At 61.9% G+C, this 55349-nt stretch carries 62 protein-coding genes (2 of these 62 running past the window's edge); 31 read left to right on the top strand and 31 right to left on the bottom strand.

The features are described from left to right. Both C5J24_RS00885 and C5J24_RS00880 read right to left on the bottom strand, forming a co-directional pair. A protein-coding gene (locus tag C5J24_RS00885) for an SDR family oxidoreductase (protein ID WP_105414880.1) crosses the window boundary here: on the bottom strand, window positions 1-313 show its 5' end (the start). Its footprint begins 431 nt before the window's first position; only the first 313 of its 744 coding nucleotides appear in the window; it begins with the start codon at window positions 311-313; its stop codon lies beyond the left edge, outside the window. An 85-nt stretch (window positions 314-398) separates the two neighbouring features. Next, window positions 399-1274, bottom strand: a complete 876-nt coding sequence (locus tag C5J24_RS00880; protein WP_105414878.1) for a DMT family transporter — start codon at window positions 1272-1274, stop codon at window positions 399-401. Window positions 1275-1619: 345 nt separating this feature from the next. Between C5J24_RS00880 and C5J24_RS00875 the strand changes: the two genes are divergently transcribed. The 5 genes from C5J24_RS00875 to C5J24_RS00855 all read left to right on the top strand — a co-directional run bounded on the left by C5J24_RS00875 (window position 1620) and on the right by C5J24_RS00855 (window position 6661). Next, on the top strand, window positions 1620-3029 hold the full coding sequence (locus tag C5J24_RS00875; protein ID WP_105400380.1) for a circularly permuted type 2 ATP-grasp protein: 1410 nt from the start codon (window positions 1620-1622) through the stop codon (window positions 3027-3029). Window positions 3030-3041: 12 nt separating this feature from the next. After that, entirely contained in the window at window positions 3042-3983 is a 942-nt protein-coding gene (locus C5J24_RS00870) for an alpha-E domain-containing protein (protein ID WP_105414876.1), read from the top strand. A 27-nt stretch (window positions 3984-4010) separates the two neighbouring features. Next, complete coding sequence (locus tag C5J24_RS00865; protein WP_105414875.1) at window positions 4011-4841, top strand: transglutaminase family protein; 831 nt, start codon at window positions 4011-4013, stop codon at window positions 4839-4841. Window positions 4842-5095: 254 nt separating this feature from the next. Then, window positions 5096-6061 (top strand): hypothetical protein, encoded by a 966-nt coding sequence (locus C5J24_RS00860; protein WP_105414873.1) that lies wholly within the window; start codon window positions 5096-5098, stop codon window positions 6059-6061. 117 nt (window positions 6062-6178) lie between these two features. Next, window positions 6179-6661 carry a hypothetical protein gene (locus C5J24_RS00855; protein WP_105414871.1) on the top strand — a complete coding sequence of 161 codons (483 nt, stop codon included), beginning with the start codon at window positions 6179-6181 and terminating at the stop codon, window positions 6659-6661. Here the strand turns inward: C5J24_RS00855 and C5J24_RS00850 are convergent. Both C5J24_RS00850 and C5J24_RS00845 read right to left on the bottom strand, forming a co-directional pair. Beyond that, window positions 6658-6882, bottom strand: a complete 225-nt coding sequence (locus tag C5J24_RS00850) for a hypothetical protein (RefSeq protein ID WP_105414869.1) — start codon at window positions 6880-6882, stop codon at window positions 6658-6660. The genes C5J24_RS00855 and C5J24_RS00850 overlap by 4 nt on opposite strands. A gap of 47 nt (window positions 6883-6929) precedes the next feature. Further along, on the bottom strand, window positions 6930-8156 hold the full coding sequence (locus tag C5J24_RS00845) for an ROK family transcriptional regulator (RefSeq protein WP_105414867.1): 1227 nt from the start codon (window positions 8154-8156) through the stop codon (window positions 6930-6932). Between the two features lie 200 nt (window positions 8157-8356). On the opposite strand from C5J24_RS00845, the gene xylF reads away from it, so the two are divergent. The 6 genes from xylF (at window position 8357) to C5J24_RS00815 (ending at window position 13009) form a co-directional block, all read left to right on the top strand. After that, window positions 8357-9397 (top strand): D-xylose ABC transporter substrate-binding protein, encoded by a 1041-nt coding sequence (gene xylF / locus C5J24_RS00840; RefSeq protein WP_105414865.1) that lies wholly within the window; start codon window positions 8357-8359, stop codon window positions 9395-9397. Between the two features lie 195 nt (window positions 9398-9592). Continuing rightward, window positions 9593-10918, top strand: coding sequence for a sugar ABC transporter permease (locus C5J24_RS00835; protein ID WP_105414863.1), 1326 nt, complete (start codon window positions 9593-9595; stop codon window positions 10916-10918). A gap of 14 nt (window positions 10919-10932) precedes the next feature. After that, window positions 10933-11718: an ATP-binding cassette domain-containing protein gene (locus C5J24_RS00830; RefSeq protein ID WP_046635213.1), complete on the top strand. Its 786-nt coding sequence runs from the start codon at window positions 10933-10935 to the stop codon at window positions 11716-11718. 236 nt (window positions 11719-11954) lie between these two features. After that, a complete protein-coding gene (locus C5J24_RS00825; protein WP_046635211.1) occupies window positions 11955-12134 on the top strand; it encodes a hypothetical protein in 180 nt (59 codons plus the stop codon). 109 nt (window positions 12135-12243) lie between these two features. After that, window positions 12244-12633, top strand: a complete 390-nt coding sequence (locus tag C5J24_RS00820; protein WP_105414861.1) for a group II truncated hemoglobin — start codon at window positions 12244-12246, stop codon at window positions 12631-12633. Window positions 12634-12688: 55 nt separating this feature from the next. Next, window positions 12689-13009 (top strand): DUF423 domain-containing protein, encoded by a 321-nt coding sequence (locus tag C5J24_RS00815; protein ID WP_245446532.1) that lies wholly within the window; start codon window positions 12689-12691, stop codon window positions 13007-13009. A gap of 221 nt (window positions 13010-13230) precedes the next feature. Here C5J24_RS00815 and C5J24_RS00810 read toward each other — a convergent pair whose 3' ends face one another. Both C5J24_RS00810 and C5J24_RS00805 read right to left on the bottom strand, forming a co-directional pair. Further along, complete coding sequence (locus C5J24_RS00810) at window positions 13231-13452, bottom strand: hypothetical protein (RefSeq protein ID WP_105416539.1); 222 nt, start codon at window positions 13450-13452, stop codon at window positions 13231-13233. Then, window positions 13433-13837 (bottom strand): DUF2325 domain-containing protein, encoded by a 405-nt coding sequence (locus C5J24_RS00805; RefSeq protein ID WP_105416537.1) that lies wholly within the window; start codon window positions 13835-13837, stop codon window positions 13433-13435. The genes C5J24_RS00810 and C5J24_RS00805 overlap by 20 nt, the downstream gene beginning before the upstream one ends. 224 nt (window positions 13838-14061) lie before the next feature. Between C5J24_RS00805 and C5J24_RS00800 the strand changes: the two genes are divergently transcribed. Together C5J24_RS00800 and preA are read left to right on the top strand one after the other, a co-directional pair. Next, window positions 14062-15435 (top strand): NAD(P)-dependent oxidoreductase, encoded by a 1374-nt coding sequence (locus tag C5J24_RS00800; protein WP_105414857.1) that lies wholly within the window; start codon window positions 14062-14064, stop codon window positions 15433-15435. 15 nt (window positions 15436-15450) lie between these two features. Next, window positions 15451-16764, top strand: a complete 1314-nt coding sequence (gene preA / locus C5J24_RS00795; protein ID WP_105414855.1) for an NAD-dependent dihydropyrimidine dehydrogenase subunit PreA — start codon at window positions 15451-15453, stop codon at window positions 16762-16764. Between the two features lie 19 nt (window positions 16765-16783). Here preA and C5J24_RS00790 read toward each other — a convergent pair whose 3' ends face one another. The 4 genes from C5J24_RS00790 to C5J24_RS00775 all read right to left on the bottom strand — a co-directional run bounded on the left by C5J24_RS00790 (window position 16784) and on the right by C5J24_RS00775 (window position 19063). Further along, entirely contained in the window at window positions 16784-17266 is a 483-nt protein-coding gene (locus tag C5J24_RS00790; RefSeq protein ID WP_105414853.1) for a hypothetical protein, read from the bottom strand. 140 nt (window positions 17267-17406) lie between these two features. Then, window positions 17407-17631 (bottom strand): hypothetical protein, encoded by a 225-nt coding sequence (locus C5J24_RS00785; RefSeq protein WP_105400365.1) that lies wholly within the window; start codon window positions 17629-17631, stop codon window positions 17407-17409. Window positions 17632-17717: 86 nt separating this feature from the next. Continuing rightward, window positions 17718-17939, bottom strand: coding sequence for a DUF680 domain-containing protein (locus C5J24_RS00780; protein ID WP_105414851.1), 222 nt, complete (start codon window positions 17937-17939; stop codon window positions 17718-17720). 224 nt (window positions 17940-18163) lie between these two features. Beyond that, the gene (locus tag C5J24_RS00775; RefSeq protein WP_105414849.1) at window positions 18164-19063 is read right to left on the bottom strand and encodes a LysR substrate-binding domain-containing protein; all 900 of its coding nucleotides are present in this window, start codon (window positions 19061-19063) and stop codon (window positions 18164-18166) included. 113 nt (window positions 19064-19176) lie between these two features. On the opposite strand from C5J24_RS00775, the gene C5J24_RS00770 reads away from it, so the two are divergent. Next, entirely contained in the window at window positions 19177-20217 is a 1041-nt protein-coding gene (locus C5J24_RS00770; RefSeq protein WP_105414847.1) for a YeiH family protein, read from the top strand. A gap of 64 nt (window positions 20218-20281) precedes the next feature. Here C5J24_RS00770 and C5J24_RS00765 read toward each other — a convergent pair whose 3' ends face one another. Then, window positions 20282-20479, bottom strand: coding sequence for a DUF2735 domain-containing protein (locus tag C5J24_RS00765; protein WP_105414845.1), 198 nt, complete (start codon window positions 20477-20479; stop codon window positions 20282-20284). 447 nt (window positions 20480-20926) lie between these two features. On the opposite strand from C5J24_RS00765, the gene C5J24_RS00760 reads away from it, so the two are divergent. Beyond that, entirely contained in the window at window positions 20927-21964 is a 1038-nt protein-coding gene (locus tag C5J24_RS00760; RefSeq protein WP_038544528.1) for a glutamine synthetase beta-grasp domain-containing protein, read from the top strand. 80 nt (window positions 21965-22044) lie between these two features. Here the strand turns inward: C5J24_RS00760 and C5J24_RS00755 are convergent, their stop codons facing one another. Then, a complete protein-coding gene (locus tag C5J24_RS00755; protein WP_105400362.1) occupies window positions 22045-22689 on the bottom strand; it encodes a TetR family transcriptional regulator C-terminal domain-containing protein in 645 nt (214 codons plus the stop codon). Window positions 22690-22940: 251 nt separating this feature from the next. Here C5J24_RS00755 and C5J24_RS00750 point away from each other — a divergent pair, with 251 nt between their 5' ends. Genes C5J24_RS00750 through C5J24_RS00730 form a run of 5 tightly spaced genes read left to right on the top strand, consistent with a single transcriptional unit; the run spans window position 22941 to window position 26775 of the window. Continuing rightward, window positions 22941-24194, top strand: a complete 1254-nt coding sequence (locus C5J24_RS00750; protein WP_105414843.1) for a Zn-dependent hydrolase — start codon at window positions 22941-22943, stop codon at window positions 24192-24194. Window positions 24195-24229: 35 nt separating this feature from the next. Beyond that, window positions 24230-24448 carry an antitoxin MazE-like protein gene (locus C5J24_RS00745; protein ID WP_105414841.1) on the top strand — a complete coding sequence of 73 codons (219 nt, stop codon included), beginning with the start codon at window positions 24230-24232 and terminating at the stop codon, window positions 24446-24448. Between the two features lie 14 nt (window positions 24449-24462). Further along, on the top strand, window positions 24463-24819 hold the full coding sequence (locus C5J24_RS00740) for a type II toxin-antitoxin system PemK/MazF family toxin (protein ID WP_245446476.1): 357 nt from the start codon (window positions 24463-24465) through the stop codon (window positions 24817-24819). Then, window positions 24816-26270 (top strand): dihydropyrimidinase, encoded by a 1455-nt coding sequence (gene hydA / locus C5J24_RS00735; RefSeq protein WP_105414839.1) that lies wholly within the window; start codon window positions 24816-24818, stop codon window positions 26268-26270. The genes C5J24_RS00740 and hydA overlap by 4 nt, the downstream gene beginning before the upstream one ends. Before the next feature lies 1 nt (window position 26271). Continuing rightward, window positions 26272-26775, top strand: coding sequence for a DUF4760 domain-containing protein (locus C5J24_RS00730; protein ID WP_105414837.1), 504 nt, complete (start codon window positions 26272-26274; stop codon window positions 26773-26775). A 117-nt stretch (window positions 26776-26892) separates the two neighbouring features. Here the strand turns inward: C5J24_RS00730 and C5J24_RS00725 are convergent, their stop codons facing one another. Further along, window positions 26893-27306: a cupin domain-containing protein gene (locus C5J24_RS00725; protein WP_105414835.1), complete on the bottom strand. Its 414-nt coding sequence runs from the start codon at window positions 27304-27306 to the stop codon at window positions 26893-26895. A gap of 184 nt (window positions 27307-27490) precedes the next feature. Here C5J24_RS00725 and C5J24_RS00720 point away from each other — a divergent pair, with 184 nt between their 5' ends. From C5J24_RS00720 to C5J24_RS00685, 8 genes are all read left to right on the top strand, one after another. Then, the gene (locus tag C5J24_RS00720) at window positions 27491-27865 is read left to right on the top strand and encodes a hypothetical protein (protein WP_105414833.1); all 375 of its coding nucleotides are present in this window, start codon (window positions 27491-27493) and stop codon (window positions 27863-27865) included. Beyond that, a complete protein-coding gene (locus C5J24_RS00715) occupies window positions 27862-28653 on the top strand; it encodes an ABC transporter ATP-binding protein (RefSeq protein ID WP_046666673.1) in 792 nt (263 codons plus the stop codon). The genes C5J24_RS00720 and C5J24_RS00715 overlap by 4 nt, the downstream gene beginning before the upstream one ends. 54 nt (window positions 28654-28707) lie before the next feature. Next, window positions 28708-29592 carry an ABC transporter permease gene (locus tag C5J24_RS00710; protein WP_105414831.1) on the top strand — a complete coding sequence of 295 codons (885 nt, stop codon included), beginning with the start codon at window positions 28708-28710 and terminating at the stop codon, window positions 29590-29592. After that, window positions 29589-30716: an ABC transporter permease gene (locus C5J24_RS00705; protein WP_105414829.1), complete on the top strand. Its 1128-nt coding sequence runs from the start codon at window positions 29589-29591 to the stop codon at window positions 30714-30716. Before C5J24_RS00710 ends, C5J24_RS00705 begins: the two co-directional genes overlap by 4 nt. Before the next feature lie 61 nt (window positions 30717-30777). Further along, on the top strand, window positions 30778-31752 hold the full coding sequence (locus tag C5J24_RS00700; RefSeq protein ID WP_105414827.1) for an ABC transporter substrate-binding protein: 975 nt from the start codon (window positions 30778-30780) through the stop codon (window positions 31750-31752). A 292-nt stretch (window positions 31753-32044) separates the two neighbouring features. Further along, the gene (locus tag C5J24_RS00695; protein ID WP_105414825.1) at window positions 32045-33280 is read left to right on the top strand and encodes an efflux RND transporter periplasmic adaptor subunit; all 1236 of its coding nucleotides are present in this window, start codon (window positions 32045-32047) and stop codon (window positions 33278-33280) included. A gap of 11 nt (window positions 33281-33291) precedes the next feature. After that, entirely contained in the window at window positions 33292-36627 is a 3336-nt protein-coding gene (locus tag C5J24_RS00690) for an efflux RND transporter permease subunit (protein WP_105400907.1), read from the top strand. 197 nt (window positions 36628-36824) lie between these two features. Continuing rightward, a complete protein-coding gene (locus C5J24_RS00685) occupies window positions 36825-37508 on the top strand; it encodes a Crp/Fnr family transcriptional regulator (RefSeq protein ID WP_172723868.1) in 684 nt (227 codons plus the stop codon). 144 nt (window positions 37509-37652) lie between these two features. Here the strand turns inward: C5J24_RS00685 and ureG are convergent, their stop codons facing one another. The 18 genes from ureG to urtA all read right to left on the bottom strand — a co-directional run bounded on the left by ureG (window position 37653) and on the right by urtA (window position 51727). Continuing rightward, entirely contained in the window at window positions 37653-38264 is a 612-nt protein-coding gene (ureG, locus tag C5J24_RS00680) for an urease accessory protein UreG (protein WP_046635165.1), read from the bottom strand. 43 nt (window positions 38265-38307) lie between these two features. Beyond that, window positions 38308-38940, bottom strand: coding sequence for an urease accessory protein UreF (locus tag C5J24_RS00675; RefSeq protein ID WP_105416533.1), 633 nt, complete (start codon window positions 38938-38940; stop codon window positions 38308-38310). A 42-nt stretch (window positions 38941-38982) separates the two neighbouring features. Beyond that, entirely contained in the window at window positions 38983-39447 is a 465-nt protein-coding gene (ureE, locus tag C5J24_RS00670; RefSeq protein WP_105414821.1) for an urease accessory protein UreE, read from the bottom strand. A 14-nt stretch (window positions 39448-39461) separates the two neighbouring features. After that, window positions 39462-40133: a TIGR02117 family protein gene (locus tag C5J24_RS00665; RefSeq protein ID WP_105414819.1), complete on the bottom strand. Its 672-nt coding sequence runs from the start codon at window positions 40131-40133 to the stop codon at window positions 39462-39464. Between the two features lie 25 nt (window positions 40134-40158). Next, complete coding sequence (gene ureC / locus C5J24_RS00660) at window positions 40159-41868, bottom strand: urease subunit alpha (RefSeq protein WP_105414817.1); 1710 nt, start codon at window positions 41866-41868, stop codon at window positions 40159-40161. Between the two features lie 3 nt (window positions 41869-41871). Beyond that, window positions 41872-42279, bottom strand: a complete 408-nt coding sequence (locus C5J24_RS00655; RefSeq protein ID WP_105414815.1) for a PIN domain-containing protein — start codon at window positions 42277-42279, stop codon at window positions 41872-41874. Further along, window positions 42276-42515 carry an AbrB/MazE/SpoVT family DNA-binding domain-containing protein gene (locus tag C5J24_RS00650; protein ID WP_052754704.1) on the bottom strand — a complete coding sequence of 80 codons (240 nt, stop codon included), beginning with the start codon at window positions 42513-42515 and terminating at the stop codon, window positions 42276-42278. The genes C5J24_RS00655 and C5J24_RS00650 overlap by 4 nt, the downstream gene beginning before the upstream one ends. A 106-nt stretch (window positions 42516-42621) precedes the next feature. Then, window positions 42622-43002, bottom strand: a complete 381-nt coding sequence (locus C5J24_RS00645) for a lysozyme inhibitor LprI family protein (RefSeq protein WP_105416531.1) — start codon at window positions 43000-43002, stop codon at window positions 42622-42624. Between the two features lie 29 nt (window positions 43003-43031). Then, window positions 43032-43337 (bottom strand): urease subunit beta, encoded by a 306-nt coding sequence (locus C5J24_RS00640; RefSeq protein ID WP_046666682.1) that lies wholly within the window; start codon window positions 43335-43337, stop codon window positions 43032-43034. 11 nt (window positions 43338-43348) lie between these two features. Beyond that, the gene (locus C5J24_RS00635; RefSeq protein WP_105414811.1) at window positions 43349-43600 is read right to left on the bottom strand and encodes a DUF1272 domain-containing protein; all 252 of its coding nucleotides are present in this window, start codon (window positions 43598-43600) and stop codon (window positions 43349-43351) included. A 12-nt stretch (window positions 43601-43612) separates the two neighbouring features. Next, window positions 43613-43915: an urease subunit gamma gene (locus C5J24_RS00630; RefSeq protein WP_046635146.1), complete on the bottom strand. Its 303-nt coding sequence runs from the start codon at window positions 43913-43915 to the stop codon at window positions 43613-43615. Between the two features lie 18 nt (window positions 43916-43933). Further along, window positions 43934-44779: an urease accessory protein UreD gene (locus C5J24_RS00625; protein ID WP_105414809.1), complete on the bottom strand. Its 846-nt coding sequence runs from the start codon at window positions 44777-44779 to the stop codon at window positions 43934-43936. Beyond that, a complete protein-coding gene (locus tag C5J24_RS00620) occupies window positions 44716-45873 on the bottom strand; it encodes a PHB depolymerase family esterase (RefSeq protein WP_172723806.1) in 1158 nt (385 codons plus the stop codon). The genes C5J24_RS00625 and C5J24_RS00620 overlap by 64 nt, the downstream gene beginning before the upstream one ends. Before the next feature lie 220 nt (window positions 45874-46093). Beyond that, window positions 46094-46789: an urea ABC transporter ATP-binding subunit UrtE gene (urtE, locus tag C5J24_RS00615; protein WP_105414805.1), complete on the bottom strand. Its 696-nt coding sequence runs from the start codon at window positions 46787-46789 to the stop codon at window positions 46094-46096. A gap of 1 nt (window position 46790) precedes the next feature. After that, window positions 46791-47552, bottom strand: coding sequence for an urea ABC transporter ATP-binding protein UrtD (urtD, locus tag C5J24_RS00610; RefSeq protein WP_105414803.1), 762 nt, complete (start codon window positions 47550-47552; stop codon window positions 46791-46793). Between the two features lie 12 nt (window positions 47553-47564). Beyond that, on the bottom strand, window positions 47565-48734 hold the full coding sequence (urtC, locus tag C5J24_RS00605; protein WP_105414801.1) for an urea ABC transporter permease subunit UrtC: 1170 nt from the start codon (window positions 48732-48734) through the stop codon (window positions 47565-47567). Next, the gene (urtB, locus tag C5J24_RS00600; RefSeq protein WP_105416529.1) at window positions 48731-50305 is read right to left on the bottom strand and encodes an urea ABC transporter permease subunit UrtB; all 1575 of its coding nucleotides are present in this window, start codon (window positions 50303-50305) and stop codon (window positions 48731-48733) included. The genes urtC and urtB overlap by 4 nt, the downstream gene beginning before the upstream one ends. A gap of 132 nt (window positions 50306-50437) precedes the next feature. Continuing rightward, window positions 50438-51727, bottom strand: a complete 1290-nt coding sequence (gene urtA, locus C5J24_RS00595) for an urea ABC transporter substrate-binding protein (protein ID WP_046603671.1) — start codon at window positions 51725-51727, stop codon at window positions 50438-50440. 283 nt (window positions 51728-52010) lie between these two features. Here urtA and C5J24_RS00590 point away from each other — a divergent pair, with 283 nt between their 5' ends. The 3 genes from C5J24_RS00590 to C5J24_RS00580 form a co-directional block, all read left to right on the top strand. Continuing rightward, window positions 52011-53318 carry a flagellin gene (locus tag C5J24_RS00590; protein ID WP_105414799.1) on the top strand — a complete coding sequence of 436 codons (1308 nt, stop codon included), beginning with the start codon at window positions 52011-52013 and terminating at the stop codon, window positions 53316-53318. Window positions 53319-53441: 123 nt separating this feature from the next. After that, window positions 53442-53750 (top strand): putative quinol monooxygenase, encoded by a 309-nt coding sequence (locus tag C5J24_RS00585; RefSeq protein ID WP_105414797.1) that lies wholly within the window; start codon window positions 53442-53444, stop codon window positions 53748-53750. A 92-nt stretch (window positions 53751-53842) separates the two neighbouring features. Next, window positions 53843-55349: the 5' portion of an alpha-amylase family protein gene (locus tag C5J24_RS00580; RefSeq protein ID WP_105414795.1), read on the top strand. Its footprint extends 155 nt past the window's final position; the window shows 1507 of its 1662 coding nt (coding positions 1-1507); the start codon lies at window positions 53843-53845; its stop codon lies off the right edge, out of view.

Raw genomic sequence — 55349 nt, 5'->3', positions numbered from 1 at the left:
CCTCCAGTGCCACCTCGCCCAGCGGCTTGTAGGGCCCGACCGTGCCGGCATTGTTCAGAGCGATGTCGAGACCGCCGAACCGGCCAAGCGCCGCTTCGAGCAATGTCCGGTGGGTTTCCTCGTCCGCGACATCGCCTGCCACGGCGACCGCACGGCCGCCGGCCGCCTCGATCTCGGAAACAAGCTTCTGCAATTCCGCCTCGCCCCGCGCATTGGCTACGACGGCAGCCCCTTCCCGGGCGAAGAGAAGGGCCGCGGCCCGGCCGATGCCGCTTGATGCGCCGGTAACGATGGCCACTTTGTCGGTTAGCATGATGTACCTCCTGTTGGTTACATCCGCTGTCTAAGGCCGCCCGTTTCGCATCGACACCCGATTCCTGACCGAGTGAAAAACTCCCTCAGGCCTTTCGGTTCACCATGTAGACGCCCGCCACCACGATCACCGTGCCGACGATCATCGGCAGGGTCAGCGGCTCCCCGAACAGGATGGCCGCCTCGATCGCCACCACCGGCGGCATCAGGTAGATGAGCGAGGCGGCGCGGGACACCTGGCCGCGGCGGATGAGGTAGAGCAGCAGACCGACGGCGCCCATCGACAGACCGAGGACCGACCAGGCCATGGCGAAGATCGCCTCATGCGTCCAGTCGAAGCGCAGGTTTTCAAGGCTGAGCGCCAGCGGGATGGTGACGATCAGCGCGCCGACGAATTGCAGCGTGGCGATCGAGAACAGGTCGCCCTCCTGCAGGTGCCGCTTCTGATAGAGCGTGCCGTAGGTGACCGACGTCATGGCGACGAGATTGATCAGCACCGGAACCGCAAGTCCGGCCAGTCCGCGCCCGAAGAGGTCGAGAAGCTGCGGCGAGATCGCGATCAGGATGCCGGCAAACCCGAGCGCCAGCCCGACCTTCTGCAAGGGCTTGAGGCGCTCACCGAGGAAAAGCGGCGCGACCATGGCGGTCAGCAGCGGCTGCAGCCCGGCGATGATGCCGGAAAGGCCGGCCGGCACGCCCTGTCCGATCGCATACCAGACGCCGGCGAGATAGAGCCCGTGCAGGAAAACGCCCGAGAACATCGCATGGCCGAGCTGGGCCCGGCTCTTCGGCCACTTGGCCCGCGTGATCAGGCAGACCGCGAAAAACGCCATGGCGGCAAGCGCGTGCCGTCCGGCCAGGAACGTCAGGGGATCGGCATGCACCGCCGCATATTTCGCGACGATCCAGCCCGTGGACCAGAGGAGGACGAAGAGGGCCGGAGCCAGGCGGTCGAGCATGATGGGGATGTCCGGCGGAGATTTCGGCAGCGGCCGTTTTCATGGAAGCCGCCTGCTTATTCCCACCCCGTTTCATCGTCAAAGCAGAAAAACTGATGATTGCGATGAGCAGCGCTTGAACAATGCTTGGACACCACTTGGGGCAGATGATGTTTTTCAAGGCAGGAGGCTTATTCACCTCCTCCTAAAATAGGATGCTTGCCGAGCGCTAGAATCAGCGCATTTACTGACGGGTGGGGCCTGGAGCCTGTATTTTTTGACGCGCAGAATTCTTTTCCGCGAATTGCGCACAGTTCTTGCATTGCCTGCACCGTTGTACTCTTATGGCCAAAAAAGGGGAATGCGCCTTTGGCATTTGATGAAATGTTGACTGCGGAAAACCTTCCGCGACCGCCATACAAGACCTACCACGAATGGTATGCCAGTCAGGACGCTGCGCACCTGATCCGCAAAACCCAAGACGCGGAAAACATATTCAGAAAGACAGGCATCACATTCGCGGTCTATGGACACGCAGACAGTTCCGAAAAGCTCATCCCCTTCGACATCATTCCCCGCATCATCTCGGCTCGTGAATGGCGCAAGCTTGCGCAGGGCATCGAGCAGCGGGTTCTGGCGCTCAACGCCTTCCTCGACGACATCTACCACAAGCAGGAGATCATCAAGGCCGGCCGCATTCCCCGCGCGCTGATCGAGAGGAACGTCACCTTCCTTCCCGAAATGATCGGCTTCAAGCCGCCCGGCGGCGTCTACACCCATATCGTCGGCACCGACATCGTGCGCACCGGCGAGGACCAGTTCTACGTGCTGGAAGACAATGCCCGCACGCCGTCCGGAGTTTCCTACATGCTGGAAAACCGGGAAACGATGATGCAGATGTTCCCTGAACTGTTTGCGCTGAACAAGGTGCAGCGGGTCGAGGACTATCCACGGCTGCTGCGCCAGTCGCTCGCCTCGCTTGCCCCTCCCGGCTGCAAGGGCCGGCCACGCGTCGCGGTGCTGACGCCCGGCATCTTCAACTCGGCCTATTACGAACACTCGTTCCTCGCCGACCAGATGGGCGTCGAGCTCGTCGAGGGCGGCGATCTGCGCGTCATCGACGGCCGCGTCAAGATGCGCACCACAAGGGGTTACGAGGCGATCGATGTGCTCTACCGCCGCGTCGACGACGACTACCTCGATCCGATGACCTTTCGCGCGGATTCGGCACTCGGCATTCCAGGCATCATGGACGTCTACCGGGCCGGCAACATCACCATCGCCAATGCCCCCGGCACCGGCATCTGCGACGACAAGGCGATCTATTCCTACATGCCGGAGATCGTCGAGTTCTACACGGGCCGCAAGGCGCTGCTCGAAAACGTGCCGACCTGGCGCTGTTCCGAGCCCGACAGCCTCAAATATGTGCTGGAGCACATCGAGGAACTGGTCATCAAGGAAGTGCACGGTTCGGGCGGCTACGGCATGCTGGTCGGCCCGACGGCCAGCAAGAAGGAGCGCACCGACTTCGCCGAGAAGCTGGCGGCCAGGCCTGACAACTACATCGCCCAGCCGACGCTGGCGCTGTCCACCGTGCCGATCTTCGTCAACAAGGGGATTGCCCCCCGTCACGTCGACCTGCGCCCCTATGTGCTGGTTTCCGACAAGGTGAAGATCATCCCCGGCGGCTTGACCCGCGTGGCCCTGAAACAGGGTTCGCTGGTGGTCAATTCCAGCCAGGGCGGCGGCACCAAGGACACCTGGGTACTGGAAGATTGAGGTCGTAGATACATGCTCGGAAGAACTGCAAACGGCCTTTACTGGATGTTCCGCTACATCGAGCGGGCGGAGAATATCGCTCGCCTCGTCGACGCCGGCCTGCGCGTATCGCTGACCCGCGCCGGCTCCTCCGACGAGGATTGGCACGGCGTGCTCGAAAGCGCCGGCGTGCGCGAAGCCTATTCGGAAGTGCACGCCGAACTGACAGCGGCGGACGCCATCGATTACCTGCTGCGCGACACATCGAACCCGTCGAGCGTCATGTCTTGCATCGAATTCGGGCGCAACAACGCCCGCATGGTGCGCACCGCGCTGACCCGCGAAACCTGGGAGGCGACCAACGAATGCTGGATCGACCTGAAGGCCCGGCTTTCCCGCAAGGTGAAGCAGACCGACCTGCCGGAACTGATCGACGTCATCAAGCACCGCTGCGGCCTGATCCGCGGCGCCTTCCACGGCTCGATGCTGAGAAACGACCTCTACAACTTCTCGCGCATCGGCACCTTCATCGAGCGCGCCGACAACACCAGCCGCATTCTCGACGTGAAATATTACGTGCTTCTGCCGGCGATCAGCCAGGTCGGATCGAAGCTCGACAACTACCAATGGGAATCGATTCTGCGCTCGGTCTCGGCCCACCGTTCCTACGGCTGGGTCTATGACGGCGAATATCAATCCGCCAACATCGCCGACTTCCTCATCCTGAAAGTCCAGATGCCGCGCTCGCTGGCTTACTGTTACGAGAAGATCACCAGCAATCTCGATTATCTGGCACAGACCTATGATGAGCGGCTGAAGGCGCACGAGACGGCGGCGGCGATCCGCTCGACGCTGAAGCGTGGCTCCATTTCCGACATCATGGACCAGGGCCTGCACGAATTCCTGGAGGATTTCGTCAGCCGCAACAACCAGCTCAGCGCCGAAATCTCCGAAGGCTACCGCTTTTATCAGTAGGCCCAACAGGCACAGGATTTACCGCACATGCGGCTGAAGATCTCCCATACGACCGAATATCTCTACGACGAGCCGGTGCCCTATTCGCTGCAGCGGCTCAGGCTGACGCCGACCGACGGTCCCGGCCAGAAGGTCATCAACTGGTCGATCACCGTCGATGGCGCCAAGATCGAGGCGGGTTATGCCGACCAGTTCGGCAACCGTGTCGAGCTGGTCTCCACCGAGGGCACCGAACACATGATCCGCATCGTCGCCTCCGGCGAGGTGGAGACCCTCGACCGCGCCGGCGTGTTCGGCCCGCATCAGGGTTTCTGCCCGCTCTGGCTGTTCCTGCGCGAGACGGCGCTGACCAAGCCGGGCAAGCTCATCCGCGAACTCGCCAAAAGCCTGAAGGGCGACAGCGAGCTTGCAAAAATGCACGCGCTGATGGAAACGATCCATGAGACCGTTGCCTATGTGCCGGGTGCGACCGGCACCGAGACGACCGCCGAACAGGCGCTCGAGGCAAAGACCGGCGTCTGCCAGGACCATACCCATATCTTCATCACTGCCGCCCGCCTGCTGGATATCCCGGCGCGCTACATTTCCGGCTACCTGCTGATGGAAGGCGAGACCGAACAGGCCGCCACCCATGCCTGGGCGGAAGTGCATCTACCGGGCCTCGGCTGGGTCGGCTTCGACACGTCGAACAAGATCTGCCCGAACGACAGTTACGTGCGGGTCGCCTCCGGCCTCTGCTACCGCGACTGCGCCCCCGTCTCCGGCATGCGCCTCGGCCCGGCCGGCGAAAACCTCAAGGTCTCGCTGACGGTGGCGCAAACCCAAAGCCAGCAGGGCCAGACGCAATCCCAGGGGTGACGGACGCGCAACAACCGGGGACGCCATAGCAGGCGTTCTCGGCCGACCGTAAATCACCGGCTCACACCGTTGTGCGGCGCAATGGTTTCTTAACCACGCACCGTGTTCCCGATTTCACAAACAGTTCAAGGGTTGAAGATTCCGGCGGCGGCAATCTATGCTGCATTGCGGCATGGACTATTGCTGCCTACGATGCGCGGGGCTGCGGGTTACCGAAACGCATGGCAAATGTCATGCCCGAATGAGGATACCAGATGCTTGAGACGTCCAAGACCAAGCCGCAGGATCTCGAATCGATCGCGCGCCATGGCGGAACTTTCCGGCGAATGGCCGCACGCCTGCCCACCTATTTCACCGACCTGCGGGAAAACCCGGCTTGGCTTCCGATGTTCCTTTTGGCCCGGACAATTCCGTTCAGGCGGGCGCATTGGCTGACCGCCAAGCCCGTCTCGAAGTCCGCGCAGCGGCAAACATCGATGTTCGGCGATATCGAAGCCGATATGGTCGCCGACGAACTCAGACAGAACGGGATCTTCACCGGCCTTGTCCTTCCCGATGCGATTCGACAGGAGATCGCCCGTTTTGCATCCGAAACCCCTTGTTTCGGCAATTTCGAGCGGAAACTCGAATTCCGTGCCGGCGAACACGCGGAAGCGGAACGCCGATTCGGGCGGGCGATCCTGAGCGGTCACCATTTCGAAAGGATCGCCGATTGCGAGGCGGCGGTCGCGGTGCAGCAGGATCCTCTCCTTCTAGATATCGCAAGGCACTATCTCGGTGGCGAAGCCAAGCTGATCACCACCCGGACGTGGTGGAGCTTTCCCACTCAATCCGCCTCGGAGGCCGATCTCAGCCGTGCCTCTTTCAAGTTTCATTTCGATCTCGACGACTGGCGGATGCTGAAATTTTTCTTCTACCTATCGAATGTCGATGAAGACGCGGGACCGCATGTCTATATGCGCGGAAGCCACAACAAGCGGCGGCTCAAGCACCAGCTGACCCTGCTCGTGGGTCATCCGGCAGAAGAAGTGCTCGAATTCTACGGAGAGGAAAGCGCCCTCACCCTGACGGGCAAGGCCGGCTACGGGTTCGTCGAAGACCCCTTCGGCTTCCATATGGGGACGGTCGCCAAACATCACCCGAGGCTGATGATGGAAGTCGGCTTCGGCGTCTCGAAACCCTCAAAGCGCAGATATCACGGCGAACCCGTCGTACGCTGATGAGCCTTACGGCTCGATGAGCCCCCGACGGGGCTCATCCGATAGCCGCCAATATGCCCGCACAAGCTCGACACCACCTTCGCATGTTCTGGTCCCGCCCCATAAAAGAGGTGGCGCATGCTGTTTGGGCAATCGGTCTTCCAGTCGGTTCTGACGCGACTGAAGCAAGAGCATAGCGAAGACGAGGCCGAAGAGGCAGGCACGGGTTTCCGCATCAAGGGGCTCGGCATGGGTTTCGTCGCGCCGCAGGATGACGGCCCGGTGGTGACGGCCACCGGGACCGAGGCCTATTTCGCTTTCCTTCCCGACGTTACCGAGATCGCAATCGAATCGGTGCTGGCGCAAGAGGAGCCGCAAGAGCCACCGCCGGCACCGGTCATCCCCGCCCACCTGTTGCGGCTGACGACCGAGGAGATCGCCGCGGAGCTTGACATCACGGCTGCCGACACGGAGGCGACGCTCGGCGAAAAACGCCGGCATTTTGCCAAGGCCAACCATCCCGACGGGGTCGCACCGGAATTCCGGGAGAACGCCAATACCCGCATGAAGACTGCCAACCTGCTGATCGACACGGCGATCAAAGGCCTGTTCTGGCGCTAGTCTAGATCCTGGTCCTGCGGCTCGTCGGCAGGTTTCTCCGCCGGCGGCCTTTTCCTTTCGATGAACAGCTTGTAGGCGGCATAGGCACCCATGGCGCCGACGATGATCGCCCAGAAGGGTTCTCCGGCAACCAGTTCGAATATCGCCCACGCGGCGCAGACCGCGGGGATCAGCACCCGGCGCCAGAGCGGCTCGTAGAAAGGATGGTTTGGATCGATCATAGTCTTAACTCCCGGCCAGTCGTTCGCTGCCAGTCACTCGCCATGGGTCATTCCCCGGCGGCCTGCATGCTCTGGCGTGAACCGATGATATCCTGGTCGACGATCGAAAATGCAAGGTTGAGATGTCCCTCGAACACCAGGGAAGGCTCGTCCGGCACGACGGTCAGGCCCGGCATGCCGCCGAGCCGCACCACATGCGTCTGCGCCAGCCCCTCCTCTATGCCCGCCTGCAGCAGATCCTGATAGCGGGTGCCGGGACCGGTGATGAAAACCGGCATGTGGCCATGCAGGCTGAGCAGCCGTGAGAGGCCATAGCCCAAGGCGGCGCCCGCATTGCGGAAAGCGAGCTGCGCCATGCGGTTGCCCTGTCGGGCCCGGGTGGCGATCTTGTCGATTTCGGCGACCGGCACGAATTTCGCGGGGATCGTATCCACCGGCACCTCGAAAGCGGCACGCAGGATGGCGTAGAAGCCGGCATAGGCCTCGACGCAGCCGCGCGCACCGCAGCGACAAAGCCCGCCGTTCGGCATATGCAGCATGTGCCCGAAATTGGGCGCCGAGATTTCCGGAACCCCGCCGGCGACCCGGCGCGCGATCCCGAGCCCGATGCTGTGGCCGAGCGAAAGCGCCGCGAGAACAGGCTCGCCGCCGCCCTGCATCTTCACCTGGCGTTCGAGCAGAGCGCCCGCCACCAGCAGCGTCTCGTTGTTGAGGATGACCTTGGCGTGCCAGCCGTCTTTCAACGCCGCGGCAAAATCCACCGGCTGGGAACCGAAGACCGGCGACCAGACGAGCACCGGTTCGCTCGGATGCGCCAGCCCCTTGCTGCTGACCGATACGAGCAGGACGCTGCCGCGGTCGATGCGGGAGCGTTCGACGGCCCGTTCGAGGCCCGCCGAGATGGCTGCCAGGAAGGCTGCGGTGCCGCCCTCGCCGCGGGATTCGCTGAACCGGTCGAGCAGCGTGCCGGCATAATCGACCAGCGAATACTGGATCAGGTCCGACGAGATGATGACGGTGATGAGATAACCGCAATTGCGCCGCTGGCTGAACAGCACCCGGGGTCGTCCCCGGCCGACGGTCGCCTGCTGCTCGCTCTTTTCGATGATGCGGGCGCGCTCCAGATCGGCGGTGATCGAGGAGATCGTGGCCGACGCCAGCCCGGTCGCATCCGAGATTTCCGTATGCGCGAGCCGGCCGTGGCGACGCAGCGCGGACAGCACGAGCGCGCTGTTCTGCTGCCGGACCAGTTCCGTGCTCGATTTCGCCAGCATTCCGCCTGCAGCCTCCCTCACTCCAACTGTCGATACGGCAGTGCCTTCCCCTTCACAAGTGCCGATTGACAGCCCTCGGAATCTCTGACATCTAATTTCTCGACTGTCGAGAAAAAAGCTGAATGCTTTCTCCGGCAGATTATCTGGCGGGGGGAGAGCACGGAGGCTAGCGCCCATCCGCCGTCACTCGGGAGGACACTATGAGATCATTCGTAAAGCTGATGGCCGGCGCGGCCATCCTCGTTTCCATGCATTCCGCCACCATGGCGGCCAATCTCGTCGTCGGCGTTTCCTGGTCGAACTTCCAGGAAGAGCGTTGGAAGACCGACGAAGCCGCCATCAAGAAGGCACTTGCAGCTGCCGGTGCCAAGTATATTTCCGCTGATGCCCAGTCGTCCGCCGCAAAGCAGCTCACCGACGTCGAGTCGCTGATCTCCCAGGGCGCCAACGCCCTGATCGTTCTGGCGCAGGATTCGAGCGCCATCGGCCCGGCTGTCGAAAAGGCAGCAGCCGAAGGCATTCCGGTCGTCGGTTACGACCGCCTGATCGAAAACCCGGCTGCGTTCTACATCACCTTCGACAACAAAGAAGTCGGCCGCCTGCAGGCGCAGGGCGTCTTCAAGGCAAAGCCTGAAGGCAACTACGTCTTCATCAAGGGTTCTTCTTCCGATCCGAACGCGGACTTCCTGTTCGCCGGCCAGATGGAAGTGCTGAAGGCTGCGATCGACGGCGGCAAGATCAAGAATGTCGGCGAAGCCTATACCGACGGCTGGAAGCCCGAAAACGCCCAGAAGAACATGGAACAGTTCCTGACCAAGAACAACAACAAGGTCGACGCGGTCGTGGCATCCAACGACGGCACTGCCGGCGGTGCGATCGCAGCGCTCGACGCTCAGGGGTTGGCAGGTTCGGTTCCGGTCTCCGGCCAGGACGCCGACAAGGCAGCCCTGAACCGCGTGGCGCTCGGCACCCAGACGGTTTCCGTTTGGAAGGACAGCCGAGAACTCGGCAAGAACGCCGCTGAAATCGCTCTGGCGCTTGCCGGCGGCAAGAAGCTGACCGAGATCAAGGGCGTCCAGACCTTCGAAGGCGGTCCGAAGAAGGTGAAGATGCAGTCGGTCTTCCTGAAGCCGCAGGCAATCACCAAGGACAACCTGAACGTCGTCATCGAAGCGGGCTGGATCAGCAAGGCTGAAGCCTGCCAGGGCGTCAAGGCCGGCGCAGTGGCTGCCTGCAAGTAACGCATGGCTTTGCGCAGACGATAAACTCACCGACGCCGCAGCACTTCTGCCGCGGCGTCGGTTTTCGGCGTAAGATGGCGCGGCCGCATAAAAGGTACCCCCGGCGGGTTACCCAGCGGCTGAACGTCGCGCAGGCGCGATCCGGCACGAGATCTTCGAGCCGCAGCGTCTCGCTAAAGTGGGGAACGGCGAATCATGGCCGAGACAATACAGTCCACAACGAATTCCAAGACATCGGGAGCGGCAGGACAGGCGGAAGGCAATATCATTGCCCGCTTCTTCCGCGCGACCGAGATCGACACGCGCATGCTCGGCATGATCGGCGCGCTGCTGATCATCTGGGTCGGGTTCCATATCCTGACGGGCGGCCTCTTCCTGACGCCGCGCAACCTCTGGAACCTCTCGGTGCAGACCGCCTCGGTCGCCGTCATGGCGACCGGCATGGTGCTGGTCATCGTCACCCGCAACATCGACCTTTCGGTGGGTTCGATCCTCGGTTTCACCGGCATGATCATGGGCGTGCTGCAGGCCCGGCTCCTGCCGGAACTGTTCGGCTTCAACCACCCGGCCATCTGGATCATCACGCTGGCCGGCGGCATCGCCATCGGAGCGCTGATCGGTACGCTGCAGGGCTCCATCATCGCCTTTCTCGGCGTGCCCTCCTTCATCGTGACGCTCGGCGGCCTGCTCATCTGGCGCGGCGCCACCTGGTTCGTGACGAGCGGCCAGACGGTCGCGCCGATGGACGTCAACTTCCGCCTGATGGGCGGCGGCACGGAAGGCTCGATCGGCGCCACCTGGAGCTGGGTCGTCGGCATCCTCGCCTGTCTCGCCATCATCGCGGCGATCATCAATGCCCGCCGACAGCGCAAGCGATTCTCCTTCCCGCGCCGCCCGGTCTGGGCCGAATACGTGCTGGTCGCGCTCGGCTGCATCGTCGTGCTCGGCGCGGTTTATATCGCCAACAATTATTACTGGCCGGTCGCCATCGCCCGCCGGTACGCCGAGGCAAACAACATCGCCTGGCCGGAAGGCGGGCTGCTGATCTCGCAGGGGATCGCCATCCCGGTGCTGATTGCAATCGCGGTCGGCATCGTCATGACCTTCATCGCCACCCGCCTGCGCTTCGGCCGCTATGTCTTCGCGATCGGCGGTAACCCGGAAGCGGCGGAACTCGCCGGCATCAAGACCCGCTGGGTGACGGTCAAGATCTTCGCGCTGATGGGCATGCTCTGCGCCATCGCCGCCGCGATCTCGACTGCCCGCCTCAACGCCGCCACCAATGCGCAAGGGGAGCTCGACGAACTCTACACGATCGCCGCAGCCGTGATCGGCGGCACGTCGCTTGCCGGCGGCATGGGGTCGATCGCCGGCGCCATGCTCGGCGCGCTCGTCATGCAGTCGCTTCAGTCCGGCATGGTGCTGCTCGGCATCGACTCGCCGTTCCAGCGCATCGTCGTCGGCATGGTGCTCGTCACCGCTGTCTGGCTCGACACCGTCTATCGCTCTCGCGCCAAATAACAGGAGTTTTCATCGTGACGGAACAAACCACTCCGCTCGTGGAAATGAAGAACATTTCCATCTCCTTCGGCGGGATCCACGCTGTCGAGAATGCCTCGGTCGATCTTTTCCCCGGCGAGGTCGTGGCGCTGCTCGGCCATAACGGTGCCGGAAAATCGACGCTGATCAAGATCCTGTCGGGCGCCTACAAGCGCGACAACGGCGACATCATGATCAACGGCGAGACCGCCGACATCCGCAACCCGCGCGACGCCAAGAAATACGGCATCGAGACGATCTACCAGACGCTTGCCGTTGCCGACAATGTCGATGCCGCCGCCAACCTCTATCTCGGCCGCGAGCTGCAGACAAAATGGGGCACGCTCGACGACGTCGCCATGGAGGCCAGCGCCCGCGAGGTGATGGGGCGCCTGAACCCCAACTTCAAGCGCTTCAAGGAACCGGTGAAGGCGCTTTCCGGCGGTCAGCGGCAATCGGTGGCGATTGCCCGCGCGATCCTGTTCGACGCCCGCATCCTGATCATGGACGAGCCGACTGCTGCGCTCGGCCCCCAGGAGACGGCGCAGGTGGGCGACCTCATCAAGCAGCTGAAGCGCGAAGGCATCGGCATCTTCCTGATCAGCCACGACATCCACGATGTCTTCGACCTCGCCGACCGCGTCTTCGTGATGAAGAACGGCAAGGTGGTCGGCCATGCCCGCACCGAGGACGTCACCAAGGACGAGGTGCTCGGCATGATCATCCTCGGCAAGGTGCCGCCCGGCGCCACGCCAGGCCCCGGCGCCATGAAGGTGGTGTGACTGCCAGACAGAATTGCGCCTGCCCTTTGAAGCCCGCCGCTGATCAAGGGTAGCGCAGAGGCGGAACCGGGCTCTTTCCCGGTTCCGCCTTACCGCTTGAAGGCGGATCGCGGCCGTGCTGCGACATCGGCTGGCGATTGCCGGCTGCGGCATCTTCCGGAGATTGCCGGATCTCGGAACTCCTCTCCTCCCTCGACGTTGGCTTTTCAGAAAACCGAAATGTCGGAGGACCGGACATGGCTGAAGATCGGACTGCACAGGAGACCGTCGAGCACACGGAAAAGCGGATGAAAACGGCCCAGCAACCGCCGGCAGGGCCGCATGCCAAGGAGCATCTGATCGACAGGGACAAAACGCCCGGTGCCGGTTCGCTGCCCGAGCCCAATGCGAAAGAGGTGGATGCGGGATCCGATTGACCGGCGCATCCTCCTCCAGCTCTTCATCTGCGACGCCGTAGCGCTTGCCCGTGCGGGCCTGGATCGTTAACACCGCTTGAGACGATCAGAGCGAGCGAGCCAAACGGGCATGGCGGACGAAACCATCACACTTTACGAGGCGATCGGCGGCGACGCGACGGTGCGGGCGCTGGTGAAACGCTTTTACGGCCTGATGGACACGCTGCCGGAAGCGGCTCATTGCCGCGCGGTCCATCCGCCGAGCCTCGAAGGCAGCGAGGCGAAACTCTACGATTATCTGACCGGCTATCTCGGCGGCCCTCCGGTCTATGTGGCAAAACACGGGCACCCAAGGCTACGCTCGCGCCATTTCGGCGCGGCGATCGGGCCTCTCGAACGCGATGAATGGATGCTCTGCTTCCGCCGCGCCATGGACGAGACGATCGAAAACCCGAAACTGCGCGAGATCATCTGGCCGCCGATCGAGCGGCTGGCTTTCCACATGCAGAACAAGGAATAGGCCGTTGCAAAGACTCGACAATATCAGGCCGTTGATTCTGTTTGTGAGCGGCCTGATGGGGGCTGCCGGCGTGGCGCTGGCGGCGGCGGCAAGCCACGGTGGGAATACGGCTATCCTCGGCTCCGCCTCGACCATGTGCCTGGCGCATGCGCCGGTCCTGCTGGCGCTCTATCTCGGCCACCGGCATTTTCGCACGGCAACGCTTGGTGCGCTGGTGCTCGGGCTCGGCACGATCGTCTTCGCGGGTGACCTGGTCTCCCGGCACTATCTCGGCGACCGATTGTTTCCGCTCGCCGCGCCGGTGGGCGGAACAGGGATGATGCTGGGCTGGCTGATCGTGGCGGCCGGGGCGTTTTCCAAGGTAAGGGAAGTTTAAGACCCCTTCTGGCCTGCCGGCCATCTCCCCCAGAAAGAAAAGATAGAGAAGAGGCGCGGTGTCCGCATACTCCCTCTTCTCCCCAGCGGGGAGAAGTGCCGAGCGTATGCGAGGCGATGAGGGGGCCAGGCATTCGGCGACTACGTTATGGCTGCGCCCCTCATCCGACCCTTCGGGCCACCTTCTCCCCGTTGGGGAGAAGAGGGTGGGCCCAATTGAGCCTACCGCTTAAACGCCAGCACCCGAGCGCTTTCAGCCGGAGAAACTTCCGTCTCCGCCCCCCGAACCGTCTTCGGCAGCACCACCACATTGGTCATGTCCGCAGCCGCCTCGGCTCGCCTTGTCAGCAGCGCGTAAAGTTCCGGCACCAGCCCGTCGCCATTCTGTTCGGCGAGCTTGTGCAGGCCGATGAAAAGGCTGGTGTCACGAGGTTCTTCGTTCATCATTGCGTTCCTTCATGGTCTGAAGCGCCCGCTCCAGACTGGATTTTGAGCCGTTGCGAAGCGGCACGAAGGCGACACCGAACTTCTTGCAGCCGGTCTTCACCCTCAGACACGCATCGTGGCTGATACAGTCGATGGGGCAGAAGACGCAGTCGACCGAGGGCAGCACGGTATCGATGCGGGAAACTGCCTCGCGCAAACCGCCGTCGTGGTGGATAAGTTCCGCGCCGAAATTGCTGGCAATCTCCCTCAGGTGCGCCACCTGACAGTCACGGCCGCCGACATAGAGAAAGCTACGGACGTCGGTGACAGCCGGCCCCCGCGTTTCGGCGCCTTTCGGTGCCGCGCCGGAATTGCCGTGTCTGTGCTTCTGCTTCTTGGCCATATGCCCCTCGCCGCCGATTCTGCTGAACCGCAGTTCCTCGATGGCCGGCACCATATTAAAGTTGATTTTCAGAGTAAAGATTAAAGTGGACTCTTTTTATCATGATATATCGGGCGCCCTGATACGGCCCGCCATTTCCAAAAATTTACCGTTTGATAAATTTTTATGCTGTGGTACCTTTTGCCCAATAGTTGTCCATGAATCCATAAAAGAGGGAACTTAGGATGGAACGACTGGGAAACGGTCCGAAGGCCGGAATCGAGGCTGGACGCCTCGCCGCTACCGATTATGAGGCGAATTTCGCCGATCTCCACCCGCGTCTCGACAGGCACGAGGCGCTGGTCGAATCCGATCGCTGTTATTTCTGCTACGACGCTCCGTGCATGACGGCCTGTCCCACCTCCATCGATATCCCGCTGTTCATAAGACAGATACAGACGGGCAATCCGATCGGTTCGGCAAAGACAATCTTCGACCAGAATATTCTGGGCGGCATGTGCGCCCGCGTCTGTCCCACCGAGACGCTCTGCGAACAGGCCTGCGTGCGCAACACCGCCGAGGACAAGCCGGTCGAGATCGGTAAATTGCAGCGTTATTCCACCGACATCGCCATGGAACAGGGCCGGCAGTTCTATAGCCGCAAGGCACCGACCGGAAAGACGGTCGCCGTGGTCGGCGCCGGTCCCGCCGGCCTTGCGGCCGCACACCGGCTCGCCATGCACGGCCATTCGGTGGTGATCCTCGAAGCCCGCGAAAAGGCCGGCGGCCTCAACGAATACGGCATCGCCACCTACAAGGCCGTCGACGATTTCGCCGCCCGCGAGGTGCACTACGTCACGGCGATCGGCGGCATCGAGATCAGGAACGGCCAGGCGCTCGGCCGGGATTTCTCACTTTCCGACCTGACCACGCAATATGACGCCGTTTTCCTCGGCATGGGACTTGCCGGCGTCAACGGCCTCGGCATCGAAGGTGAGGCGCTCACGGGCGTCGAGGATGCGGTCGATTTCATCGCCGCCCTTCGCCAGGCGAAGGACAAGAGCGTGCTGCCGATCGGCCGGCGCGTCGTCGTCCTCGGCGGTGGCATGACCGCCATCGATGCCGCCATCCAGTCAAAACTGCTCGGCGCCGAAGAGGTGACGATCTGCTATCGCCGCGGCAAGGACAACATGAACGCCTCGCCCTACGAGCAGGATCTGGCGACCGCCAACGGCGTCATCATCCGTCATTGGCTGGCACCGAAATCGATCATCGGCAAGGACGGCAAGGTGGCCGGCATCGAGGTAGAATATACCGCGATGCGCGACGGCAAGCTGATCGGCACCGGCGAGACCGGCGTCATCGCCGCCGACCAGATCTTCAAGGCGATCGGCCAGACCTTTTCCGCCTCGGGCCTCGGCGCGCTGCAGTTCGAAAAGGGCAAGATCGTGGTCGATCCGGAAGGCCGCACCTCGCTCGAGGGCGTCTGGGCCGGCGGCGATTGCATCGGCACCGGCGAGGACCTGACCGTCTCCGCCGTCGCGCAGGGGCGTGACGCCGCGGAAAGCATCGCAAAAGCCCTGGCCGCCGCCGCGCGGCCGGCAACCGCAGTCGCTTGAGGGGAGACCAGGACAATGGCTGATATCCGCAATAACTTCGTCGGCATCAAATCCCCCAACCCGTTCTGGCTGGCGTCGGCGCCGCCGACCGACAAGGCCTACAATGTCGAGCGCGCCTTCAAGGCAGGCTGGGGCGGCGTGGTCTGGAAGACGCTCGGCGAGGAAGGCCCGCCGGTCGTCAACGTCAACGGCCCGCGTTACGGTGCCATCTGGGGCGCCGATCGCCGCCTGCTCGGCCTGAACAATATCGAACTGATCACCGACCGCGACCTCTACACCAACCTTCGCGAAATGAAGGAAGTGAAGAAGAAATGGCCGGACCGGGCGATCGTCGCCTCGATCATGGTCCCCTGTGAAGAACAGGCCTGGAAGGCGATCCTGCCGCTGGTGGAAGAGACCGAAGTCGACGGCATCGAGCTCAACTTCGGCTGTCCGCACGGCATGTCCGAGCGCGGCATGGGCTCAGCGGTCGGCCAGGTGCCGGAATATATCGAGATGGTGGTGCGCTGGTGCAAGCAATACACCCGCATGCCGGTCATCACCAAGCTGACGCCCAACATCAGCGATATCCGCCACCCCGCCCGTGCCGCCAAACGCGGCGGCACGGATGCCGTCTCGCTGATCAACACGATCTCGTCGATCATCTCCGTTGATCTCGACACCTTCTCGCCCAACCCATCGGTTGGCGGCAAGGGCAGCCATGGCGGTTATTGCGGCCCGGCGGTCAAGCCGATCGCGCTCAACATGGTCGCCGAAATCGCCCGCGATCCGGAAACCTACGGCCTGCCGATCTCCGGCATCGGCGGCATCACCACTTGGCGCGACGCGGCCGAGTTCCTGGCGCTCGGCGCCGGCAACGTGCAGGTCTGCACCGCGGCCATGACCTACGGCTTCAAGATCGTCGAGGAAATGATCACCGGTCTTTCCGACTGGATGGACGAGAAGGGCCATCGCTCGCTCGACGACATCATCTGTCGCGCGGTGCCCAATGTCACCGACTGGCAGTATCTCAACCTCAACTACATCGCCAAGGCGCATATCGACCAGGACGCCTGCATCAAGTGCGGCCGCTGTCACATCGCCTGCGAGGACACGTCCCACCAGGCGATCACCAGCATGGTCGATGGCGTTCGCCATTTCGAGGTGATGGAAGAGGAATGCGTCGGCTGCAATCTCTGCGTCAACGTCTGTCCGGTCGAGAACTGCATCACCATGGAAGCCCTGCCCGCTGGCGACCTCGACAAGCGCACCGGCAAGGTGGTCGATCCGACCTATGCCAACTGGACCCAGCATCCCAACAACCCGATGGCAAGGCAAGCCGCCGAGTAGGCCATATCCTATGCCCCGGTCAGCTCGGCCGGGGCATTTTCGTTCTGGCGCTCCTGATCAGCGATGCCATCCGGTCACGGGCGAGCGCGGCCCTGTCGAGCTTGAGGTGTTCGCTGAATTCCACGGAGCCGTGTTCAGGCGTATTCAGGAGACAGCGGTAGTGCATGCCGCCCTCCCCGTCGCTTTCCGCCTCGACCGTTGGCGACGGCAGGCGGTCGGGGTCGATACGCTCCTCGTCATGGGTCCAGAGCCAACGGCGGGTGACGATCCAGCTGCCATCGCTCTCCTGCCGGACCGAGACGATCGGCCGGGCAAGGGATCCGGACGCGAGCCAACCGCCCAGTCCCCAGAAGAAGGCGAGGATGAGCGCCCTGAACGGCTCTTGCGCTACGCCGCTGTTGCGGAAAAACACCCAGGTCATCAATCCGAGAATGGCGAACCAGGCGACGATGAAAAGCCAGCCGTATAGCGGCCGCAGGTTCCTAAAAAGCAGTCTCTCCATGGCTTTTGCCTCCCAAGACTTCTTTCGATGCGGCGATTATATCACGACCCCGGGGCGTATGCGAATTGCCTGGAGACGGGTGTACGAACGCAAAGAGGCCCGGCGGTTGCCGGGCCTTCTTCGTCTGTGTGTAATGCAGGTTAGCTCGGGCGGTTTGCGCCTTCAAAATAGTCGCCGCGGCCGATCGGAGCCGGGATCTGGTTGGCGTTCTGCTGGTCCTTGGCGATGCTGCCGGTCTGAACGTGATCGACGGTAGCGGAAGCCTTGGAGGCGCCTTCGTAATAGTCGCCTTCGGCCAGAGCGACGGAAGCGAACGAGGCCGAAGCGATAAGGGCTGCGGCGATAGCGGAAGTGATCTTGGTCATGGTGGTAGTCCCTTCAGAGTGACCCGCGGCTTTCAGTTTGCGACCTGGCCTGCGGAGATTGTTTCGGTATCTTGAATGAGCTGCAGTTAGTTCGGGCGGTTGGCGCCGTCGAAATAGTCGCCGCTGTTGACGTCGGCCTGGACCTTGTCGTTCTGGCTGATGCTGCCGGTGCTGATGCGGTCAACGGTGGCCGAAGCAGCAGGAGCGTTCTGGACGCCCTGGTAATAGTCGCCTTCAGCGAGGGCGACGGAAGCGAACGAAGCCGAAGCGATCAGGGCTGCGGCGATGGCGGAGGAAATTCTGTTCATTGTCTTCTTCCTTGATGTGGTAGGCCTGAGTTTCCTCGAAGCCCCTCTCTGTGTGTTTGATCTTGTCTTTCGAAGCTCGTTGCCGCGCTTCTGATGCTCAAGATGGTGCAAGTCGGCCGCCGGGAATAGACAGCAAGTTGCAGACGTATTGTTCGCAAATACTGAACGACTTAGATTTTATCGTTCACACAAGGCGCGCACTTACGTGGGATATGGCCAAGGGATCAGCGGGAGCTGTCTTCAGCGGGCTCGTTCAACAGGTCGAGCATTGCGCGCAGCGCCCGGGTGACGTGCCGCTCGCCATGGAAGATCGCCGAGAACTGACGGAGCGGCATCGGGAAATCGGCAATATGAAGCCGGCCGGAGAAGGAGTGAGACGATGCTGCCCGGCTTGAAAGCACCGTGGCGCTCAACCCCGCCTCCACCGCCGCCATCGCCGCTTCGTTCGACGGCATTTCAAGGACAACGGACAATGATTGCGGCTCGATGCCGAGATTGAAGAGCTGCGCCTCGAAAGCCGAGCGTGTACCGGATCCCTGTTCGCGCATGATCCAGTTGGTTTCGAGAAGGTCGCTGGAGCGGATCTTGCGACCGTCCGCCCAGGGATGGCGGCTGCCCACGACCAGCACCAGCCGGTCCTCCGCCACCTTGCGGCGTTTCAGCCCCGCCAGAAACACCTCGCCTTCGACGACCGCCAGTTCCGCCGCCCCGGTCAGCACCGCTTCGGCTGCGCTCTGGGTATTGCCGACGGTGAGCCGCAGGTCGACGCGCGGAAACCGCTCGTGATAACTGACGAGGCGAGCCGGCAGCCAGTAGCTCGCGACGGTCTGGCTGGCATGGATCCGCAGGATGCCCGAGGCCGACCCGCCGAGATCGGCAAGCACGTGCTCGGCGGTCTGTGCCCGCTCCAAAACGGCGCGCGCCTCCGGCACGAATAGTTTTCCCGCTTCGGTGAGCTCGATCCGCCGCCCGACCCGGTTGAACAGGATCACGGCATGCCGCGCCTCCAGCGCCGAGACCGCCGCACTCACCGCCGACTGGGTGAGGTTCAGCGCCTCCGCCGCACGGGTCACATGTTCGCGCGCGGCGACTTCCAGAAAAATTCGAAGCTGATCGAGGGTCATTGTCCAAAACCATTCGCTTTTATCGAACGATATCAGAAAACTTATCAATTGGATTTGTGTTTCTGCAAAAGAGAGAATGATTTTCGACGAATAGAGACACTCTTGGAAAAATCATGAAGCCGATCCAGCCGACTGCGGAACAGCGCACCCACCTCTCCTCGCCCCATTGGTCGGCTTTTGCCCAGCTTCTTCCAGGACTTCTCCTGACCGCCGCAATCGCGACGGTCGCCCTCACCGTCCGCAACCTGACCGGATGGATGGCGCTGAGCCCGCTCATCCTGTCGATCGTCTTCGGCATGCTGATCCGCAATCTGGCCCCTGTCCCGGTGGCCGTCGAGCCCGGCATCGGCTTTTCGCTTAAGCGCATCCTGCGCTTCGGCATCGTGTTGCTCGGCTTGCAGGTGACGGCCGGCCAGATCCTCTCGCTCGGCGGCGCCGGCCTTGCCATGGTGGCCCTGACACTGGTGACCACCTTCGTGGCGATCCGCTTGGTCGGTCGGGCCATGGGTGTCGACCGGTCGCTGACCGACCTGATCGCCGCCGGCACCTCGGTCTGCGGCGCCTCGGCGGTCATCGCCGCCAATACCGTGGTGCGCGGCAAGCAGGAGCATGTCGCCTACGCGGTCGCCTGCGTGACGCTGTTCGGATCGCTGTCGATGCTTGCCTATCCGCTGCTCGCCACGCCGCTCGGGCTCGACGCACGCGGTTACGGATTGTGGAGCGGCTCCACCATCCACGAAGTCGCGCAGGTGGTGGCCGCCGCCTTCCAGGGCGGCGATGTCGCCGGACAGTTCGGCACCATCTCCAAGCTCGCCCGCGTCGTCATGCTGGCACCGCTGATCATGACGCTCGCCCTCGCCATGCGCTCCGGCGCGGAAGGCCCCTCGAAGGCCTCGGCGCCGATGCCATGGTTCGTACTCGGGTTTATCGGGATGATGCTGGTCAACAGCGCGGTCGCCATTCCGGCAGAAGTGAGCCAGACGCTCGTGACCGCGACCAGCTTCCTCCTGTCCATGGCACTGGCGGCCATGGGACTGCAGACCGATATCCGGAAGCTGAAGGCGGAAGGCTGGCGGCCGCTCGCGCTCGGCGCGTTCGGCTGGCTGTTCATCGCGGTTTTCGGCTACGCGATGCTGAAGCTGTTCGCGTTCTGAGGAAGATCAGATCGAAGGGATGGGGCCGCGTCATCCAATGGCGCGGCCTTTTCGTCATCTATAGTCAGCAGGGTTTCGGCTGATCGTTCTTGGGCTCGGAATCCCGCACCGCCTCGTCGTGGTACCAGCAATTGGTATCGACAACGCTCAAGGCAACGTCATGGATTCCGGTCGGCACGGTCCGGCCATCCTCCAGCCGCCGTCTTGGGCGGACCGGAAACTGGTAGATCGTTGCTGACTCACGATGGATGTGAATTGCCATCCTATCGTCTCCTAACTTCAAAAGTGCATCCAAACACGCACAGAGCACAAATCTGCACATTTTTTGTGCTTATTGCATGATTTTATATCATTTTCCCGACTCGCGCTAGGCGCTAATTTAGCGGCAGCGCGGTCCCCGCGATCTATTTTGCTCGCAGGAACCTCCGGCGGGGAAACGTGTGCCAACCGACCCGGGTTCCGAGCAATCTGGATAGAACCTTTAAAACTCGGAGATTTCATGAGACCGTGCTGATCTACGGGACCTTTAGTCCCTCTCAGCGCTCCGCCTGCGGCCCTTCGTTCACACTTTTTTAATCCAAAACCGTCGCCCCGATGCAAACTGGCACGGGAAATGCGTTCTTCTGGTTACCCCGGAGGCGCGGTATCGTTGCGATGCCGCTTCCTCAGGATGGCTCAACCATGAACGTCACGGCCTGAGAGATAAAATATGACCAAGTATAAGCTCGAGTACATCTGGCTCGACGGGTACACCCCGGTACCGAACCTGCGTGGCAAGACGCAGATCAAGGAATTCGACACCTTTCCGACGCTCGAACAGCTGCCGCTGTGGGGCTTCGACGGTTCGTCGACCATGCAGGCCGAAGGCCGCTCGTCCGATTGCGTGCTGAAGCCGGTTGCGCTTTATCCGGATCCGGCCCGCACCAACGGCGCGCTGGTCATGTGTGAAGTCATGATGCCGGATGGCGTCACGCCGCATGCGACCAACGCCCGCGCGACCATCCTCGACGACGAGGACGCCTGGTTCGGTTTCGAGCAGGAATACTTCTTCTACCAGAACGGCCGCCCGCTCGGCTTCCCGGAACAGGGTTACCCGGCTCCGCAGGGCCCGTATTACACCGGCGTCGGTTACTCGAACGTCGGTGACGTCGCCCGCGAAATCGTCGAAGAGCATCTCGACCTCTGCCTGGAAGCCGGCATCAACCACGAAGGCATCAACGCCGAAGTGGCCAAGGGCCAGTGGGAATTCCAGGTTTTCGGCAAGGGCTCCAAGAAGGCCGCCGACCAGATCTGGATGGCACGCTACCTGCTGCAGCGCCTGACTGAAAAGTACGGCATCGACATCGAATACCACTGCAAGCCGCTCGGCGACACCGACTGGAACGGCTCAGGCATGCACTGCAACTTCTCCACCAAATACATGCGCGAAGTTGGCGGCAAGGACTATTTCGAAGCGCTGATGGCTGCTTTCGACAAGAACCTGATGGACCACATCGCCGTCTACGGCCCGGACAACGACAAGCGTCTGACCGGCAAGCACGAAACGGCTCCGTGGAACAAGTTCTCCTACGGCGTTGCCGACCGCGGTGCCTCGATCCGCGTGCCGCATTCGTTCGTCAAGAACGACTACAAGGGCTATCTGGAAGACCGCCGTCCGAACTCCCAGGGCGACCCCTACCAGATCGCTTCCCAGGTTCTGAAGACGATCGCCGAAGTCCCCACCAACCGGGCTTCCGCCGCAGCCTGATACCAGGCCCGGCAATCGGTAGATGAGAAGACGCCGGCCTCAGCGCCGGCGTTTTTCGTTTTCGGACTTACGAAGGAATTTCAGGCGTTGCGCGCCCGCAGCCCGTCTATGAAGAGCTGCTCCAGAAACCGCGCCGCATCCTCGAAACGCCCCTCGCCCGCATAGTCCTGGCCGAGCACGGCGCGCACCTGCACGTCGAAGTCGGCATAATGCTGGGTCGTCGACCAGATCGAGAAGATCAGGTGGTAGGGATCGCATTTGGCGATCTTACCGGACCGCGCCCAGGCGCGGATCACCTCCGCCTTTTCATCGACCAGCGCCTTCAGCGGGCCTTTCAGCTCATCCTCGATATGCGGCGCGCCCTGCAACACCTCGTTGGCGAAAAGCCGGCTTTCGCGGGGGAAATCGCGGGCCATTTCGAGCTTGCGGCGGATATAGGAGCGGATCTCGGATTCAGGGTTGCCCTCCGCATCGAACGCCCGCAACGGCTCCAGCCAGGTGAACAGGACCCGGTCGATCAGGTGACGGTGGATCGCCTCCTTGGTACGGAAATAATAGAGCAGATTGGGTTTCGACATGCCCGCCGCATCGGCGATCTGGTCGATCGTTGCGCCGCGGAAACCGTTCTGGGAAAACACGTCGAGCGCCGCTTCGAGGATGCGCTCCTCCTTCTCCTCCTGAATGCGGGTGCGTCTCTGCGTCTTCGCCGCCCTTGGGATGGCCATGCCTGTCCTTGCCCTCTTCCGCGTCCACCCGGCGCTTTGGAAATTCCTCTGGATTTTTCGTGATTTTCGTCTTGAGTGGAGCCGAGGAAATTGTAATGTTTTACCAAGCGGTCAAATTATCGGCGACAAGCAGAATAAACGCAATGCCGATCTTCGCATGCCTCTTTTTCAAAGCAGGCGCGCGGAGGACCATGGGAACGAAAAGCATGCCGCCCGCACGGGTGGCCGTGAAAACAGGCGAGGACTGAAAAATGGTGGCAGCACCCGGCGAGAACTTGCGCATCAACGGCGATCGTCTGTGGGACATGCTCATGGACATGGCGAAGATCGGCCCCGGCATAGCCGGCGGCAACAATCGCCAGACGCTGACGGATGCGGACGGCGAAGGCCGCCACCTCTTCAAGACATGGTGCGAGGCCGAAGGAATGACGGTCGGCGTCGACAAGATGGGCACGATGTTCGCCACCCGCGCCGGCACCGATCCGGATGCGCTGCCGGTCTATGTCGGCAGCCATCTCGACACCCAGCCGACCGGCGGCAAATATGACGGCGTTCTCGGCGTGCTCGGCGCGTTGGAAGTGGTCCGCACCATGAACGACCTCGGGATCAGGACGAAACATCCGATCGTCGTCACCAACTGGGCGAACGAGGAAGGCGCGCGTTTCGCACCTGCCATGCTGGCATCGGGCGTGTTCGCCGGCATTCACTCGATCGACTACGCCTACGGCCGCAAGGATCCGGACGGCAAGACCTATGGCGACGAACTGAAGCGCATCGGCTGGCTCGGCGACGAGGAGGTCGGCGCCCGAAAGATGCATGCCTATTTCGAATACCATATCGAACAGGGGCCGATCCTCGAGGCGGAGAACAAGCAGATCGGTGTCGTCACCCACTGCCAGGGACTGTGGTGGCTGGAATTCACGCTGACCGGCCGCGAAGCACATACGGGCTCGACGCCGATGAACCTGCGCGTCAATGCCGGCCTTGCCTTCGGCCGCATCCTCGAAATGGTGCAGGCGGTGGCGATGTCCGAACAGCCGGGCGCCGTCGGCGGCGTCGGCCAGGTGTTCTTCTCGCCCAACTCCCGCAACGTGCTGCCGGGCAAGGTGGTGTTCACCGTCGACATCCGCACGCCCTCCCAGGAAAAGCTGGACCGGATGCGGGCGACGATCGAGAAACAGGCGGCCGAGATCTGCGAGCCCCTGGGCGTCGGCTGTTCGGTCGAGGCGGTCGGCCATTTCGATCCGGTGACCTTCGACCCGGTCCTGGTCGGCCGGGTCCGCGAAGCGGCCGAAAAGCTCGGCTACAGCCATATGAACATCATCTCCGGCGCCGGCCACGACGCCTGCTGGGCCGCCAAGGTGGCGCCCGCGACGATGATCATGTGCCCCTGCGTCGGCGGACTTTCGCACAACGAGGCGGAGGAGATCTCCAGGGAATGGGCGGCAGCCGGCGCGGATGTGCTGTTCCATGCCGTGCTGGAGACGGCGGAGATTGTGGAGTAGCATTGCAACCGCCACCTTGAGACAGGAAACGGACAATGGGACGACCGAGGGAAATATCACCCGAAGAACGGGCAGAACTGATCCGCCAGGGATACCGGCCGATCGAGATCTGGGTGCCGGATCTGACCAACGAAGCTTTCCGCCGGCAGGCGGAGGAAGAAATGCGCCGGATCGCAGAAGCGGATGCAAAGGAAGACATTGAGGACTGGATCGAAGCCGTTGGCCCAACGGATTGGGACAAGCCGAGAGGTTGAGCCGAGGAGACGTCGTGATCGCGGTCTTTCCCGGTGAACTTGGCAAACCTCGGCCCGCCGTCATTCTTCAGGCTGACGAGTTTCTCGTGACCCATACGACGGCTCTTGCCTGCCCTTTGACGACGCATCTGCTTGAGGCACCGCTTCTTCGGCGGATCATCGAGCCCAGTGCCCAGAACGGACTTCGACTTCCGTCACAGGTCATGGTCGAAAAGATCACGCCGGTCAGAAAAGAGGTGATCGGCCAGCGGATTGGCCGACTGGCCGACAGCGATATGAGCCGGATTGAAATCGCACTCGTCCACGTCACCGGCTTGACGCACACCATCGCGCCCGTAAGGGAACCGACAAGAAAAGGGGAACAACAATGACCACAGTCATCAAGGGTGGAACCATCGTCACCGCCGACCTGACCTATAAAGCGGACGTGAAGATCGACGCTGGCCGGATCATCGAGATCGGCCCGAACCTTTTCGGCGATACCACGCTCGACGCCGCCGGCTGTTATGTCATGCCGGGTGGCATCGATCCGCATGTGCATCTGGAAATGCCGTTCATGGGCACCTATTCCGCCGACGATTTCGAGAGCGGCACGCGGGCAGCACTTGCCGGCGGCACGACCATGGTCGTCGATTTCTGCCTTCCCGAGCCCGGCCAGTCGCTGCTCGACGCGCTGAAGCGCTGGGACAACAAGGCGACCCGCGCCAATTGCGACTATTCCTTCCACATGTCGGTCACCTGGTGGGGCGAGCAGGTCTTCAACGAGATGAAGGCGGTCGTCGCGCACCACGGCATCAACACCTTCAAGCATTTCATGGCCTACAAGGGCGCGCTGATGGTCAACGACGACGAGATGTTCGCCTCGTTCTCGCGCTGTGCCGAGCTCGGCGCCCTGCCGCTCGTCCATGCCGAAAACGGCGACGTCGTCGCCGCCATGCAGACCAAGCTGATGGACGAGGGCAACAACGGTCCCGAGGCCCACGCCTATTCCAGGCCCGCCTCCGTCGAGGGCGAGGCGACCAACCGTGCCATCATCATCGCCGACATGGCAGGCGTCCCCCTCTATGTCGTGCACACCTCCTGCGAACAGGCCCATGAAGCGATCCGCCGCGCCCGCCAGAACGGCATGCGCGTCTATGGCGAGCCGCTGATCCAGCACCTGACACTCGACGAGAGCGAATATTTCAACAAGGACTGGGACCACTCGGCCCGCCGGGTGATGAGCCCGCCCTTCCGCAGCAAGCAGCATCAGGACAGCCTGTGGGCGGGCCTTGCCTCCGGCTCGCTGCAGGTGGTGGCGACCGATCACTGCGCCTTCACGACTGACCAAAAGCGGACCGGTTTCGGCGATTTCAGAAAAATCCCGAACGGCACCGGCGGCCTCGAGGATCGCCTGCCGATGCTTTGGACCCATGGCGTCGCAACCGGCCGCATCACCATGAACGAGTTCGTGGCGGTCACCTCCACCAATATCGCGAGAATCCTCAACCTCTATCCGAGGAAGGGCGCGATCCTGGTCGGAGCCGACGCGGATATCGTCGTTCTCGATCCGAAAAAGTCGAAGACGATCTCGGCCAAGACCCAGCAGTCGGCGATCGACTACAACGTCTTCGAGGGCAAGGAAGTGACCGGCCTGCCGCGCTACACATTGACCCGCGGCGTGGTCGCCATCGAGGACGGGGCGATCAGGACGCAGGAAGGCCACGGCCAGTTCGTCAAGCGCGAGCCTTATCCGGCGGTCAACAAGGCTCTTTCGACCTGGAAGGAACTGACTTCGCCGCGCAAGGTGGAACGCACAGGCATTCCGGCAAGCGGGGTTTGATATGTGCGATGGCAACGCTCTGTGCCAATGGTCACTCTCTGCCCTACCGCATGTCGCGAGCGTTGCCAACATCATCGCTTCAATCGCGGTATGGGTAACCGCCGCATTCGTCTGGCGACAGGTGTCGCTGCAGACAAGAACACTGTCAACGGATTCTCGTCGCTTCGCTCGCGAGTCTGCCAGTCACATTTTCGCATCCCTCCAAAGTGAATCTTTTAGAGGCGCAAGGAGCAATATGCTCGAGGCCCTCAACAAGGGAATAAAAATTCCGAAGGATAAAGAGACTATAAATTGCTTCAGAAGCGTTCTTAATACATACGAAATGCTTGGATTGACGGTAAAATATGGAGCGATCGATGAACACGTATGGGAGGGATACTGGAAAAAAGCGCTTATAAGAGATTGGGATAGACTTAGCGATTTCATCCAACGTGAACGGGAAACCTTTGATCACGCGACATTGTTCGAAGACGCCGAAGCAATCGTGAAAAAATGGAGAGGTTGAATGCACTCTCGGTGGGGAGACGAGCATATCGAATTGCTGCAAGCGACAGCCAAAACCCACGGCCTGCGGAAGCATTGCAATGCCGGTAGTACGACCACTTACTTAGTTGGAAAGAGGTCACCCCTTCACCAACCCGTCCAGCTCGGGCAGAAGCACGACGCTTTCCTGTTCGTTCGGGTCGGTGCGGGCGATGACCGCCGAGCAGGGCGCGTCGGAAATGTTGGCCGGCAGGTGCGGCACGCCGGCGGGGATATACATCATCTCGCCGGCCGAGAGTTCGGCACATTCCTCCAGCCGGTCGCCATACCAGGTGACCGCGGAGCCGGAGAGCACATAGATGGCCGTCTCGTGGGTTTCATGCAGATGGGCCTTCGCCCGTGCGCCCGGCGGGATGGTGATAAGATGCATGCAAATGCCCTTGGAACCGACCGTTTCCGCCGCAATCCCCTCGAAATAGCTCAGGCCCTGCTTGCCGTCGTAGGTCGCACCGGGCTTGACGACACGGCAGGTAGGTTTTGATGCACTGTCCATTGCCAGTTTCCTCCGTCGAACGGGATCTGCCGCCAGCATATCACGCCGGCTCGAGAGCGGCAGCCGATGCAAACGAAAAGAGAGGGCTCCTGGACACCGTAATGATCGATATCCTGCGCAACGGCGATGTCTATACTGTAGTCTTCGCAGACGGACTTGAATGGGGGCCTTTCGGGAAATGTCATTGAATACAATCCGCTTCAGCATCGCATCGGCGGCCCTTGCCGCGATCTCGATTGCCGGTCCCGCCAAGGCCGCGACCTTCCTCGACGGCGCCTATGGCAGCAAGGAAGGCTGCACATACGCCAAGACCGGCGAATCGTCCGGTGCCGACGATTTCCTGCTGCTCAAGGACGACGGCGTGACAACCTCCGTTTCCGCCTGCGAATTCAAGGGCATGCCGAAGAAGACGGCGAACGGTTTCACCATCAAGGCAGCATGCGAGGCCGATGGGGAAGTCGGACCGGAAGACATCGCCACGCTCACCAAATCCGCCAAAGGCTACACCGTCAGCTTCCCGGACGGTACCAAACTCGGACCCATGCCCAAATGCCGATGAACAATGCTCCATCCTCTGTCGTCTCGGCCAAAAAGCTCGGCCTCACCTTCGAGACCGGTGACGGGCCGGTACATGCGCTGTCGAATGTCGATCTCACGGTGAACAAGGGGGATTTCGTCTCGTTCATCGGCCCGTCCGGCTGCGGCAAGACCACTTTCCTGCGCGTCATCGCCGATCTCGAAAAGGCAACGGCCGGCGAGATCACCGTCAACGGCATGACGCCGGAAGAGGCACGCAAATCGCGCTCCTACGGTTACGTCTTCCAGGCGCCGGCGCTTTATCCGTGGCGGACGATCGAGAAGAACATCGCCCTGCCTCTGGAGATCATGGGCTATTCGTCGGTGGATCGCAAAGCGCGCATCGAGCGCACCCTCGATCTCGTCAACCTTTCCGGCTTCGGCAAGAAATACCCCTGGCAGCTTTCCGGCGGCATGCAGCAGCGTGCTTCTATCGCCCGTGCGCTCGCCTTCGACGCCGACCTGCTTTTGATGGACGAACCCTTCGGCGCGCTCGACGAGATCGTCCGCGATCACCTTAACGAACAACTGCTGAAGCTGTGGGCGCGCACCGAAAAGACCATCTGTTTCGTCACCCACTCTATCCCGGAGGCGGTCTACCTCTCGACCCGCATCGTCGTCATGTCGCCGCGTCCGGGCCGGGTGACCGACGTGATCGAATCGACCCTGCCCAGGGAACGCCCGCTCGAAATCCGCGAGACGCCGGAATTCCTGGAGATCGCCCATCGGGTGCGCGAGGGGTTGAGAGCGGGGCATAGTTATGAGGAGTGAGGCGTTGCATTCCGGGAATACCGCCCTCTGTCCAAAACCCCAGAGGGCCGTGGCATGAAACCCGACTCCCTCAAATCCCGTATCATCCCCGTCCTCACCATCCTCATCGCCATCCTCGCCGTCTGGTACGTCGCCGCCTATTTCATGAACGCGCCGTTCCAGCGGGATCTCGACAGGCGGGCCAACGTCACCTCGACGACGATGGAGTTCATCGGCAAGACGATGGCGCAGCCGAAGCCGATCCTGCCGGCGCCGCATCAGGTGGTGAGCAACGTCTTCGAGAATACATTTCTGCGCAGCGTCACCTCGAACCGTAGCCTTGTCTACCATGCCTGGGTGACGCTATCGTCGACCGTGGTCGGCTTCACCATGGGCACGCTGACCGGCATCTTGATCGCGGTCGGCATCGTGCATCTGAAGGCGCTCGACCGCAGCCTGATGCCGTGGATCATCGCCTCGCAGACCGTGCCGATCCTCGCGGTGGCGCCGATGGTGATCGTCGTGCTCGGCGCGATCAACGTCACCGGGCTCGTTCCCAAGGCGCTGATCTCGACCTACCTCTCCTTTTTCCCCGTGGCAGTCGGCATGGTGAAGGGCCTGCGTTCGCCGGAGATCATCCAGCTCGACCTGATGCGCACCTATTATGCAAGCGGTGCCCAGACATTCTGGAAACTCCGGGTACCGGCCTCCATTCCGTTCCTGTTCACCTCGATGAAGGTGGCGATCGCCGCAAGCCTTGTGGGCGCGATCGTCGGCGAGCTGCCGACCGGTGCCGTCGCCGGCATCGGCTCGAAACTGCTGGCCGGGGCCTATTACAGCCAGACTATCGATATCTGGGCGGCGCTGATCGCCGGCTCGGTTCTGGCGGCGGCTCTCGTTGCCATCGTCGGGATCATCGCCAAGATCGTCGATCGCTCCATGGGCGGGAGGCCGGCATGACAGTGGCACTTCGTTCCTGGCAGGGCGCGATGGCGCTGCTCCTCTGTCTCGCCGCCCTCGCCTCCCTGCCGCTGATGGCCGGGGACACCCCCTTGCCATTCGGCACCGGCACCCTCGCCGTGATCTTTCTCCTCGTCGCCGGCGCGGCGCTGGTCTCGTTCACCCGGCTCTCCCAGCCCCTCCTCGCAGCGGTCCTGTTCCTCGCAGCCCATCTCGCCGTCTGGCTGCTGCTTGCGGGCATCGCCGGCAACGAGGGCAAGGCGACGCTTGCCTTCTTCCTGATGATCGCGGCCTGCTGGCTGATTGCCTGGCGCTGCGTCACGGTCCTGTCCGGCATCCGCGCCAAATCCAAAACCGGAGATACGTTCCTGCGCCTTTTGATCCCCGCAATCTTCGGCGCCTGGATCCTGATCCTCTGGGAGGCGGCGACACGTGGCGCCGGCATTCCCTTCATCATCCTGCCGCCGCCATCCTCGATCGGCGCAAGGCTCGCAAGCTCGGTGCCGATCCTGTGGGCAGACGTGCAGCAGACGATCTTCAAGGCGGTCCTGTTCGGTTACGTCGTCGGCTGCGCCTCCGGCTTCGTCGTCGCCATCCTTGCGGATCGCATCGCCTTCCTGCGCCGAGGGCTGCTGCCGATCGGCAATCTGATGTCGGCGCTGCCGATCATCGGCGTCGCACCGATCATGGTCATGTGGTTCGGTTTCGACTGGCATTCGAAGGCGGCCGTCGTCATCATCATGACCTTCTTTCCGATGCTGGTGAACACGGTGGCAGGGCTCGGAGCCTCGGGCGCCATGGAACGCGACCTGATGCGCTCCTACGCGTCCGACTACTGGCAGACGCTGATCAAGCTGCGCCTGCCGGCCGCCATGCCCTTCATCTTCAACGCGCTGAAGATCAACTCGACGCTGGCGCTGATCGGTGCGATCGTCGCGGAATTCTTCGGCACGCCGATCGTCGGCATGGGGTTCCGGATCTCGACCGAGATCGGCCGCATGAATGTCGATATGGTCTGGGCCGAAATCGCTGTTGCAGCGCTGGTCGGATCAGTTTTTTATGGCGTCGTGGCGCTTGGTGAAAGAGCGACGACGTTCTGGCATCCGTCTAACCGCGGTGGTTAAACGCGAAAAATCCGGCCCGCTTCGGCGGAACCGGCAAACCTCAGAGGGAAGGATAAAAAACATGAGAAAAATTCTCGTTGCATTGATGGCGGGCGCCATGTCGCTCGCGGCAGCCCAGGCTGCGCTGGCCGCCGACAAGGTGACCCTGCAGCTGAAATGGGTGGCTCAAGGCCAGTTCGGCGGTTATTACGTCGCCAAGGACAAGGGCTTCTACAAGGAAGAAGGCCTCGACGTCACGATCAAGCCGGGCGGCCCGGACATCGCTCCCGAGCAGGTGATCGCCGGCGGCGGCGCCGACGTGATCGTCGACTGGATGGGCGGCGCGCTGGTCGCCCGCGAAAAGGGCGTGCCGCTCACCAACATCGCCCAGCCCTACCAGAAGTCCGGCCTGCAGATGATCTGCCCCAAGGACGGCCCGGTGAAGACCGAAGCCGACTTCAAGGGCCGCACGCTCGGCGTCTGGTTCTTCGGTAACGAATACCCGTTCTTCGCCTGGATGAACAAGCTCGGCCTGAAGACCGACGGAGGCAAGGACGGCGTGACCGTTCTGAAGCAGAGTTTCGACGTGCAGCCGCTCATCCAGAAGCAGGCCGACTGCATCTCGGTGATGACCTATAACGAATACTGGCAGGCGATCGATGCCGGCTTCAAGCCGGACCAGCTCGTCGTCTTCAACTTCTCCGCCATGGGCAACGACCTGCTCGAGGATGGTCTCTACGTGATGGACACCAAGCTCAAGGATCCGAAGTTCAAGGAAACCATGGTGAAGTTCGTCCGTGCGTCGATGAAGGGCTGGAAATACGCCATCGCCAATCCGGGTGAAGCAGCCGGGATCGTCATGGACAATGGCGGCCAGGACGAGAACCACCAGAAGCGGATGATGGGCGAAGTGGCCAAGCTGATCGGCACCGGCACCGGCAAGCTCGACACCGCCACCTACGACCGCACGGTCAAGGCGCTGCTCGACCAGAAGATCATCACCAAGAAGCCGGAAGGCGCCTATACGAGCGAGATCACCGACGCGGCATTGAAATAATAATCGCCGCTGGCCTGCTAAAAGAGAACGCGCGGCTACCCACCGCGCGTTTTTGAAATTTTTCTCACTCAAAACATAACTAAAACTCATTCGTCTCATAAGGGCGACGGATTGATTTGTGCAACGCAAACACGTAAAAGTGCGGCGTTGATGAATCTTTCGCTGCCGGTCTTGTAACCGTTTTGCGCGGTTACCACCTTGATCCGGGTTATCGTGCGCTGAGGGGGCGTTACGTGACCGGAGCGGTTCCCAGCGGAATATTTGCCCCTTACTTCAGTTTGAAAGTAATCGCATGTTTCGCAAGTTTACCAAGTCCGCCGGTATCCCGGCTCTTCGCCTTGCACTCGGCGCCAGCATCGCGCTTGCCGCAGGCTCCGCATTGATCCCCAATTCTGCCGTTGCGCAGGACGCGGCCAAGCCGGCTCCGGCGCAGACGGAAATCAAGCTGCCCTCGATCATTGTGACGGAAGCGATCGAAAAGCCGCTCATCGACCGCGTCATCGCCACCGGCACCGTCAGGCCCGTCGAGGAAGTCTATGTCCAGCCGCTCGTCGACGCCCTGTCAATCAAGACGCTGAATGCCGATGTCGGTGACGAAGTGAAGGCCGACAGCGTGCTTGCGACGCTGAACGAAGACGCGCTGATCCTTGAGAAAAGCCAGTTGCAGGCCAACAAGGCAAAAGCTGAGGCCGGTCTTGCCCAGTACAAGGCGCAGGTGATCGAAGCGGAAGCCAACCTTGCCGACGCCAAGCGCCAGCGCGACCGCACGCAACGCCTGAGCCAGAGCGGCACCAGCACGGTTTCGCAGCTCGAACAGGCAAACGCGCTCGTGGAGGTATCCGACGCCAAGCTGAACGCCGCCAAGCAGGCGGTTGCGGTTGGCCAGTCCGACATCAAGGTGGTTGACGCCCAGATCGAGGACATCAACCTGAAGCTCGCCCGCACCGGCGTGAAGGCGCCGGTCGGCGGTGTCATTTCCGTCCGCAATGCCAAGGTCGGCGCGATCGCCAGCGGCACCGGTAATCCGCTCTTCACGATCATCAAGGATAGCGCGATCGAGTTGGTCGCCGATCTTTCCGAGACCGACATCCAGAAGATCAAGGCCGGCCAGAAGGCGATCGTCACGGTCGCCGGCGGCAAGGTGAAGATCGCGGGCAAGGTTCGGCTCGTCTCCCCGACTGTCGATCCGGTGACCCGCCTCGGGGCGGTGCATATCGTCATCGACGACAAGAGCGGCGCGCGCTCGGGCATGTATGCCAGCGCCGAAATCGTCATCGCCGAGACCAATGCCCTGGCGTTGCCGCTCTCCGCCGTCACCACCGGGCGGGACGGTTCCACGGCCCGCAAGGTCGAGGACAATGTGGTCAAGCAGGTGAAGATTGAAACCGGCATCCAGGATGGCGGTTTCGTGCAGGTCGTCAGCGGTCTTACGGCCGGTGACATTGTCGTTGCGAAGGCCGGCGCCTTCGTTCGGGACGGCGACAAGATCGCTCCTGTCCCGGCCGAACCCGCCGCTATTGCGAACTGAGGTTGAGCCGCATGAACTTCTCCGCCTGGTCGATCCGCAATCCGATAGCGCCGATGCTCGGTTTTGCCCTGCTGCTTGTTGTCGGCATTCAGTCGTTTTACGCGCTGCCGATTACCCGTTTCCCGAATATCGACGTTCCGGTCGTATCGATCACCGTCACCCAGAGCGGGGCCGCCCCCGCCGAGCTGGAAATGCAGGTGACAAAGGAGATCGAGGACGCTGTCGCCTCGATCAGCGGCATTGACGAAATCCAATCCACGGTGACGGACGGCCAGTCGCAGACGGTCGTCGTTTTCCGCATCGAAAAGCCGACCGCAGAGGCCGTACAGGACACCAAGGACGCGATCGACAAGATCCGCAGCGACCTGCCCGCCGGCATCGAGGAACCCGTCGTCACCAAGGTCGACGTCGAAGGTCAGGCCATCCAGACATTCGCCGTCTCCTCGCCGAACATGACCCTCGAGGAGCTCTCCTGGTTCGTCGACGACACTGTCAAGCGCGCGCTGCAGGGCCAGGCCGGCGTCGGCCGTATCGACCGTTACGGCGGCTCCGACCGTGAAGTCCGGGTGTCGCTGAACCCCGCCAAGCTGGATGCCTATGGCATTACCGCTGCCGATGTCAGCACCCAGATGCGCGGCACCAACGTCGACCTCGGCTCCGGCCGCGGCCAGGTGGCCGGCAACGAACAGACGATCCGCACGCTCGGCGATGCCCGCAGCGTCGCGCAGCTTGCCGACACGACGATCACGCTGCCCAACGGCCAGTTCGTCAAGCTGACCGAACTCGGCACCATCACCGACACCTACGAGGAGCCTAAATCCTTCTCGCGCTTCAACGGCACGCCGTCGGTCACCTTCGCCGTGTTCCGCGCCAAGGGTGCAAGCGAGGTCTCGGTCGCCGAAACCGTCGCCACCAGCCTCGACGAAGTGCGCAAGGCCAACCCGAACGTCGCAATCGAAATGGTCGACGACTCGGTCTACTTCACCTACGGAAATTACGAAGCCGCCCTCCATACGCTGGTGGAAGGCTCGGTCCTCGCCGTCATCGTGGTCTTCCTGTTCCTGAGGAACTGGCGTGCGACGCTGATCGCAGCGGTTGCCCTGCCGCTGTCGGCGATCCCGACCTTCTGGATCATGGACCTCATGGGGTTCTCGCTGAACCTCGTAAGCTTCCTGGCGCTGACGCTCGCGACCGGGATTCTCGTCGACGACGCGATCGTCGAGATCGAGAACATCGCGCGGCATATCAAGATGGGCAAATCGCCTTACAAGGCGGCGCTCGAGGCCGCCGACGAAATCGGCCTCGCCGTCATCGCCACCAGCTTCACGATCATCGCCGTGTTCGTGCCGGTGTCGTTCATGCCGGGCGTTCCGGGCCAGTACTTCATCCAGTTCGGCCTGACGGTCGCCTTCTCGGTGTTCTTCTCGCTCGCGGTGGCGCGACTGATCACGCCGCTGATGGCCGCCTATCTGATGAGCCCTGAAGACGGGATGGAAGACCATCACGACAACGACGGCTGGATCATGAAGGCCTATACGCGCCTTGTCACCGGCACGACCCGCCGCTGGTACTGGCGTTATACGACGATGCTCGCCGCAATCGGCTTCCTGATCGGCTCCGTGATGCTGCTATCCCAGGTCCCCGGCAGCTTCCTGCCGCCGGACGACAACTCTCGCGTCGTGCTGTCAGTGGAACTGCCGCCGAATGCGACGCTCGACGAAACGGGCGCCAGCACCGACGTCATCTATGACGCGATTCGCCATATCGACGGTGTCGAGAGCGTCTTCATCCTCGGCGGAGCGTCGCCCAAGGGCGATCTCGAACTTCGCCGTGCAACTGTGCGCGTCATCCTGCAGAACCTCGACCATTCGCTGGTAAAGACCCTGGTCAACAAGGGCCTGGGGTCGATCCCATTGATCCGCGACGTGGTGCCGAAGATCAAGGAAAATGGCCGTACGCGTCCGCAATGGGATGTTGAAAAGGACATTTTTGCTGCCGTCCGCTCCATTCCGGACGTGCGGATATCCAAGGTCAACGACCGCGCCGAGCGCGACCTTTCGTTCAACTTCCTCTCCACCAACGAGGCGGACCTGAACGACGCCGTCAGCACGCTGGAATCGAAGCTGCGAGCCTCGCCGATCCTTTTCAACGTCTCCTCGGAAGGCGCCCTGCCCCGTCCGGAACTGCAGATTCGGCCGCGCATGGCGGAGGCTTCGCGCCTCGGCATCACGCCGCAGCAGATCGCCGAGACGGTCCGCGTCGCGACCATCGGCGATGTTGATGCCAACCTTGCCAAGATCTCGCTTGACGACCGGCAAATCCCGATCCGCGTCCAGGCCTCACTCGACGTGCGGCGCGATCTGGCCTCGATCCGGGCGCTCAAGATCAAGACCGCGGCCGGTGCCAGCGTGCCGCTCTACAACGTTGCCGACATCGACTATTCAGAAGGCCCGAGCTCGATCAAGCGCAACGACCGCAACCGCGTCGTGGCGATCGGTTCCGACGTTCCCTTCGGCACGGCACTCGATACCGCATCGGCCGAGTTCAAGCGGATCGTCGGCGAGACCGAGTTGCCGAAGACGGTTCGTCTGGCCGAAAGCGGCGACGCCAAGGTGCAGGCCGAAATGCAGCAGAGCTTCGGCAATGCGATGCTGATGGGCCTGATGCTGGTGCTCGTGGTGCTGATCCTGCTCTTCAAGGACGTCATCCAGCCCTTCACCATCCTGTTCTCGCTGCCGCTGGCTATCGGCGGCGTGGCGGTGGCGCTGATCATCACCCAGAACGCGCTGTCGATGCCGGTCCTGATCGGTATCCTGATGCTGATGGGTATCGTCACGAAGAACGCCATCCTTCTGGTGGACTTCGCGATCGAGATGAAGCGGCAAGGCCTGGAACGGGTCCATGCCATGGTCGAGGCCGGCCGCAAGCGCGCCCGTCCGATCATCATGACGTCGATCGCCATGTCCGCGGGCATGTTGCCCTCGGCGCTCGGCGTCGGCGAAGGCGGTTCCTTCCGTGCGCCGATGGCGATCGCGGTAATAGGCGGCATCATCGTCTCGACGGTGCTCTCGCTCCTCGTCGTGCCGTCCTTCTTCCTGATCATGGACGACCTGTCGCGCCTGCTCGGCAAGATCTTCGGCCGCATGGTCGGCAAGAAGGAACAGGAGGACTTCGGTCTTTCCAACGAGGAACTCAGCCAGGAGGCTCGCAAGAACGCGCAGTCGATCGCATCCCTGGAGGAACGCCTCAACCAGATGGAACGGCAGACGAGCGCCAACGACGATCGGTCTCCCGGGGCGCAAGCCAGCAGCAAGGTGCTGCGCCTGCCGCCGCTGGCCGCCGAATAACCTCCATTTCCGCACCGTATTTCCGACAACGCCGGGCCTTTGGGCCTGGCGTTTTTCGTTGGAATAAGCCAACTCGCGGAGATTGCAGAAAAATTTCACGGATTTGATCGATGTCAAATTTAGATTTCGTGAACCTGTTATTTTAGCGATATCGGGAATGCGCGGCGGTTCAGGTTATGGAAGAGACGGCGGACATGATGAACAGCAATTTCAAGCTCAACAACAGGGACAGGGCCGTCCTGATGAAGACGCCTTTCCTGACCAGCCTGACCGGCAATTCTCTCGTCCGGATGATGTCGACCATGAGTGTCATCAGTCTGACGAACCGCAAGTCGATCTTTCGCGAGGGCGAGAATGCCGACGCTTTTTACTGCGTTCTCAGCGGCTACGTACGACTCTATCAGCTCAATCGTGACGGCCGCGAGGCGGATATCCGCATCTGCAGCCCGGGCGACACATTCGCCGAATGCCTTCTCTATGGCGGCACCAAGTATCGCCATCATGCCCAGACGGCCGAAGCTACGACGCTTGCCCGCTTCGACATGCAGGCGGTGCGGGATCTGGCCGACCAGGAGCGGGATATTGCCAAGGCGGTGATCACCTCGCTATCGAAACACCTCATAACCACGATGGACTGCGTAGCCAACGACAGGTTGCATACGGCGCCACAGCGGGTGGCAAATTATATCCTGACGCGGTGCCCGGTGGACGGCGGCCCGGCGTCCATTCGCCTGCCTTTCCAGAAGAACCTGCTCGCAGGCATGCTGGGCCTCGCTCCCGAGGCGCTCTCGCGCGCATTCTCCACTCTCCGGCGCACGGGAGTAACGGTACGCGGGCGCGTGATCCAGGTCGGCGACGTGCAGGCCTTGCGCGAGATTTAAACGAAGCGAGACCGGACGGGCGGGTCCGGGCTTTCTTTGGATGCATGTTGTGACACTGGCGGCGGGACCGCGACATGCAGATAAGGCCGGTGGCTTCGAGGGGCCACCGGCCTCAATTTTTTAAAGCATGTCGCGCGGCAGACTTCAAAGCCCGCCCTGCTCCTTCAGGAACCGGACGACATGGTCCACGCCGACGCCGCGCTTCAAATCGGTAAACAGATGCGGCTTGGCCTCGCGCATGCGATACGCGTCGCGGTCCATCACGTCGAGATCGACGTCGACATAGGGAGCGAGATCCTTCTTGTTGATGATCAGCAGGTCGGAGCGGGTAATGCCCGGACCGCCCTTGCGCGGGATTTCCTCACCCTGGCAGGTGGAGATCACATAGATGGTGATGTCGGCGAGATCGGGCGAAAAGGTCGCCGCGAGATTGTCGCCGCCCGATTCGATGAACACCACGTCGAGGTCCGGTATGCGCTCGTTCAGGCCCGCGATCGCCTGCAGATTGATCGTCGCGTCCTCGCGGATGGCGGTATGCGGGCAACCACCGGTCTCGACGCCGACGATGCGGTCAGAAGACAGAGCCTGGCAGCGCACCAGAGCCTCAGCATCCTCCTTGGTATAGATGTCGTTGGTGACTACCGCGACGGAATAATCCTCCCGCATCGCCTTGCAGAGCTTCTCGGTCAGTGCCGTCTTGCCCGAACCGACAGGGCCGCCGATGCCGACGCGCAGAGGTCCATTCGCCGATTTCATATGTCGTCCTTTCATTCTTTCAGACTTCAGCTTAGGCCCGCTTCTACGAGCGGAAAAGCCGCGAATGCTGTGTTTCATGCCGAAGAGAGGCGATTTCCGCCTGCACTGCCGCGCCGCCCAGATCGTCGAGAGTGGCAAGGCTCGCCCTCTCCGCGGTCTGACTAACCAGGTTCTCGATATCCGCGAGCACGGCCACCCCTTCCACCTGCCCGGAAACCCCAAGCCTGATACCGGCAGACACCGATTGCGAGACGGCCGCATGCAGATAGGCGGCAAGCGCCTGGGCTGCCAGCACGCCATGCCCTGCCGCAATCGCACCGACTGCGACGGGGAACGGCACAGCTGGCGGCAGGCGGTCGAGAACCGGATGAGGCCATGCGGAGACCGCCGCGGCGAATGCCTTGCCGAGCGACAATGTCTCCGCGTGGCGCTCTGCGGACCCGGCAAGCGCCAGCCCCAGTTCGGCTATCTCCTTCAACGCAGCCCCGTCCTCATACCGCCGCCAGGCTTCTCCGAACAGTACGGCGTCGTTCCACAAGGCACCGTGCCGCAGCAGGCTCGTCAGCCAGGCGATCAAACCTGCCGCATCCTTGACGAGGCCATCATGCACTGCCCGTTCGAGCCCGCCCGAATAGGCAAAACCGCCGATCGGAAAGGCCGGCGAGAGCCACGCCATCAGCCTCAGAAGCACCTTGGTATCGAGGTTGGTCACGAAGCCTCAATGTCCATGATGGTCGTGGCCGTGGGAACCATGCGAATGGTAGGCGCCGCGGGCCGGCTGGAAACCTTCCTCGACCTCGGCAACCGCGGCACCAAGCCCTTCCAGCATGGCACGGATCACATGGTCGCGCAGGATGAGGATACGGCCTTCCTCGATCTGCGCCGGAAGGTGCCGGTTGCCGAGATGCCAGGCGAGTTCGATCAGGTGCAGCGTATCGCGCGCCTTGATCTCGAAGAGTTTTTCCGGAGCCGCATGGACCTCGATCGTATCGCCGTTCTCAAGCACCAGCCGATCGCCATGATGGAAGAGCACGGCCTCCTTGAGATCGAGCATCACCATCTCGCCATTCGAGAGATGCAGCAGCTTGCGGCGCAGATGCCGCAGATCATGCGGCAGCGTGACGATATCGACCGGCGGATCGGTGACCACGCCGGCGGGGTGATAGGAGTGGACGTGCTGCATGGGAAACTCCGGGGTCAATTGAAAAGCTTGAGTGAGAGGGTAAGCGTCTGTGGCAACGGATTCCAGAGGCCGGTGCGCAATCCGGCGGCGCGAAGTGCCGCGGCGGCCCACGTATTGCAGCCGACAACTGCGTTGAAATAGCCGTTCGCCTCGAAGAACCGGTCATTATCGCCATAGCCCGCCTCCGGCACCACAGCCACCTCGCCTGCCTGACGGGTGAAGCTCGTCTGGATGAACGCCAAAAGCCGCTGGAATTCCGCCGTCTCCAGGTCGAGCGGCATCACCGCCGGATGGCTTTCATCGATCCCGCCGGCAACGTCCACATGCATGACCGAACTGTCGATCGTCAGTGCCCGCAACACCGGAAGCGGCTTCAAGTCCGCCCAGGCCGGCGTTTCAAGATAGAAGGCCCGCCCACCCCAACCGAGCACCAGCCATTCCGCACCGGGATCGGCAACGGGGATTCCGGACCGCTCCAGAAAAGCAAAGGCGGCGCGGGTATCCTCAGCCAGCGGAATGGCAATGTCCGTGTGGATCGGATTGGACAGAACCAGGATGCGCCTTTGCGCCGCCGGTTCCGCCGCCCGGCTCGGCACAAACAGCGGCCGCGGGATGAACGTCCCGACGGCCACCGCGACAACCACGAACAGAACCGCAGCGAGGAGCCAGCGCAAAAACGTCTTCATTAATGGGTTCCGAGGTGCCAGCGCCTCAGAACAGGAAATAGCGCTGCGCCATCGGCAGCACGGTTGCGGGCTCGCAGGTGAGCAACTCGCCGTCGGCCCGCACCTCGTATGTCTCCGGGTTGACCTCCACATGCGGCGTCAGCGAATTGTGGATCATCGAGGCCTTGGAGATGCCACCGCGGGTGTTTTTGACTGCCACCAGCTTCTTGGCGACGCCGAGGCGCTGGGTAAGGCCGGCATCCAGAGAAGCCTGGCTGACGAAGGTGACGGAGGAATTGGTGCGCAGCTTGCCGTAGGCCGCAAACATCGGCCGATAGTGCATCGGCTGCGGCGTCGGGATCGAGGCGTTCGGATCACCCATCGGTGCGGCCGCGATCGAGCCGCCGAGCAGCACCATTTCCGGCTTCACCCCGAAGAAGGCCGGGCTCCAGAGCACGAGATCCGCCCGCTTGCCGACCTCGACCGAACCGATCTCGTGGGAAACGCCGTGCGCAATCGCCGGGTTGATCGTGTATTTGGCGATGTAGCGCTTGACGCGGAAGTTGTCGTTATTGCCGGTTTCTTCCTTCAGGCTGCCGCGCTGGCGCTTCATCTTGTCGGCCGTCTGCCAGGTGCGGATCGCCACTTCCCCGACGCGGCCCATGGCCTGGCTGTCGGAGGAGATGATCGAGAAGGCGCCGAGATCGTGGAGGATGTCTTCGGCAGCGATGGTTTCCTTGCGGATGCGGCTTTCCGCAAAGGCGATGTCTTCCGGGATCGACGGCGACAGGTGATGGCAGACCATCAGCATGTCGAGATGTTCGGCGAGCGTATTGATCGTATACGGCCGGGTCGGATTGGTCGAAGACGGGATGACGTTCGGATTGCCGCAGATCTTGATGATGTCGGGCGCGTGGCCGCCGCCCGCCCCTTCCGTGTGGAAGGCGTGGATGGTGCGGCCCTTGATGGCCGCGACCGTATCCTCCACGAAACCACTTTCGTTCAGCGTATCGGTGTGGATCATCACCTGCACGTCGAAGGCGTCGGCAACCGTCAGGCAGTTGTCGATCGCGGCCGGCGTCGTGCCCCAATCCTCGTGCAGCTTCAGCGACGAGGCACCCGCGAGGATCATCTCTTCGAGCGGTGCGGGAAGCGACGCATTGCCCTTGCCGGCGAGCGCGAGGTTCATCGGGAAGGCATCGAAGCTCTCGATCATCCGCTCGATGTGCCAAGCGCCGGTGCAGGTGGTGGCAAGCGTGCCATGTGCCGGGCCGGAGCCTCCGCCGAGCATGGTCGTGACGCCGCTCATCAGCGCCTCCTCGATCTGCTGCGGGCAGATGAAATGGATATGCGCATCCATGCCGCCGGCCGTCAGGATCTTGCCCTCACCGGCGATCGCCTCGGTGGACGGGCCGACGATGATCGTCACGCCCGGCTGGGTATCCGGGTTGCCGGCTTTGCCGATCGCGTGGATGCGGCCGTTCTTCAAACCGACGTCCGCCTTGTAGATGCCGGAATGGTCGACGATCAGCGCATTGGTAATGACCGTATCGACGGCGCCTTCCGCCCGCGTCGCCTGGCTCTGCCCCATGCCATCGCGAATGACCTTGCCGCCGCCGAACTTCACCTCTTCGCCATAGACGGTGAAATCCTTCTCCACCTCGATGAACAATTCGGTATCGGCAAGCCGAACCCTGTCGCCCGTGGTCGGACCGAACATGCTGGCATAGGAGGCGCGGGACATCTTGTGGGGCATGGTTCAGACCTTCTCGGAAAGTGAAACAAAGGGCGCCTTCTTGGCCGCGCCGCGATCGATGGTAACGGTTGGAGAAGCACCGGCGGCTTCATTGAGTTCGGCAATCAGATAATCGGCAAAACCGGCGCCGCCTTGCCTGAAAGCTGCAAGCGCGCGTTCGACCGCCTCAGCCTCGCCAAGTATGAGACTGTCCGATGCGAGAAGGCTTTCGATGAGATCGGCAAGTTTGGAGCGGTTGTATTCGGGCTTGCGCCGCAGCGTCCAGACAAGCTCGACAAGGGTGATGGGATTAATGTAACCGGGCCGTTGTGGGGATAGCTGCGTATCGAGGAACCGGGTGACGATCGGCGACCAGTGTGGATCATCGTCAAGGGCGTAGCGCACCAGGACATTGGTATCGATACCGATCAAGGATCATCCTCCTGCCGGTCGATGGCCGTGCGGCGCCTCACAGTCTCGTAGATAGCCTCGTCGATGTCGATAGGGCCATCCGCCTTTCCGAAGATTCCCTTGATATGCGAAAGCCCGCTCTTCTTCGCCACGACCGAAACCTTGCCGTTGTCATCGACGATGAACTGCACCAAGCCGCCCGGAGGCAAGCCGAGCGCTCTCCTGACCTCGACCGGAATTGTGGCTTGTCCCTTCATGGATGTCTTCGCCTCGAATCTACCCATTGCCATCGCTCCCTAACTTTCTTGCTTCTCCCTACTTATCAAAAATTCCCTACCTTAGCAATTTCTCCACACATGCGTGTCAGTTCCCCATCGCCTCGGTCAGCTCTTTGAGCTCCTCAATGCGCTTGCGAGTGAGGTCCGCCTGGCATCCGGAAATCAGCATCGGCTCCATCGAGCCGCCATGGGCCTGGAAGCCGGAGGAGATGCATTGCGCGTCGCGATAGACGACCCAGGCGCGTTGCGCCTTGACGAGCGCATCCTCGGCGCCTTTGAGGTCCGCGGAACTATCCGCATCCCATTTTTTCATCGCCTTGCGGGTTGTCTGGTACTGGGCATTAAGAGCCTTGTCGGCGGCCTCGTAGTCGCGCTGCGAGCAGATGTTCATCTCCATCTGCGTCTGCGGGTTCTTGCAATTTGCCTTCGGCTCCTGCGCCACCGCCGGCAGGGCAAGAAGCGTCATGAACGCGGCGGAAAACGCCAATGCGGGCTTCACAGCGCACCCATGATCTTCTGCTGGAAACCATAGACCTCGCGCTTGCCCGAAAGCGGGATCAGCGTCACTTCCCGCATCTGGCCGGGTTCGAAACGGACAGCCGTGCCGGCCGGGATATCGAGACGCATGCCGCGCGCCTTGTCCCGGTCGAAGGAGAGCCCGTTATTGGTCTCGAAGAAATGGTAGTGGCTGCCCACCTGCACCGGCCGGTCACCGGTATTGGCGACCTTTATGGTCACCGTCGGAGCGCCCGCATTGAGCTCGATTTCGCCTTCTGCGGCAATGATTTCGCCGGGGATCATGGTATTCTCCTTCAAGCCGCCTTGGGCGCACAGCCCTCGGCCTTCAGAACACGTTTGGTGGAGGCTGGATGGCGGGCGAGCGCCGCTGCCGTGCGCACCGGCCGGCGAACCAGTTCGCCGGCGCAGTTCGGGCAGGTGCCCTTGAGCACGTCGGCCGCGCAATCGGCGCAGAACGTGCACTCGAAAGTGCAGATCATCGCCTCGCGGCTTTCCGGGGCCAGATCCTTGTCGCAGCATTCGCAATTGGGGCGCAGTTCCAGCATCTTGGGGCCTCCTCAGCGGATCGGTTCGTGGACGGTGACGAGCTTGGTGCCGTCCGGGAAGGTCGCCTCCACCTGCACGTCGTGGATCATCTCGGCAATGCCTTCCATAACCTGGTCGCGAGTGACGACATGGGCGCCGGCCTCCATCAGGTCGGCGACCGAGCGGCCGTCGCGCGCACCTTCCACCACATAATCGGTAATCAGGGCGATCGCTTCCGGATAGTTGAGCTTGACCCCGCGATCCAACCGGCGTCGGGCGACGATCGCCGCCATGGAAATCAGCAGTTTGTCTTTTTCTCGTGGGCTCAGGTTCATGGGAATCCCGCTGTAAGATCAGATGTTCCAGACTTTCGGCACTGGCGCGCCGTTACGCAATACGGAAATTGCCGGTGTCAGGATTTTTCTCAAGTCAAATCCGGTCGGCGCCACCAGCCGGGCGATCAGCTTGCCGTTCCAGTGGCTGGCTCCGCCGGTCCAAAGGCTGGCTCCGCCGGGCGTGCCGTCGACAATCTGGCGGAGTTTCGGAAAGAGCATTTCGGCGAGCGGCCCGGTGTAAAACAGCGTCGCGAAGGCGACCTGGCCGGAGAGCACGGCGGCGGCCTGGGAAAGCTGCTCGATCTCGCCCTCGAACTTCATCTCTTCCGCATGGATCAACTGGCCAGAGCGGCGCACCCGCCAGCGGTCGCGGAAGAAACCGTTCGCGACCGCCTCGCCCATCGCCTTGCGGCCGAACAGAACCGCCTCGACGGCCAGGAATTCGGACCTTTCGGAAAGATCGACGTCTAGCCGGCGGGTCAGCGAGGACTGGTCGAAAAGGATGGTTTCCTGGGGAAGCCAGTGGACCGATGCGTCTTCGCCGACAGTGACATGGGTGGAGACGGAGGCCGTGCCGGACGAGGCCTTATAGATCTTCTCGTTCGCCTGGGTGGTGACCGACAGTCTTGTCGAAGCGGCAGCGGCGACGGACCATTCGATCACGTCGCCGCCCGTCAGTCCCCCCGACGTATTGATTAAAATCGCCTCCATTTCAGGCGAAAATGTTTCCGGAAGGCGAATTTTTGCGCAGCCTTCCTGATAGAATTCGGCGAGCCGTGTCCGCCCGCCGAAAGCCTTGGTTACAAGGCGTCCTGCACCCCTTGCCCGCTGCGGCGCATATCGATCGGCTGGTTGCTGTTGCACGTCGTCCCCTGAAGATCGGCTTCGGTTCCGCAGCCCGATGCAACGCCCGTGCCAGACTTGGCCGCCGAACCGATCTTGGCGGGTGCTGCGGTGGCGATCACGTCGGTGCTGTCGGCCTTGCCGAAGAACTCCCACATCCGCGAAGCCGGATCAACATTGGCGTCGAACGCCGGTTTGGCAACGGTGACCGCGGCCACCTTGGTGACGCTCGCGGCACCGTCCTTGGCGGCAGCGATCACAGCTTCCGTGGCGGCAACCGGTTTCGGCCAGTCATGCGTGCCGTTGGCGAAGACGTAGGATGCGACGCGTGCCCCGTTCTTGCAGGTACCGTAGAGACTGAAGGTCACGCCGTCGACGGTCTTTACGTCGCCATTGCCCTTGCAGCCGTCGAGTTCGGTCCACCGCTGGATTGCTGTCTTGAATCCGTATTGCCAATAGGTATTGCCGCCGCCCGCGTAAGGGTTGGCTGCATCCTTGACGCCGGCAAAAGCCATGATCGAGATGGGCTTCGCCGGATTGCAGCCCTGGGCATCCGGACCCCATTTGCCGTCGGCCTCGACCGGGCGTCCGGCGCGCAGCGAATGCACGAAGCCGGCGGCTGCGAAATCGTCATGACCGGAGCAGAGGTAGGCCGACAACATGCGGCCGCCACCGGAATAACCGGAGGCATAGATGCGGGCCGGTTCGACGCAGAACTGCTGTTTTGCGGTATTCAGGGCCTGCTTGATGTATGCGATCTCGTCGAGGCCGCCCTGCTGTACGGTGACAAAGGGCACGTTCCAGGCATAGGTGCCTCCGGAACTCCCCGGCAGGCTGCCCTGCAGGGCCAAAACGATGAAGCCGTTTTTCTCCGCGACCTTGTCCCAGGAGCTTCTGTTCAGCTGCCCTTCAGGGTTGCTGTGGCTACCATGGAGATCGAAAACCAGCGGAACCTTGTCCTTGCCGGTATAGGACGATGGAATGAAATAGATGGCCGAACGGGCGATACCGTCGGTCTCGATGGTGATCCGGTGGCGACCGGCTTCCATCGGCTGGCCGCAGCCTGCGGCAAGGGCGCTGCCGGTCGTCGACCCGAGAAAGGTCGTGGCGCCCAAAAAAACCGCTCCTACAGCAACCATGCGTGTAAGAGCGGAACGAGAGAAGAAACCGGCAACGCGTGCAAAGACCATCAGCGCCTCATCATGGGGTGCGGGGGTTGTCAACAAATATGCGGAATGCCCTGAAAACGCAGTGTTGTTAACATATATTAGCGGCCCTTGAAACGCACGAAGTGCTGCAACGCGATACAAACATTCACCAGTAAAAATACTGGCCTCAGACGGTCAGATGCCGCCTTGCTTCTGCCGTATCCAGAGTCTCGGCCGCCCCTTCGTGCACAATCTCGCCACGATCCATGATGTAGACCTGGTCGGCCAGCTCCCGGCAGAAGTCCAGATACTGTTCGACCAGGAGAATGGCCATGCCGGTTGAATCGCGCAGGTAGCGGATCGCCCGGCCGATATCCTTGATGATCGACGGCTGGATGCCCTCGGTCGGCTCGTCGAGCACGAGAATCTTCGGACGGGTGACCATGGCGCGGCCGATCGCAAGCTGCTGCTGCTGGCCGCCGGAGAGGTCCCCGCCGCGCCGGCCGAGCATCGATTTCAGCACCGGAAACAGCGAGAAGATCTCGTCCGGGATGAACTTGTCCTTGCGCGCGAGCGGGGCGTAACCGCTTTCGAGGTTCTCCTGGACTGTCAGAAGCGGAAAGATTTCCCGGCCCTGCGGCACGTAGCCGATGCCGTGCTTGGCGCGGTTATAGGGCGCGAGACCGTTCAGGATCTCCCCCTGGAAGCTGATCGTACCGGCGCTGACCGGATGCTGGCCGGTGACGGCGCGGAGAAGAGAACTCTTCCCCACGCCGTTCCGCCCCAGCACGCAAGTGATCTTGCCCATATCCGCATGGATCGAGACACCGCGCAGCGCCTGCGCTGCGCCATAGTGAAGATTGACGTTGTTGACTGTCAGCATGTTAGCGCCCCAGATAATTCTCGATCACCTTCGGATCGTTCGAGACGAAATCAATCGAGCCTTCGGCGAGTACCGAACCTTCCGCAAGGCAGGTCACCTTGACGCCGAGTTCGCGGATGAAGCCCATGTCGTGTTCGACGACGACCACCGAACGGGTCTTGGCGATTTCCTTGAGCAGAACCGCCGTCTCGGCCGTCTCCGCATCCGTCATGCCGGCGACAGGTTCGTCGACAAGAAGCAGCTTCGGTTCCTGGGCGAGCAGCATGCCGATCTCCAGCCACTGTTTCTGGCCGTGGCTGAGATTGGCGGCGTATTCGTTCTTTCGGTGGGTCATGCGGATCGTTTCGAGAATCTCCTCGATGCGAGCCTTGTCCTCCGGCGACAGCGTGTAGAACAAGGTGGCGAACACGCCGCGTGACCGGTTGAGCGCCAGTTCCAGGTTGTCCCAGACGGTGTGGCTTTCGAACACGGTCGGCTTCTGGAATTTCCGTCCGATGCCGAGCTGGGCGATGTCCGCCTCGTCCTTTTTTGTGAGGTCGATCGCATCCTCGAACAGGACCGTACCGGTATCAGGCCGTGTCTTGCCGGTGATGATGTCCATCATCGTCGTCTTGCCGGCGCCGTTCGGGCCGATGATCGCCCTGAGTTCACCGGGCTCCACGACGAAGGACAGCGAGTTCAGCGCCTTGAAGCCGTCGAAGGAGACCGAGACGTTTTCGAGATAGAGCAGGCTTTTCTGTCGTGTTTCGGAAATCGTGTTCATGGTTGCGTGCCCCTATTCCGCCGCCTGGGCCTGGGCCACCGCCGCAGCGTCGCCCCTGCCCTTTTCGGCATCCGCCGCAGCCTTCAGCGCCTTGCGGGCTTTGAAGCCATGTTGGATCGTTCCGACGATGCCCTTCGGCAGGAAGAGCGTCACGGCGATGAACAGGCCGCCGAGCGCAAACAGCCAGATTTCCGGGAAGGCGCCGGTGAAGAAGCTCTTGCCGCCATTGACGAGGATGGCGCCGATGATCGGGCCAATCAGCGTGCCGCGGCCGCCGACCGCCGTCCAGACGACGACTTCGATCGAGTTGGCGGGCGCAAATTCGCCCGGATTGATGATGCCCACCTGCGGCACGAACAGTGCGCCTGCAATCCCGGCCATCATGGCGGACACGACGAAGGTGAAGAGCTTGATATTCTCGACCCGGAAGCCGAGGAAGCGCACCCGGCTTTCCGCATCACGCACGCCGACCAGCACCTTGCCGAATTTCGAGCGGACGATGGCCGAGGCGAGGATCAGGCAGAGCGACAGCATCAGCGCCGACATGAAGAACAGAACCGCCCGCGTGCCGTCCGCCTGGACGGAGAAGCCGAGGATATCCTTGAAGTCGGTGAGGCCGTTATTGCCGCCGAAGCCCATGTCGTTGCGGAAGAAGGCGAGCAGCAGGGCGTAGGTCATCGCCTGGGTGATGATCGACAGGTAGACGCCGTTGACGCGGGAGCGGAAGGCGAACCAGCCGAAGATGAAGGCGAGCAGGCCGGGAACGACGATCACCATCGCCATGGCGAAGACGAACCAGTTGAAGCCATGCCAGAACCACGGCAGTTCCTTGTAGTTCAGGAACACCATGAAATCCGGCAGGATCGGGTTGCCGTAGACGCCGCGTGGGCCGATCTGGCGCATCAGGTACATGCCCATCGCATATCCACCGAGGGCGAAGAAGGCGCCGTGGCCGAGCGAGAGGATGCCGCAGTAACCCCAGACCAGATCAAGCGCCAGCGCCAGCAGCGCATAGCAGAGATACTTGCCGAACAGCGACATGGCATAGGTCGGGAGGTGCAGCGCGCTATCGGGCGAGGTCAAGAGGTTAAGCGCCGGCACCAGGATGCCGATGCCGAGAAGAATGCCGACGGCTACGACGATGCGGCCCTCGAGGGCGCGGAAGACAAAGCCGGAAATCATGCTTCCACCGCCCTTCCCTTGAGCGCGAAGAGACCGCGCGGACGTTTCTGGATGAACAGGATGATCAGCACCAGAACCAGGATCTTGCCGAGCACGGCGCCGACCGAGGGTTCAAGGAACTTGTTGAGCACCCCGAGCGACAGCGCGCCGACCAGCGTGCCCCAGAGATTGCCGACGCCGCCGAACACCACGACCATGAAACTGTCGATGATGTAGCTCTGGCCGAGGTTCGGCGAGACGTTGTCGATCTGGGAGAGCGCGACGCCGGCGATGCCGGCGATGCCGGAGCCGAGGGCGAACGTGAAAGCGTCGACCCAGGGCGTCTTGATGCCCATCGACGAGGCCATGCGGCGGTTCTGGGTGACGGCGCGCATATTGAGGCCGAAGGAGGATTTCTTCATCACCACCAGCAGCGCCACGAAGATCGACAGCGAGAAGGCGATGATCCACATGCGGTTCCAGGTGATGGTCATGCCACCGACCGGGAAGGAACCGGACATCCAGGACGGATTGCCGACTTCCTGGTTGGTGGGGCCGAAGAGCGAGCGGATCGTCTGCTGCAGGATCAGCGAGACGCCCCAGGTGGCAAGCAGCGTTTCGAGCGGCCGGCCGTAGAGGAAGCGGATGACGCCGCGCTCGATGACCAGGCCGACGGCGCCGGTGACGAGGAAGGCAACCGGAAGCGCGATCGCCAGCGACCAGTCAAACAGGCCGGGCGCGTGGTCGCGGATGAGCTGCTGCACCACGAAGGTGGAATAAGCACCGAGCATGACCATTTCGCCATGCGCCATGTTGATGATGCCCATGACGCCGAAGGTGATCGCGAGCCCGATCGCCGCCAGAAGCAGGACTGAACCGAGCGAAACGCCGTACCAGACGTTCTGGCCGATATCCCAAAGCCGCTGGCCACTTTCGATGCTGGCGATCGCCGCATCGACATCGCCCTTGAGGCTCGGATCGAGCGACGCGGATGCGCCCATCAGGATGCCGATCGCGTTGCGGCCGCCATAATTCTTGATCGTCTGGATCGCGGCCCGCTTTTCGTCGATGGAGCGGTCGGAGGAGAGCAGCGACACGGCGCGCGCCTCAACCATGCGGGCCTTGACCTCGCCGTCCGTCTCCTTGGAGATTGCGGTCTCGATAAGCTCGAGATTTTCGGCGCTCGGCGAGCGCAGCACCGCATCGGCCGCCTGCAGCCGGACGCCGCGATCCGGGCTCAATAGCGTCAGGCCGCCCATGGCCGAACGGATGACGCGGCGCAGGCTGTTGTTGATCTTGATTTTGGTGACGGCGTTCTTGGCGGCCTGGCCCGCCGAAGCGCCTGTGACCGGATCGGTCAACTCATAATTGGAGCCGGCCGCCTTGCCGATGAACACCAGGTTATCCGACTTGCGGAAATAGAGGTCGCCCTCGGAAAAGGCATTCAGCGCCGGCACGAGCCGCGCATCACCGGTGGCAGCGAGCTGGCCGATCAGTTTTTCAGCTTCGCTGAAATCCGCCTTGGAGAGCGCGTCGATCAGCGGCTTGGGATCGGTCTGCTGCGCGAACGATGGCGCGGCGAAGGAAAACATCAGGCAGAGCAGAAGACCAAGGCTCTGCAGAACGCGGAAAGGAACTTTGCTCGTCATTGGAACCCCCTTGCGAGATCGCGGGCGACTGAACGCCGCCCGCGATGATGTCGATGACCATCTAAGGCAATCGGATCAGCTGCCCTTGCCGCCGCACTTGCCGGAAGCAACGTTGAAATTGCCGCAGGACATCGGCTTGCGCCAATCGGAGATCAGGTTCTTGCTGTCCGGCAGGTAATCGGACCACTCGTCGCCGACCACAGGTGCGGTTTCCTGAACGATGTCGAACTGGCCGTCAGCCTGGATTTCACCGATCAGCACCGGCTTGGTGATGTGGTGGTTCGGCATGACGGTGGACGTACCACCCGACAGGTTCGGAACGGAGACGCCGATGATGCTATCCAGCACGGCGTCGGTATTGGTGGTGCCGGCGGCTTCGACGGCCTTTACCCAGGCGTTGAAGCCGATATAGGCGGCTTCCATCGGATCGTTGGTGACGCGCTTGTCGTTCTTGGTGAATGCCTTCCATTCCTTGATGAATTCGGCATTCACATCAGCATCGACGGATTGGAAGTAGTTCCAGGCGGCCAGGTGGCCGACGAGCGGCTTGGTGTCGAGACCGGCGAGTTCTTCTTCGCCGACCGAGAAGGCGACGACCGGAATGTCTTCAGCCTTGATGCCCTGGTTGCCGAGTTCCTTGTAGAACGGAACGTTGGCATCGCCGTTGATGGTCGAGACGACGGCGGTCTTCTTGCCGGCCGAGCCGAACTTCTTGATATCGGAGACGATCGTCTGCCAGTCGGAATGACCGAACGGCGTGTAGTTGATCATGATGTCGGACTCGGCAACGCCCTTCGACATCAGATAGGCCTTGAGGATCTTGTTGGTCGTCTGCGGATAGACGTAGTCGGTACCGGCCAGGACCCAGCGCTTGACGCCTTCTTCCTTGGCCAGATAGTCGACGGCAGGGATCGCCTGCTGGTTCGGAGCGGCACCCGTGTAGAAGATGTTGCGCGAGGATTCTTCACCCTCGTACTGGACCGGGTAGAACAGGATCGAGTTCAGCTCTTCGAAGACCGGCAGGACCGACTTGCGCGAAGACGAGGTCCAGCAACCGAAAACGGCGGCAACCTTGTCCTTGGAAATCAGCTGACGGGCCTTTTCGGCGAACAGCGGCCAGTCGGAGGCCGGGTCGACGACGACGGCTTCGAGCTTCTTGCCGAGCACGCCGCCCTTCTTGTTCTGCTCGGCGATGAGCATCAGCATGACATCCTTGAGGGTGGTCTCAGAGATGGCCATGGTGCCCGAAAGCGAGTGCAGAACACCGATCTTGATGGTGTCGTCAGCGGCGAAAGCACCCTGCAGCGCCGTCGTCGACATTACGGCAGCGAGCAGCGCGCCACCCAGTTTGGATTTGAATGTCATTGGTTCGAACCCCTCTTCTCGTTCGTCCGCAACGAAGAACTTAACCGTTGCTTAAGCGACTATCCGTTGCTGCATCGCAAAACCGTATACGTCGAATGACGTACCGGAGGGGGAGAAGGGGGAAGAGGAATGCCGGGGGGTAGAAGTCCTACTCCCAGCTGGCATCTTCAGCAAACAGCGCCGGCACGGTCAGTATCGAGCGTATTTATCGATATATTAACCATATTTGGATTGTATGACCCGACGCACATGTAGGGCGGGGAGTTGTTTCGGTGTAGATCCCATGAGTAGCATCCTCACGAATGCTGGAGCTGCTTCTGCGCTCCAAATGCTTCGCTCTCTCGACAGCCAGATGTTGGGCACGCAGCGGCAGGTCGCGACCGGCTTGCGTGTCGACCAAGCTTCCGACAACGCCGCCTACTGGTCGATCGCCACCACCATGCGATCTGACAATGGTGCCCTTTCGGCCGTGCAGGACGCCCTTGGCCTCGGAGCCGCAAAGGTCGAGACCGCCTATGAAGGCATCGCTGCGACCACAGATCTCCTGGCGGCGTTCATGGCCAAGGTCGTTTCCGCCCAGCAGGACGGAATAGACAAGAACAAGATCCAGGAAGAACTGGAGCAGTTGAAGCAGCAGATCGTCTCGATATCCAACTCCGCAAGCTTCGCCGGCCAGAACTGGCTGCGGTCGGACATGCAGGGCGAGGTTAGCGAAGCAGGCGCGAAGACGTCTGTCGTATCATCGTTCAATCGCAGCGAGGATGGAACCGTCTCCGTCGGGACCATCGACGTCGATCTGTCGAAAATCGCACTGTTCAAGAATGGCGGCGGCGGGATCCTGCAGAAAGAACCTGATCCGGATCTCGGTTATGGCCTCGGCACGCTCGGTGGGTTGGTCGGATTTTCGACATCGGGTTATGGCGACGTGCCAGGCCCGGCATTCGACCAGCCCTTCACGATCACGAAATTCGATGTCATCACGGTCGACTTTTCGGTCGGTACGTCCAACGATACGTTCGTCATCACCAAAAGTGTCGTCGATCAGGCGCTCGGAGGCCAAGCGGGGTACGGCTTCGACGGAGATATTGAAAGCTCTGCCGATTGGGCGAAAGTCCTCCAGCAGGCAACGTTTCTCAACAAGGCGCCCTCCGACGCCTTGTTGACGGCTCAGGGCGGGACGCCGAATATCTTCTTTCGCGCCATCATTCCTCTCGCCGCAGAGCTGATCACCGTCCAGCCGCCCGTCCACACCCGGACGCTGCCGCCGGAGGGTATCGATATTCTCGATATCGACGTCACCGATCCCGACATCGATTTTCCGACAATTACCTTGGTTCTCGACGAGATGCAGCAGAAGGTCATATCGGCCGGCGCCTACCTTGGCTCGCTCAGGTCGAGGATCGCGATGCAGGAAGCATTTGGAAACAGTCTCGCGGACAGTCTCGACAGAGGCATTGGGCGCCTCGTCGATGCGAATATGAGCGAGGCGTCGAGCCGGCTCAAGGCTCTGCAAGTCCAGCAGCAACTCGCGACCCAGTCGCTTTCCATCGCCAATTCGGACGCGCAAAACATCCTGTCTCTCTTCCGGTAAAGACCGTCGTCCTTGAGGGCAGGCGCGCATTGCACGTGCGATATATGACCTCCGAGGTAGTCGACCCGGCGACCGATGGCATCTATCCCAGGATCCAGCTTTGCAGCGTGAAAGGATCAGCCCATGCCCATTACCTATGTCATTCGTTTCGATATCCTCCCAGCCCAGCGCGATCGCTTCATGACTCTTCTGAACGGCGTGCTCGATGCCATGCGGCACGAACCGATGTTCCACAATGCCGTGCTGCATGCCGATCCCGGGAACGAGAACCACGTGATGCTCTACGAGACCTGGGAGGATCATCAGGACGTCCTGGACGTGCAGTTGCAGCGCCCCTACCGCGAGGCCTGGCACGCGGCCCTGCCGGATCTGCTCGCCAGCCCGCGCGAAATTTCAGTCTGGCGCCCGCTGCGGGGAGACCGCGCCGCGTAAATCTTCGGCCAGGCCGTTCCCTCTCGGGAACATTTCCCCGCCTCACGCGCTTGCCTCCCCGGATCCGCCAACCACCCGAGGAGCTCGAACCCGTGATCAACGACCTCTGGTACAAGAACGCCGTCGTCTATTGCCTCTCCGTCGAGACCTTCATGGATTCCAATGGCGACGGGATCGGGGATTTCCAGGGCTTGCAACGGCGGCTGGACTATATCTCCGGTCTCGGCGTCAGCGCCGTATGGCTGATGCCGTTCCAGACCTCACCCGGCCGGGACGACGGTTACGACGTCTCCGACTACTATAATGTCGACCCGCGCTACGGCACGCTCGGCGATTTCGTCGAGTTCACCCACGGCGCCCGGCAGCGCGGCATAAGGGTGCTGATAGACCTCGTGGTCAACCATACGTCCAATGAACACCCCTGGTTCCAGGACGCCCGAAGCAATCCGGAATCCTACTATCGCGACTGGTATATCTGGTCCGACAAGAAGCCGGCGAACGCCAACGAGGGAATGGTGTTTCCGGGCGTGCAGAAGACGACCTGGACCTATGACGAAAAGGCCAAGCAATATTACTTTCACCGCTTCTACGAGTTTCAGCCGGACCTCAACACCTCCAATCCGCATGTACAGGCGGAAATCCTCAAGATCATGGGTTTCTGGATCCAGCTCGGCGTTTCCGGTTTCCGCATGGATGCCGTGCCATTCGTGATCGCCGAAAAGGGCGCCGACGTAAAAAAGCCGAGGGCGCAGTTCGACATGCTCCGGGTTTTTCGCGAATTCCTGCAATGGCGGCTCGGAGATTCGATCATCCTTGCCGAAGCCAATGTCGTGCCGAAGGAGAACCTCGCTTATTTCGGCGATGATGGCGACCGTATGCAGATGATGTTCAATTTTCACGTCAACCAGGCCCTGTTTTATGCGCTTGCCTCGGGAGACGCCCGGCCGCTGGCAAAAGCGATCGTCAATACCAGCGATCGGCCTGAAACGGGACAATGGGGCATGTTCCTGCGCAATCACGATGAACTCGATCTTGGTCGCCTGACCGAAAAACAGCGCCAGAAAGTGTTTTCGGTATTCGGGCCTGACAAGAACATGCAGCTTTACGACCGCGGCATCCGACGGCGGCTGGCGCCGATGCTGGAGAACGACCGAAGACGCCTGGAACTCGCCTACAGCCTGCTGTTTTCGCTGCCCGGCACGCCGGTCCTGCGTTACGGCGACGAGATCGGCATGGGCGACGACCTGTCGCTGCCGGAGCGCAACTGCGCCCGCACGCCGATGCAATGGTCGGCCGAGCCGCATGGCGGGTTCACCAAGAACGACAAGCCGGTCCTGCCGGTCATCAGCGCAGGGCCGCTCGGCTTCAGATATCTGAACGTCGCGGAACAGCGACGCGATCCCGACTCGATGCTGAACTGGACGGAACGTCTGATCCGCATGCGCAAGGAAGTGCCAGAGATCGGCTGGGGCGCTTGCACCGCCCTCAACACCGGAGACAACGGGGTGCTGGCGCTCCGCTATGATTGGCGCGACAATTCCGTGCTGATCGTCCACAACCTGCATTCGAGGCCGGTCGAGGTCACGTTCGTAGTCGGTA

It is taken from the genome of Neorhizobium sp. T25_27, assembly GCF_002968565.1.
Taxonomy (GTDB): Bacteria; Pseudomonadota; Alphaproteobacteria; order Rhizobiales; family Rhizobiaceae; genus Neorhizobium; species Neorhizobium tomejilense.
This window is presented reverse-complemented; position numbering and strand designations above follow the sequence as displayed.

What these genes read in the sequence shown, in the direction of transcription:
- C5J24_RS00870 (WP_105414876.1), top strand. Translation starts at nt 3,042, where the DNA reads ATGCTCGGAAGAACTGCAAACGGCCTTTACTGGATGTTCCGCTACATC.
- C5J24_RS00865 (WP_105414875.1), top strand. Translation starts at nt 4,011, where the DNA reads ATGCGGCTGAAGATCTCCCATACGACCGAATATCTCTACGACGAGCCG.
- C5J24_RS00860 (WP_105414873.1), top strand. Translation starts at nt 5,096, where the DNA reads ATGCTTGAGACGTCCAAGACCAAGCCGCAGGATCTCGAATCGATCGCG.
- C5J24_RS00855 (WP_105414871.1), top strand. Translation starts at nt 6,179, where the DNA reads ATGCTGTTTGGGCAATCGGTCTTCCAGTCGGTTCTGACGCGACTGAAG.
- C5J24_RS00850 (WP_105414869.1), bottom strand. Translation starts at nt 6,882, where the DNA reads ATGATCGATCCAAACCATCCTTTCTACGAGCCGCTCTGGCGCCGGGTG.
- C5J24_RS00845 (WP_105414867.1), bottom strand. Translation starts at nt 8,156, where the DNA reads ATGCTGGCGAAATCGAGCACGGAACTGGTCCGGCAGCAGAACAGCGCG.
- xylF (WP_105414865.1), top strand. Translation starts at nt 8,357, where the DNA reads ATGAGATCATTCGTAAAGCTGATGGCCGGCGCGGCCATCCTCGTTTCC.
- C5J24_RS00835 (WP_105414863.1), top strand. Translation starts at nt 9,593, where the DNA reads ATGGCCGAGACAATACAGTCCACAACGAATTCCAAGACATCGGGAGCG.
- C5J24_RS00825 (WP_046635211.1), top strand. Translation starts at nt 11,955, where the DNA reads ATGGCTGAAGATCGGACTGCACAGGAGACCGTCGAGCACACGGAAAAG.
- C5J24_RS00820 (WP_105414861.1), top strand. Translation starts at nt 12,244, where the DNA reads ATGGCGGACGAAACCATCACACTTTACGAGGCGATCGGCGGCGACGCG.
- C5J24_RS00815 (WP_245446532.1), top strand. Translation starts at nt 12,689, where the DNA reads ATGGGGGCTGCCGGCGTGGCGCTGGCGGCGGCGGCAAGCCACGGTGGG.
- C5J24_RS00810 (WP_105416539.1), bottom strand. Translation starts at nt 13,452, where the DNA reads ATGAACGAAGAACCTCGTGACACCAGCCTTTTCATCGGCCTGCACAAG.
- C5J24_RS00805 (WP_105416537.1), bottom strand. Translation starts at nt 13,837, where the DNA reads ATGGCCAAGAAGCAGAAGCACAGACACGGCAATTCCGGCGCGGCACCG.
- C5J24_RS00800 (WP_105414857.1), top strand. Translation starts at nt 14,062, where the DNA reads ATGGAACGACTGGGAAACGGTCCGAAGGCCGGAATCGAGGCTGGACGC.
- preA (WP_105414855.1), top strand. Translation starts at nt 15,451, where the DNA reads ATGGCTGATATCCGCAATAACTTCGTCGGCATCAAATCCCCCAACCCG.
- C5J24_RS00790 (WP_105414853.1), bottom strand. Translation starts at nt 17,266, where the DNA reads ATGGAGAGACTGCTTTTTAGGAACCTGCGGCCGCTATACGGCTGGCTT.
- C5J24_RS00785 (WP_105400365.1), bottom strand. Translation starts at nt 17,631, where the DNA reads ATGACCAAGATCACTTCCGCTATCGCCGCAGCCCTTATCGCTTCGGCC.
- C5J24_RS00780 (WP_105414851.1), bottom strand. Translation starts at nt 17,939, where the DNA reads ATGAACAGAATTTCCTCCGCCATCGCCGCAGCCCTGATCGCTTCGGCT.
- C5J24_RS00775 (WP_105414849.1), bottom strand. Translation starts at nt 19,063, where the DNA reads ATGACCCTCGATCAGCTTCGAATTTTTCTGGAAGTCGCCGCGCGCGAA.
- C5J24_RS00770 (WP_105414847.1), top strand. Translation starts at nt 19,177, where the DNA reads ATGAAGCCGATCCAGCCGACTGCGGAACAGCGCACCCACCTCTCCTCG.
- C5J24_RS00765 (WP_105414845.1), bottom strand. Translation starts at nt 20,479, where the DNA reads ATGGCAATTCACATCCATCGTGAGTCAGCAACGATCTACCAGTTTCCG.
- C5J24_RS00760 (WP_038544528.1), top strand. Translation starts at nt 20,927, where the DNA reads ATGACCAAGTATAAGCTCGAGTACATCTGGCTCGACGGGTACACCCCG.
- C5J24_RS00755 (WP_105400362.1), bottom strand. Translation starts at nt 22,689, where the DNA reads ATGGCCATCCCAAGGGCGGCGAAGACGCAGAGACGCACCCGCATTCAG.
- C5J24_RS00750 (WP_105414843.1), top strand. Translation starts at nt 22,941, where the DNA reads ATGGTGGCAGCACCCGGCGAGAACTTGCGCATCAACGGCGATCGTCTG.
- C5J24_RS00745 (WP_105414841.1), top strand. Translation starts at nt 24,230, where the DNA reads ATGGGACGACCGAGGGAAATATCACCCGAAGAACGGGCAGAACTGATC.
- hydA (WP_105414839.1), top strand. Translation starts at nt 24,816, where the DNA reads ATGACCACAGTCATCAAGGGTGGAACCATCGTCACCGCCGACCTGACC.
- C5J24_RS00730 (WP_105414837.1), top strand. Translation starts at nt 26,272, where the DNA reads ATGTGCGATGGCAACGCTCTGTGCCAATGGTCACTCTCTGCCCTACCG.
- C5J24_RS00725 (WP_105414835.1), bottom strand. Translation starts at nt 27,306, where the DNA reads ATGGACAGTGCATCAAAACCTACCTGCCGTGTCGTCAAGCCCGGTGCG.
- C5J24_RS00715 (WP_046666673.1), top strand. Translation starts at nt 27,862, where the DNA reads ATGAACAATGCTCCATCCTCTGTCGTCTCGGCCAAAAAGCTCGGCCTC.
- C5J24_RS00710 (WP_105414831.1), top strand. Translation starts at nt 28,708, where the DNA reads ATGAAACCCGACTCCCTCAAATCCCGTATCATCCCCGTCCTCACCATC.
- C5J24_RS00705 (WP_105414829.1), top strand. Translation starts at nt 29,589, where the DNA reads ATGACAGTGGCACTTCGTTCCTGGCAGGGCGCGATGGCGCTGCTCCTC.
- C5J24_RS00700 (WP_105414827.1), top strand. Translation starts at nt 30,778, where the DNA reads ATGAGAAAAATTCTCGTTGCATTGATGGCGGGCGCCATGTCGCTCGCG.
- C5J24_RS00695 (WP_105414825.1), top strand. Translation starts at nt 32,045, where the DNA reads ATGTTTCGCAAGTTTACCAAGTCCGCCGGTATCCCGGCTCTTCGCCTT.
- C5J24_RS00690 (WP_105400907.1), top strand. Translation starts at nt 33,292, where the DNA reads ATGAACTTCTCCGCCTGGTCGATCCGCAATCCGATAGCGCCGATGCTC.
- C5J24_RS00685 (WP_172723868.1), top strand. Translation starts at nt 36,825, where the DNA reads ATGAACAGCAATTTCAAGCTCAACAACAGGGACAGGGCCGTCCTGATG.
- ureG (WP_046635165.1), bottom strand. Translation starts at nt 38,264, where the DNA reads ATGAAATCGGCGAATGGACCTCTGCGCGTCGGCATCGGCGGCCCTGTC.
- C5J24_RS00675 (WP_105416533.1), bottom strand. Translation starts at nt 38,940, where the DNA reads ATGGCGTGGCTCTCGCCGGCCTTTCCGATCGGCGGTTTTGCCTATTCG.
- ureE (WP_105414821.1), bottom strand. Translation starts at nt 39,447, where the DNA reads ATGCAGCACGTCCACTCCTATCACCCCGCCGGCGTGGTCACCGATCCG.
- C5J24_RS00665 (WP_105414819.1), bottom strand. Translation starts at nt 40,133, where the DNA reads ATGAAGACGTTTTTGCGCTGGCTCCTCGCTGCGGTTCTGTTCGTGGTT.
- ureC (WP_105414817.1), bottom strand. Translation starts at nt 41,868, where the DNA reads ATGCCCCACAAGATGTCCCGCGCCTCCTATGCCAGCATGTTCGGTCCG.
- C5J24_RS00650 (WP_052754704.1), bottom strand. Translation starts at nt 42,515, where the DNA reads ATGAAGGGACAAGCCACAATTCCGGTCGAGGTCAGGAGAGCGCTCGGC.
- C5J24_RS00645 (WP_105416531.1), bottom strand. Translation starts at nt 43,002, where the DNA reads ATGACGCTTCTTGCCCTGCCGGCGGTGGCGCAGGAGCCGAAGGCAAAT.
- C5J24_RS00640 (WP_046666682.1), bottom strand. Translation starts at nt 43,337, where the DNA reads ATGATCCCCGGCGAAATCATTGCCGCAGAAGGCGAAATCGAGCTCAAT.
- C5J24_RS00635 (WP_105414811.1), bottom strand. Translation starts at nt 43,600, where the DNA reads ATGCTGGAACTGCGCCCCAATTGCGAATGCTGCGACAAGGATCTGGCC.
- C5J24_RS00630 (WP_046635146.1), bottom strand. Translation starts at nt 43,915, where the DNA reads ATGAACCTGAGCCCACGAGAAAAAGACAAACTGCTGATTTCCATGGCG.
- urtE (WP_105414805.1), bottom strand. Translation starts at nt 46,789, where the DNA reads ATGCTGACAGTCAACAACGTCAATCTTCACTATGGCGCAGCGCAGGCG.
- urtD (WP_105414803.1), bottom strand. Translation starts at nt 47,552, where the DNA reads ATGAACACGATTTCCGAAACACGACAGAAAAGCCTGCTCTATCTCGAA.
- urtC (WP_105414801.1), bottom strand. Translation starts at nt 48,734, where the DNA reads ATGATTTCCGGCTTTGTCTTCCGCGCCCTCGAGGGCCGCATCGTCGTA.
- urtB (WP_105416529.1), bottom strand. Translation starts at nt 50,305, where the DNA reads ATGTTTTCCTTCGCCGCGCCATCGTTCGCGCAGCAGACCGATCCCAAG.
- urtA (WP_046603671.1), bottom strand. Translation starts at nt 51,727, where the DNA reads ATGACATTCAAATCCAAACTGGGTGGCGCGCTGCTCGCTGCCGTAATG.
- C5J24_RS00590 (WP_105414799.1), top strand. Translation starts at nt 52,011, where the DNA reads ATGAGTAGCATCCTCACGAATGCTGGAGCTGCTTCTGCGCTCCAAATG.
- C5J24_RS00585 (WP_105414797.1), top strand. Translation starts at nt 53,442, where the DNA reads ATGCCCATTACCTATGTCATTCGTTTCGATATCCTCCCAGCCCAGCGC.